Annotated in this window: 40 protein-coding genes, 2 pseudogenes and 1 riboswitch; of the genes and pseudogenes, 18 read left to right on the forward strand and 24 right to left on the reverse strand. The window is 63.2% G+C overall.

Features of this window, described 5'->3' with window-relative positions:
• Positions 1-112: 112 nt before the first annotated feature.
• The 4 genes from A5766_RS15255 to A5766_RS15270 form a co-directional block, all read right to left on the reverse strand.
• Positions 113-1,150 carry an SWIM zinc finger family protein gene (locus tag A5766_RS15255; protein ID WP_082965532.1) on the reverse strand — a complete coding sequence of 346 codons (1,038 nt, stop codon included), beginning with the start codon at positions 1,148-1,150 and terminating at the stop codon, positions 113-115.
• Between the two features lie 101 nt (positions 1,151-1,251).
• Positions 1,252-2,190: a transporter substrate-binding domain-containing protein gene (locus A5766_RS15260; RefSeq protein WP_064905228.1), complete on the reverse strand. Its 939-nt coding sequence runs from the start codon at positions 2,188-2,190 to the stop codon at positions 1,252-1,254.
• Between the two features lie 87 nt (positions 2,191-2,277).
• Complete coding sequence (locus A5766_RS15265) at positions 2,278-3,024, reverse strand: amino acid ABC transporter ATP-binding protein (protein ID WP_064862786.1); 747 nt, start codon at positions 3,022-3,024, stop codon at positions 2,278-2,280.
• Between the two features lie 77 nt (positions 3,025-3,101).
• The gene (locus A5766_RS15270; protein WP_064905230.1) at positions 3,102-4,100 is read right to left on the reverse strand and encodes an amino acid ABC transporter permease; all 999 of its coding nucleotides are present in this window, start codon (positions 4,098-4,100) and stop codon (positions 3,102-3,104) included.
• Positions 4,101-4,121: 21 nt separating this feature from the next.
• Positions 4,122-4,231, reverse strand: a riboswitch (SAM riboswitch).
• A 252-nt stretch (positions 4,232-4,483) separates the two neighbouring features.
• On the opposite strand from A5766_RS15270, the gene A5766_RS15275 reads away from it, so the two are divergent.
• A complete protein-coding gene (locus tag A5766_RS15275) occupies positions 4,484-4,945 on the forward strand; it encodes a hypothetical protein (protein WP_064863193.1) in 462 nt (153 codons plus the stop codon).
• 83 nt (positions 4,946-5,028) lie between these two features.
• On the opposite strand, the gene A5766_RS15280 is transcribed toward A5766_RS15275, so the two are convergent.
• The 3 genes and pseudogenes from A5766_RS15280 to A5766_RS23950 form a co-directional block, all read right to left on the reverse strand.
• Positions 5,029-5,595: a hypothetical protein gene (locus A5766_RS15280; RefSeq protein WP_231894665.1), complete on the reverse strand. Its 567-nt coding sequence runs from the start codon at positions 5,593-5,595 to the stop codon at positions 5,029-5,031.
• 99 nt (positions 5,596-5,694) lie between these two features.
• Positions 5,695-7,655: pseudogene (locus A5766_RS15285) on the reverse strand (gamma-glutamyltransferase family protein).
• Positions 7,656-7,739: 84 nt separating this feature from the next.
• Positions 7,740-8,252, reverse strand: a pseudogene (locus A5766_RS23950) (TerD family protein).
• A 30-nt stretch (positions 8,253-8,282) separates the two neighbouring features.
• Between A5766_RS23950 and A5766_RS15300 the strand changes: the two are divergent.
• Positions 8,283-8,609 (forward strand): hypothetical protein, encoded by a 327-nt coding sequence (locus A5766_RS15300; protein WP_156527469.1) that lies wholly within the window; start codon positions 8,283-8,285, stop codon positions 8,607-8,609.
• A 100-nt stretch (positions 8,610-8,709) separates the two neighbouring features.
• Here A5766_RS15300 and A5766_RS15305 read toward each other — a convergent pair whose 3' ends face one another.
• The 3 genes from A5766_RS15305 to A5766_RS15320 all read right to left on the reverse strand — a co-directional run bounded on the left by A5766_RS15305 (position 8,710) and on the right by A5766_RS15320 (position 11,903).
• A complete protein-coding gene (locus tag A5766_RS15305) occupies positions 8,710-9,486 on the reverse strand; it encodes a hypothetical protein (protein ID WP_064905239.1) in 777 nt (258 codons plus the stop codon).
• Positions 9,477-10,766, reverse strand: coding sequence for a hypothetical protein (locus A5766_RS24435; RefSeq protein ID WP_231894666.1), 1,290 nt, complete (start codon positions 10,764-10,766; stop codon positions 9,477-9,479). The genes A5766_RS15305 and A5766_RS24435 overlap by 10 nt, the downstream gene beginning before the upstream one ends.
• A 426-nt stretch (positions 10,767-11,192) precedes the next feature.
• Positions 11,193-11,903: an NUDIX hydrolase gene (locus tag A5766_RS15320; protein ID WP_064905241.1), complete on the reverse strand. Its 711-nt coding sequence runs from the start codon at positions 11,901-11,903 to the stop codon at positions 11,193-11,195.
• Between the two features lie 95 nt (positions 11,904-11,998).
• Between A5766_RS15320 and A5766_RS15325 the strand changes: the two genes are divergently transcribed.
• Positions 11,999-13,264: a vWA domain-containing protein gene (locus A5766_RS15325; protein ID WP_064905242.1), complete on the forward strand. Its 1,266-nt coding sequence runs from the start codon at positions 11,999-12,001 to the stop codon at positions 13,262-13,264.
• Between the two features lie 280 nt (positions 13,265-13,544).
• Complete coding sequence (locus tag A5766_RS15330; protein ID WP_064905244.1) at positions 13,545-14,534, forward strand: ADP-ribosylglycohydrolase family protein; 990 nt, start codon at positions 13,545-13,547, stop codon at positions 14,532-14,534.
• A 15-nt stretch (positions 14,535-14,549) separates the two neighbouring features.
• On the opposite strand, the gene A5766_RS15335 is transcribed toward A5766_RS15330, so the two are convergent.
• Both A5766_RS15335 and A5766_RS15340 read right to left on the reverse strand, forming a co-directional pair.
• Entirely contained in the window at positions 14,550-14,930 is a 381-nt protein-coding gene (locus A5766_RS15335; protein WP_231894667.1) for a hypothetical protein, read from the reverse strand.
• Between the two features lie 122 nt (positions 14,931-15,052).
• On the reverse strand, positions 15,053-16,885 hold the full coding sequence (locus A5766_RS15340) for a DUF2075 domain-containing protein (RefSeq protein WP_064905263.1): 1,833 nt from the start codon (positions 16,883-16,885) through the stop codon (positions 15,053-15,055).
• A 195-nt stretch (positions 16,886-17,080) separates the two neighbouring features.
• On the opposite strand from A5766_RS15340, the gene A5766_RS15345 reads away from it, so the two are divergent.
• On the forward strand, positions 17,081-20,158 hold the full coding sequence (locus tag A5766_RS15345) for a DUF3427 domain-containing protein (RefSeq protein WP_064905248.1): 3,078 nt from the start codon (positions 17,081-17,083) through the stop codon (positions 20,156-20,158).
• A 76-nt stretch (positions 20,159-20,234) separates the two neighbouring features.
• On the opposite strand, the gene A5766_RS15350 is transcribed toward A5766_RS15345, so the two are convergent.
• Genes A5766_RS15350 through A5766_RS25060 form a run of 4 tightly spaced genes read right to left on the reverse strand, consistent with a single transcriptional unit; the run spans position 20,235 to position 26,385 of the window.
• Complete coding sequence (locus A5766_RS15350; protein WP_064905250.1) at positions 20,235-23,489, reverse strand: helicase C-terminal domain-containing protein; 3,255 nt, start codon at positions 23,487-23,489, stop codon at positions 20,235-20,237.
• A complete protein-coding gene (locus tag A5766_RS15355; protein ID WP_231894668.1) occupies positions 23,482-25,230 on the reverse strand; it encodes a phospholipase D family protein in 1,749 nt (582 codons plus the stop codon). The genes A5766_RS15350 and A5766_RS15355 overlap by 8 nt, the downstream gene beginning before the upstream one ends.
• Before the next feature lie 13 nt (positions 25,231-25,243).
• The gene (locus A5766_RS25055; protein WP_231894669.1) at positions 25,244-25,723 is read right to left on the reverse strand and encodes a DUF6361 family protein; all 480 of its coding nucleotides are present in this window, start codon (positions 25,721-25,723) and stop codon (positions 25,244-25,246) included.
• Positions 25,720-26,385 carry a DUF6361 family protein gene (locus tag A5766_RS25060; protein WP_231894670.1) on the reverse strand — a complete coding sequence of 222 codons (666 nt, stop codon included), beginning with the start codon at positions 26,383-26,385 and terminating at the stop codon, positions 25,720-25,722. The genes A5766_RS25055 and A5766_RS25060 overlap by 4 nt, the downstream gene beginning before the upstream one ends.
• A gap of 307 nt (positions 26,386-26,692) precedes the next feature.
• On the opposite strand from A5766_RS25060, the gene A5766_RS15365 reads away from it, so the two are divergent.
• Together A5766_RS15365 and A5766_RS15370 are read left to right on the forward strand one after the other, a co-directional pair.
• Entirely contained in the window at positions 26,693-27,988 is a 1,296-nt protein-coding gene (locus A5766_RS15365) for a hypothetical protein (protein WP_064905254.1), read from the forward strand.
• Positions 27,989-28,825: 837 nt separating this feature from the next.
• Complete coding sequence (locus A5766_RS15370) at positions 28,826-30,448, forward strand: long-chain fatty acid--CoA ligase (protein WP_064905256.1); 1,623 nt, start codon at positions 28,826-28,828, stop codon at positions 30,446-30,448.
• Positions 30,449-30,478: 30 nt separating this feature from the next.
• On the opposite strand, the gene A5766_RS23965 is transcribed toward A5766_RS15370, so the two are convergent.
• On the reverse strand, positions 30,479-30,859 hold the full coding sequence (locus tag A5766_RS23965; protein WP_005207136.1) for an excalibur calcium-binding domain-containing protein: 381 nt from the start codon (positions 30,857-30,859) through the stop codon (positions 30,479-30,481).
• Between the two features lie 138 nt (positions 30,860-30,997).
• Positions 30,998-31,183, reverse strand: a complete 186-nt coding sequence (locus tag A5766_RS15380) for a zinc-binding dehydrogenase (RefSeq protein WP_064905258.1) — start codon at positions 31,181-31,183, stop codon at positions 30,998-31,000.
• Between the two features lie 370 nt (positions 31,184-31,553).
• On the opposite strand from A5766_RS15380, the gene A5766_RS25065 reads away from it, so the two are divergent.
• Positions 31,554-31,775: a PASTA domain-containing protein gene (locus tag A5766_RS25065; protein ID WP_269449453.1), complete on the forward strand. Its 222-nt coding sequence runs from the start codon at positions 31,554-31,556 to the stop codon at positions 31,773-31,775.
• Positions 31,776-31,785: 10 nt separating this feature from the next.
• On the opposite strand, the gene A5766_RS15390 is transcribed toward A5766_RS25065, so the two are convergent.
• Entirely contained in the window at positions 31,786-32,649 is an 864-nt protein-coding gene (locus tag A5766_RS15390; protein WP_231894332.1) for an N-acetylmuramoyl-L-alanine amidase, read from the reverse strand.
• A gap of 27 nt (positions 32,650-32,676) precedes the next feature.
• On the opposite strand from A5766_RS15390, the gene A5766_RS15395 reads away from it, so the two are divergent.
• Entirely contained in the window at positions 32,677-33,759 is a 1,083-nt protein-coding gene (locus A5766_RS15395) for an HNH endonuclease (RefSeq protein ID WP_039856129.1), read from the forward strand.
• A 13-nt stretch (positions 33,760-33,772) separates the two neighbouring features.
• Here the strand turns inward: A5766_RS15395 and A5766_RS15400 are convergent, their stop codons facing one another.
• Positions 33,773-37,081, reverse strand: a complete 3,309-nt coding sequence (locus A5766_RS15400; protein ID WP_051993922.1) for a DEAD/DEAH box helicase — start codon at positions 37,079-37,081, stop codon at positions 33,773-33,775.
• A 161-nt stretch (positions 37,082-37,242) separates the two neighbouring features.
• On the opposite strand from A5766_RS15400, the gene A5766_RS15405 reads away from it, so the two are divergent.
• From A5766_RS15405 to A5766_RS15415, 3 genes are all read left to right on the forward strand, one after another.
• Complete coding sequence (locus A5766_RS15405) at positions 37,243-38,898, forward strand: nuclease-related domain-containing DEAD/DEAH box helicase (RefSeq protein WP_005207143.1); 1,656 nt, start codon at positions 37,243-37,245, stop codon at positions 38,896-38,898.
• Positions 38,899-38,965: 67 nt separating this feature from the next.
• The gene (locus A5766_RS15410; RefSeq protein WP_005207144.1) at positions 38,966-39,445 is read left to right on the forward strand and encodes a DUF1942 domain-containing protein; all 480 of its coding nucleotides are present in this window, start codon (positions 38,966-38,968) and stop codon (positions 39,443-39,445) included.
• A 97-nt stretch (positions 39,446-39,542) separates the two neighbouring features.
• Positions 39,543-40,235: a hypothetical protein gene (locus tag A5766_RS15415; RefSeq protein ID WP_064861742.1), complete on the forward strand. Its 693-nt coding sequence runs from the start codon at positions 39,543-39,545 to the stop codon at positions 40,233-40,235.
• Between the two features lie 85 nt (positions 40,236-40,320).
• On the opposite strand, the gene A5766_RS15420 is transcribed toward A5766_RS15415, so the two are convergent.
• Positions 40,321-40,806 carry a pyridoxamine 5'-phosphate oxidase family protein gene (locus A5766_RS15420; protein WP_039856146.1) on the reverse strand — a complete coding sequence of 162 codons (486 nt, stop codon included), beginning with the start codon at positions 40,804-40,806 and terminating at the stop codon, positions 40,321-40,323.
• 103 nt (positions 40,807-40,909) lie between these two features.
• Here A5766_RS15420 and A5766_RS15425 point away from each other — a divergent pair, with 103 nt between their 5' ends.
• On the forward strand, positions 40,910-41,881 hold the full coding sequence (locus A5766_RS15425) for a ketopantoate reductase family protein (protein WP_005207147.1): 972 nt from the start codon (positions 40,910-40,912) through the stop codon (positions 41,879-41,881).
• Between the two features lie 560 nt (positions 41,882-42,441).
• Here the strand turns inward: A5766_RS15425 and A5766_RS15435 are convergent.
• On the reverse strand, positions 42,442-42,759 hold the full coding sequence (locus A5766_RS15435) for a DUF2853 family protein (RefSeq protein ID WP_005207148.1): 318 nt from the start codon (positions 42,757-42,759) through the stop codon (positions 42,442-42,444).
• A gap of 148 nt (positions 42,760-42,907) precedes the next feature.
• Here A5766_RS15435 and A5766_RS15440 point away from each other — a divergent pair, with 148 nt between their 5' ends.
• Both A5766_RS15440 and A5766_RS15445 read left to right on the forward strand, forming a co-directional pair.
• Entirely contained in the window at positions 42,908-44,068 is a 1,161-nt protein-coding gene (locus A5766_RS15440) for an epoxide hydrolase family protein (RefSeq protein WP_005207149.1), read from the forward strand.
• 91 nt (positions 44,069-44,159) lie between these two features.
• Entirely contained in the window at positions 44,160-45,911 is a 1,752-nt protein-coding gene (locus A5766_RS15445) for a DUF3556 domain-containing protein (protein WP_039856137.1), read from the forward strand.
• Here the strand turns inward: A5766_RS15445 and A5766_RS15450 are convergent.
• Entirely contained in the window at positions 45,865-47,121 is a 1,257-nt protein-coding gene (locus A5766_RS15450) for a lipase family protein (RefSeq protein ID WP_064905260.1), read from the reverse strand. The two genes, A5766_RS15445 and A5766_RS15450, sit on opposite strands and share 47 nt — an antisense overlap.
• Positions 47,122-47,331: 210 nt before the next feature.
• Between A5766_RS15450 and A5766_RS15455 the strand changes: the two genes are divergently transcribed.
• The 3 genes from A5766_RS15455 to A5766_RS15465 are packed head-to-tail and all read left to right on the forward strand — an operon-like array spanning position 47,332 to position 50,346.
• On the forward strand, positions 47,332-48,627 hold the full coding sequence (locus A5766_RS15455) for a TY-Chap domain-containing protein (RefSeq protein ID WP_005207152.1): 1,296 nt from the start codon (positions 47,332-47,334) through the stop codon (positions 48,625-48,627).
• Positions 48,628-48,653: 26 nt separating this feature from the next.
• Positions 48,654-49,367, forward strand: coding sequence for a GNAT family N-acetyltransferase (locus A5766_RS15460; protein WP_005207153.1), 714 nt, complete (start codon positions 48,654-48,656; stop codon positions 49,365-49,367).
• A gap of 22 nt (positions 49,368-49,389) precedes the next feature.
• Positions 49,390-50,346 (forward strand): adenosine deaminase, encoded by a 957-nt coding sequence (locus A5766_RS15465; RefSeq protein ID WP_064905261.1) that lies wholly within the window; start codon positions 49,390-49,392, stop codon positions 50,344-50,346.
• A gap of 109 nt (positions 50,347-50,455) precedes the next feature.
• Here A5766_RS15465 and A5766_RS15470 read toward each other — a convergent pair whose 3' ends face one another.
• Complete coding sequence (locus A5766_RS15470; protein ID WP_156527470.1) at positions 50,456-50,890, reverse strand: Ig-like domain-containing protein; 435 nt, start codon at positions 50,888-50,890, stop codon at positions 50,456-50,458.
• Positions 50,891-50,975 lie beyond the last annotated feature (85 nt).

Here is a 50,975-nt window from a genome sequence, read left to right on the forward strand (position 1 = left end):
TCCTGCTCGATTACGCGCCCAAGGGCGGCGTATTGCCGATGCGTCCCAGGGTGGGCGCAACGCTGGTCGCGGCGATGCACTTCTACCCGGGCTCGCCTCTGCTGCGCTGCCTCTACGACGACGCAGAGTCACCGCAGCCCGACGCAGAGTCACCGCAGCCCGACGCACTCCCACATCCCGATCCGCTCGGCATGCTCGTGCTCTCCGACATCGCCGCGACCAGCGTTGCGCCCACCCTGGGACGCATCGGCAATACGCCGCCCTTGGGCGCGTAATCGAGCAGGACACCGAAGCGCTTGGTCTTCGCACCCCAGATCCAGGTTCGCCGAGTCTGGAGCCGGTCGTCGTCGGTGTCTCGACGGCCGAGGCACAACCACGTGTCTGTGATGCCCTCGGCGGCGAGGACATCCGCTTTGGCGACGGGATAGCCGATGTGTCGGCGGACCGTGGCGGCGAGATCGGCAGGTAGGAGGTCGAGCCGCTGATGTGCGGCGCTCAACGACCACAGGCTGCCGAACTCTTCCAGTAGGCGTGCCGGCCAGTCGACGCCGCTCGTGGGTCCCGCGAACAACTCGGGTAGCGCTCGGATCTTGGACGCCAACCCCGGGGCCTGGGCATCGACCAGCCGTGCGGCGACGCCGTCGAATCGGCCGTAGGCGTCGACGTCGGTGCCCGCCAGGCCGTGGCCGAGCTGGTCGGTGAGCCAGAGTTGCAATTCGTCGATACCGCTGCCGACACGGCGGACGCGTTGCGCTGCGGTCGAGGCCGCGCGGCCGGGATCTTTGGAGGCGGCCGGCTGCGCGGGCGCGGCGGACTGCCGCTCGCGTCTCGCGGCGAGCCATGCTGCGGCGTGGTCAGCGGGCTGCGCGGCATCGGCAACTTCACCTTGTGCCCACAGCAGCAGGAGTCCGAGAGCGTGTTTGCACGGGAACTTCCGTGACGGACACGAGCACTTGAAGGCCGGCGAGGTGAGTTCGACGATGGTCTGGTACGGCGTTTTGCCGCTGCCCTTGCAGTGACCCCACACCAGCGAATCGGCTGCACCGGTGCCTGACCAGGGCGTCGGGGTGGCCAGCTTCTGACCGGCCTTGGCCGACGAGGCGTCGGGCGCGAGCGCCAGCACCTCGTCAGTGGTCCACCTGTCCCCCATGCAGTTCAGACAACCACACGGGACTGACATCCGCGGGCGAGGCCAGTTGCGTGGATGACGGTGACGTCAGCGACTGCGCGGGTGTCAGAAAGTACTCGGCGTCAAAAACTACTTGGGGGATTGATGGTCGACTTGTCGACGCCTGTGTCCGGGACACCCCACTTCGCGAAGATCTTGGCGTAGTCGCCGGTCTTGATGAGCTTGTTGACGGCGTCGGACAGCGGTTTGGCCAGGCCCGAGTCCTTGGCGGTGACGAATCCGACTGGCGTCGAGCTGATCTGGCCGAGGAATTTGGTTCCCTCGACGTGCTTTTCGTCGTACTTCAGGCTCAGGACCGGGCCGAAGAAGAGGTCCACCTTGCCGTTGGCCAGACCCAGGAAGATGGGGGCGGTGTCGTTGAAGTACTGGACAGTCCAGGGCTTCTTGCCGATCTTCGCGCAGTCGCCGACATGCGAGCTCAGCAGCGTCTGGAAGGTGGACCCGGGCGTGGTGGCGATGGTGTAACCGCAGACGTCGGTGATGGTGGAAACCTTTTGGAGGTCGACGCGTGACGAGCCCAGGAATCCTTGGCCGTCATTGAGATAGGTCGAGAAGTCGAGGACCTTCTCACGCTCGGCGGTGACACCGAAATTCGCCTGTCCCACTTGGTATTTTCCGTTCTGGACACCGGGGATAATCGAGGCGAAGGTGCCATACTGCACATTCCAGTTGATGCCGAGTACCTTGCCGATCGCGGTACGCAGGTCGAGATCGAGCCCGACGTTTTTGTCGTCGACGACGCCACCGTGCGGCAGACTCGACGTTCCGGGAGTCTGAGTTGTCCCGACGGTCAAAGAGCCTGCATTGCGCACACTTTGGGGCAGCTCGGCACTGATTGCATCGTCTTTGGCAATGCTGCTCGTGATGTCCTGTGTCGGAACGGCAGACGCCTCCGCAGAGTTCGCTGCGCCGTCCGACGACGAGCCACAACCACTCAACACGATGCTCCCGACCACCGCGCCGGCGGCCAACAGAGCGAGGATACGTGGGCGGTTCTTCATCGTCTTAGTCCCCTTGTCTGAATTCTTCTGTGTAGTAACTGGTTACGGCACGCAGAGGTAATCATCGTGCACACTCGCACGGGTTCCTCAGAGCACCGCGGAGAGAAACGCTTTCGTACGCTCGTGCTGCGGGTCGTCGAGAATCTCTGCGGGAGAGCCTGATTCGACGATCCGACCACCGTCGAGGAAGATCGCCTGGTCGGCCACTTCGCGGGCGAATCCGATCTCGTGGGTGACGATCACCATGGTCATTCCACTGCGCGCGAGGTCGCGGATCACGGCGAGGACTTCGCCGACGAGTTCCGGATCGAGCGCGCTGGTCGGCTCGTCGAACAGCAGCAGGCGCGGCTCGAGCGCCAAGGCGCGTGCGATAGCGACGCGCTGCTGTTGTCCGCCGGAGAGTTGGCGCGGATAGGCGTCTTCGCGGCCGGCCATGCCAACTCGTTCGAGAAGATCACTGGCGCGTGCCTGCGCCTCTCGGCGTGCGATGCGGGCCGCCAACGGACCCTCGATCACGTTCTGCAGCACCGTCATATGGCCGAACAGGTTGAACTGCTGGAACACCATCCCGATTTTCGAACGCTGCTGAGCGATCTCGCGATGCGACAGCTCATGCAGCTTGCCTGCCGATGGTCGGTATCCGATGATCTCGCCGCCGACCTCGACGAAGCCGCTGTCGGGCTTCTCGAGGTGGTTGATACACCGCAGCAGTGTCGACTTGCCCGAGCCGGACGGTCCGAGCAGCACGGTGACGGTGCCTGTCGGGACGTCGACGTCGATGCCGTCGAGCACCTTGTGGAGTCCGAAACTCTTGCGCAGTCCTCTGATTCGCACGAGAGGTAGTGTCTGGTCGTTGTCCGCGTCGTCCTCGTGCTGGTCCGCGTCGTGCCTGCGGTGGGTCGTCGAAAAGCTCACGCGCGCACCGCTCCTTCGTTGCGGAGGTCGAGTCTGCGCAGCTCGGTACGGACCCGCCCGAACAGGGGCAGGTTCTCGCGGACCGTCGTCCAGAAGCTCTGTTGCGGTCGACGATTGCCGCGTGAGTAGTGGCGTTCGACGAAGTACTGTCCGACCGACAGCACGCTCGTGACGATGATGTACCAGATCGTCGCGACCAAGAGGAGCGGCAGGATGAGATAGTTCTGCTGGTAGATCAACTGCGCCGAATAGAGCAGATCTTGAACCGCGATGACGCTGACGATCGACGTCGCTTTCAGCAGACCTATCAGTAGGTTTCCCGACGCCGGCACGATCGCTGGCATGGCCTGCGGCAGGATGATTCGACGAAAGATGCGATATCTGCTCAATCCCAACGCTTCTGCGGCCTCAGCCTGGCCCCGGTCTACGGACAGGATGCCACCGCGCACGATCTCTGCGGCGAACGCCGCGACGTCGATGGTGAGTGCGACGAAGGCCGCGAGTACACCCGAGAACAGGTGCGCCGTGTCGGCGGTGACGAACTCCGGACCGAACGGAATACCCAGTGACAGTTGCGGGTACAGCGATGCGAGCTCGTACCAGAAGAGCAACTGGACCAGCGGCGGGACGGACCGGATAAGCCAGACATAGCCCGCGCTCAACGTCGACAGGATGGGATTCGACGACAGGCGCATCACTGCGAGCAGGATTCCTAATGCGAAGCCGCACACCATGACAGCGGCGGTCAACCACAGCGTGAGTCCGAGTCCGCGCAGAATCGAGTCGTGGAAAAAGTAGTTGCCGACCACATCCCACTGGAATCGTGGGTTGGTGAACAACGTGTGCACCAGCATCGCGGCTAGTACCAACACGATGGCGCTGCTCACCCACTGGCCGGGCTTGCGGGCCTTGACCAGCTTGGCGGAGAGCAGATCCGCGTCGTCCGGCCCGCGAGTGAGCGGGCGCGCGTGCGCGGCGGTGAGTTCGGTGGTCACAGTTATCGGTCTTCGTCCTCGGCGTCGTCGTTACGGGCGATCGAATCCCGTCGGGTTGTCACCTGGAGCACCCCACCACGACGGAGGGTTGCTGGTCAGCAAGCCAGGGCTGGGCGCTGACGCTCATAACCGATGCCAGGTTAGTTCCAGGTCGACGCCGCGCCGAGGGTATGAATCTGCGCGATTCTTAGGGACGCGAATCAGAGCGACTGGGCGTTCGGCGCCAATTGCAGGACTGTCGTACGTTCAGGTGGATTAGCTCAAAATCGGACGAAACGACTCCGCAACCGACATCTGTTGATGCAGCGCCTTCGATCCTCTCGGGGTGGCAGCGATTAGGCTTTCAGTGTCGCTGACAAGAATCGTCGAAGCTGAGGAATCCGATGCCCGAGCTATTCGAGATCACCCGCCTGATCTGGGCCAAACCGTCGGCGATCTTTGAACTTCTGACCTCGCCGGAAGGTCACGTCGCCATCGACAGCTCTGGCATGTTGCAAAGTGCGGAGGGCTCGCCGGTCAGCGCGGTGGATGACGAATTCGTCGTCCACATGGACCGTGAGTCACTCAACGATCTCCCGATGGGCAAGTACGACGTCCGGGTGATCATCACGGGATTCGAGCAGGACCGCTGGATCGAGTGGACGATCATCGGCACGGTCCGCCCGCCCCTCGATCACCGGTACGGCTACCGGCTCGAACCGATCGAAGAAGGCACACTGGTCACGTCGTACTACGACTGGAGCCGTGTCACCAACGAGGACATCAAGGGCCGGTTCCCGATCATCCCCGAGGCCGGCTTGCGCGCGACGCTAGGAATTCTGGCGCGGACGGTGGAGACGCACTGACACTCAGCAGTTGCGTGGGATCCACGGGGGCATTTTCGGTACCCAGGATCCCACGCAACATGATCGCGCGGCTCGGCCAGGTCTCAGACGACGACGAAGGGCCTTCCTGAGCACGTTGCACGGGTGACCGCGCCCGACGATCCGGTGTTGGCCTGGCCGCGGTTGGTCACGTCGGCTCTGACGACGATCCGACCGGGGCCGGTGTGCACGCGTTCCGCGTACGCGATGGACACCTCACCGCGGACCGGCGTGCGGCCGATCGCCACTCCGGTCTGTCCGGAGTTGAGGTTGCGCCACGTGAAACGGACGGTTTGGTCGAAGGCCGGTGTGAAGAGTTGGTTGGCGTTCAGAAATTCGAAATCGACCTTGCCGTGGTCGATTACCCGCCTCGTGGGGTTCTCGACGACGCGGCCCGACTGGCCGACGCGGAGGAGGTTGGCGATGGGCAGCGGCGGAAAGTAGGGATTCTGAGAGGTCGTCGAACACACCGTGAGCGGCGGAGCTGGGTTGTAGGGCGCGGCGGCCGCCTGCCCCGCGGCCAGTCCGACGCCGACCATCGCGCTTGCGGTGACGATGAATGCCCCTGCAGTTCGAGACCCGAAGGCTCGCCAGGTCCTGGTGCGCCCTGTCGATGATTGCTGTGCCACCATTCGCTTCTCCTTCAGTGCCTCGGTACTGCCTGGACATACGGAGTGTCGTGGTACGACGACGAGGCGTTAACCGGAGTCATTCAAACGTGGCACCACGCATCACTTCAGCGACGCGTCGTCACCCATCACGGCACCCTCTCGACGCGGATCGGCCCCGCCGAGCCACCCGTTGCCTGAGCGCCGCAGTGCACTGAGCCCGCTGGACGGATCGTCGACCGATACCTGTTCGCCGCGTTCGCGTAGACCCTTCACGAGTGGATCGTCGGCGCCGTCGTTCGTAGTGTTAACGAGTGGGTGTTCACCACCGAGGTTCGACGTCGGGGTGTTGGCTGTGCCCAAGTCGATCATCGAGACGGCCTGCTGTGGGTTGAGTTTCCAATCCAGCATTCCAACAAGCGTTTTCACGACGAACTGGATGATCACGGAGCCGCCGGGTGAGCCGAGCGCGGCCGTCAGGGTATCTGGCTCACCGCTGGCTCCCGGCTGCATGACGAGGGTCGGTGCCATCGATGATCGCGGCCGCTTGCCCGGCGAAACCCGGTTGGCGAGAAGCGCTCCGGTCTCGTCGCGCGGCTCCGCGGAGAAGTCGGTGAGCTGGTTGTTGAGGATGAAGCCGTCGACCATGTGAAAGCTGCCGAACGCCGATTCAACGGTTGTCGTCATCGACGCCACGTTGCCGTACTTGTCGGCGACAGTGATGTGGCTGGTTCCGTGTTCTGTGCCGGTGTAGGAACCGAGCGGGACCTCACCGAGGTCTCCGGGCTGCGCCTTCCCGAGCGACGTGTTCGGTTTGATCAGTGCCGCACGCTGTTTCAGGTAGGTCGGATCGAGCATCGTCGCAACACCCTTGCCCGGCAACGGGATGAAGTCGGGGTCGGCGATGTACTTGTCGCGGTCGGCGTAGGCCAGGCGCTCCGCCTCGTTGATCAGATGCACCGCTTCAGGATTCGGGTGCCCACCGTCGCGGTCGACGCCTGTCGGGGCATCGACGGGATGTCGAAGTTGGAAAGGATGCCCATCGTCGCAGCAACCGTGATCCCGCCCGACGACGGCCCGGGCATCGCCACGATGCGGTGTCCGTGGTACTCCGTCGACACCGGCTCGCGACGCATCGCCTTGTAGTTCTTGAGGTCGTCGGTGGTGAGGAGACTCGGGGTCATGCCGTTCGACGTCGAGCCGGCCTTGGCGACGATCGCGTCGGCGATGGGTCCGGAGTACAGGGCTTGCGCGCCGTCGGTTGCCAAGGCGCCCAGCGTCTTTGCGTAGGCGGGGTTGGTCAACTTGGTGCCGGCGGCCTTGGGCGTTCCGTCGGGGTTGAGGAAGTACGAGCGGGCGTCGTCGTCGGCCTTGAGGTCTTTGGCGGATTCGGCGATTGCGGTTGCGAGGCGTGGCGAGATGTCGAAGCCGTTGTCGGAGAGGCTGACTGCAGGGTTGAAGAGATCCTTCCAAGCGGTACGACCATGTTCGTTATGGATCTCTTCGAGCATTTGTACTGCGCCAGGGACGCCGATGGAGCGGCCCGAGGCGCGGGCGCTCGGAATGGGTGCTCGTTGGTCGGTGGGGCTGATGTAGCGCAGGTAGTCCTCGGTGGCGGCGGCTGGCGCAGTCTCTCGGCCGTCGTAGGCGTTGACCTTGTGGGCCTTCGCGTCGTAGTACAGCGCGAACGATCCACCGCCGATGCCCGACGACTGCGGCTCGACGAGGCCGAGGACCATCTGCGCGGCCACGAGTGCGTCGGCCGCCGTGCCGCCATCGCGCAGCGTCTCGCAGGCGGCCTTGGTGGCGAGCGGGTTGGCGGTCGCCGCGGCGTAGGTGTTGGTCTGCACGGACTGCATGCCCGTGCGGTAGCCGGTGGCAGACTCGGGTCTGGTGGAGATGTCCTGGGACGACTTTCGCGCCGCGCTGGAGTCGGTCTGCGTGCCCGTCAGAATCTCACCGCAGGTAACCGACGGTTGGGCGGCGTCGTCGTTTGTTGACGAGCATCCGGCGAGGATGAGCGCTGGCGCGGTGGCCAACGCTGCGGCGCGGAGGAGCGGGCTAGTGTGCGGTGGACGGCGCATACAGGTCAAGGGTAGAAGCATCCGGTCGCGACTGAAGGACGAACGAGTCCATCACGTGTACCGCCCCGAGTCGATGCGGATCGGTCAGTCCTCAACCTCGACGCCGTGCCGAGTTGCAATGCCAGCGAGATCGTCGTCGTAACCCTGTCCGACCATCCGCAACCGCCAGACGTCACGTCGTCGACAGGCCTCGGCGATAATCATCGACCTCTCAGTGGTCGCTGCATCGAGTACCGCGCTCGCAATCCCGGCGTCAGGTGTAGTGACTTCTACTGCTAGCGCGCCAAGTTCGCCGAAAGTCTTGTCCTCGATCGAGGCACCCACTGTAATCCGTGAAACGTCTTCGGGTACGACTCGGAGGTCGACCGATACTCCTTACTCGCGATCGCCGTCGATGGAGAGAGTTAGAGCGCCGTCAGGACTTGAGGGTTGATTGAAGAACACAAACTCGTCGTCAGAAGGAACCTTCTCGTCTGTCCCTAACTCGAACGCAACCACGTCGACTTCAGGCGCTGTCACTCGCGCGGAACTCCACGACAGGTTGACGGTGAACCGCGCGAGGCCTGCCGGAAGGTCGATCACAGCTCCCGGCACCATCACGACTCGTGACCATTAGAGGCCACGATGATGCGTTCACGCATAACGCAGTTGGGTGCAGCGGTCGCCATCAACTTGACCGCAGGAGTCACCGATGTGCTGATCCTCGACGGCGGGGAGGGTGACCCGCGTATGGGAAAGGTCCGCGAGCGATCAACTGAATCTGCTGCGCGACAACGCTTCTTCACGTGGCGCAATGCAGAGGGAGGGTCTCAGCGCGAGTCCGAGAACCTCTGGGGCGACTTCACCAAGATGAATCAACGCGTGGCACTTGCTCTCGAGGGAGACGCCAGCGCACATCGTCTGCGTCATAGCTACCCCTTCCGCGTGCAGGATGACTCTGGCACATGGGGCTGACAGCCGGATCGAGTTGTGCGGGAATCAGGACATTTCGAGTTCGAAGTGGGTGGGGTGAGCTGACTTGTGACCAGCGGTGCGTGGTGACCTCGAACGCCACTCAGACCGGAAACCGACCGGCCAGATAGCGTTCCGCCGCTCGTCCATCTCCGAGTTCTGCTCGCGCCTCGGGCGTCAACCAATAGAAGCGAAGCATCCAGAAGAGCCCGATACCTCCCGGCGTGTACGAGCCACTCTGCTCAAAGTTGTAAGCGCGTCCACTCTCCGGTACGACGCAGATAGTGTGGCCGGTGTGGGATCGCCCTGCTTCGGGGTGGTCTTTGATGGTCGCGATGTTGTCCCACGGCACGTCGAGTCGCCGCATCCCGTCAAAGATCGTGACCGAGGTTGCGCCAAGCTGCACGCGGGGCGACCCGTGACGCGCGAGCATGAGGAATTGAGTCAACGCCGCCGCCGCGGCAACCGCCGCAGCGATAGAGAAGATGAGCCTTTGCCCGCCAGATAGTTCGAGATCAATCAGATGCAGAGGCGCTAGTACTGCAAACGCGGTTCCTGCGAAACCCAACGCACCTATTCCTGCGTTCGCGAGCGTTTGACTTTTCGCGTCCGGCAGGACGATCAGTCCCGCGGCTGACCACACACATCTCGGCGCGACGCGTTCCGCAATTCTGACGCGGTACGCGTTGACTGCAAGCGCGCCCGCCCCGATTCCCAAGGGGATCGACACGAGAACCGTCGGTAACTCCCCAACCGCCAGTACGCGAATGGTCCACATCGCACACAGCATCGTGAAGACCGCAAAGAGCCCGATCGAGAAGAGGAACTGGCTACGGCGATCGGTCCACGAGTCGGGTACCGGATAGTGCGCTACGGACACACCACAGCTCCCACTTTCGTTCCGATCCAACCACCGGCCCAGCCTCCGAGTGTCGAGCCGCCGATGGCACCGGGCACCGCACCCCCACCCGCGGCAGCTGCGCCGAGTCCTGCACCTGCGGCGCCTCCGACCACGCCTCCGACGACCCCCAACGCACCTGATATAGCCGCGTCGCACTTGTCACCGGATTCTGCGGTGGCGACGTCATAAATCGTGGTGGCGACACCGATAGCCGGCCCGGCGAATTTTGCGCCTGCCCCGACCTTGCTCACTTGCTCTGAACTAATCATCGGTAGTCCGCCGCCCCTGTCGGCATGGGTCTGAATTCCACTCAACGCTCCACCAACCGCCGAGGGCACAGGGTGCGTGAAGAAGCTGCTATCAGAATTGATCAGGCCGCTACGACCGTCAGCAGTCGTGACACGTGCCTCGCGGTAACCGTCGGCCCATTCTTGGGCATAGATGAGAGTCCCGTCGGAAAACTTGGTCGAGTTTATTTTGGTTCCGTCGAACTCCTCCCACGAGGAGCTCACTGAAACCTCCTGGCCATCTTTATCAAGGTGTTTTATCACCACCTCGTTCATTCGTTGGGAAGCAACTGATCCGCGGTAGGGATTCATTTCTGTCATTATCTGACGCGATCCGTCTTGCATGAACAGCGTCTTCACCTTGTTGCCTTGCTCATCCAGCGACTCCGATGCTTCTCGCACCGTCACGGCCATATCCTCGGCCCGCACAAGCACTTGCTGATGGAGGCCCGACAAAGATCGAGGGTTAGGCACTTCGTCGCGTGGTCTGACCAGGCCTGGAATGGGGATGAGAGGATTCGGAATCTCAAAGCCATGTTTCTCCGCTGCCGAGAGCAGAGAGTTCGACGCCGCGTCGTCGGCATCGCCCACGGCGAGCAGGAGCTCGTTGAGGACGATCTGCTCGGAAATTGCTCTGTCGTGCAGGGCTTCTGCCTTCTCGACCGTCATAGACCTCGCCTTCAGCAACACTACCCATGCGTCGGTAACCTCAAGATCACCACTGTCCAACTCGTCAGCCTTCGCCTGCAGTGCGTTCCGAGTTTTTGTCAGGGGTTCTGCGCAATCGCTGAGCGCTCGTCCGATGTCACCGGCTTCATCGGATAATGCGGAACCCGCATCGCTGGCACGCCCGAACATCTTGACAGCCGCATCATGCGCGCGCCCAGACCAACCCCGCAGCTCAGGGAGGCTTTGACACTTTTCCTCGAGATCAACAACTGCACCATGGACAGCGGCACCGGCGGTGGTCACCGAAGTGGCTTGCTGATGGAGCTGCGGTGGGTTCCACGTGCGAAGTTGGCTCCTGGTAGGCAGCATGTCAAGACCACAGTCGTTCGAAGTCAGAGGCCAGATCGTTGTCGTCTACTTCAAATGCATCGCCGATCCCGCGGACGGACCTGCCCATCGATTCAGCGCTCCCCGCCAGGTCGTCCGATTTCAACCCGAAATGAGTCGATACCAAGCGTGCTGCCCACTGAGTCGACGAGTGCTCCATACAGTCCGCTGCCGCGAAGACAGCCGCCGACAGATCGGTGTCGGTGATGATCTCTGCAGCAACGGTCGCCTTGCCTGAGAGAGATCGCAGAACATCTGGGTCGACCAGCATTTCTTCCCCTCGTTTAACGTTCGAGAGGCTAACCTATCAAATCGGACATTTTCGGCTCGGCGGCGGATGCATCATTCATCCCGACTCGGCAGCTTCCAGCCGAACGTCGCGGTTGGGGGTGCGCTCTTCATGAACAACCGCGCCGGCCGTCCGCCGCCGACCCTGGTCTCCGGAACGCCCATCTCATTGATTTTCGGCTCCAACAGCGGCTGCACGCGCCGGTTGAACGAGTCGCGCATGAGTCGTCGCCCCAGGATCGCCTCGTGCAGCTCACGCAGGTCCGACAAGGTGTACGGCTCAGGCAGCAGACCGTCGGGATCAGGACGGTACTCGTAGCGTTCACGAAGATTGTCGGTGGCGGATGCAATGATCTCGTCATGGTCGTAGAGCAACCGCTCCCCCGACGCTAGACGACCGTCAGCGTCGAACGGGGCAAGCTCTCCGACGACGTCCGTCAGCGCCGAAGCGGGTTGCGCGACGGCATGCGCGATCGAGATCGTCCACCCGCGGGGATCTCGATCAGGATCGCTGAACACCGCGAGCAGATGCGGACGGACGCGATCGGGTGAAAGTCCCAGCTTGAGTTCCAGAACCTCACGGACCGTCTCGTCGACGGTGCGCCGTTCTCGGATGAAACGGCCCGGCAAGGCTGGTTGTCCAGAGTCCGAATCTCGTTGCACGACAACGTTCAACTGACCGTCGACGACGGTCAGTACAGCGATGTCGACGGCCACGTTCGGGCGTGGATAGCTCGCGAGGCGAGATCGTGAGGTCGTAGCCACCCCTTGACACTATTCGCAATTTCACTCAAACTACTAATCGCACTTCCGCGCAAAGTCGCCTCGGTTCGTTACCCGGGCGGGAACAGGAGCAAATCATGAAGTTCTCCACCGCCCTCGACGTGGACATCGTCGCCCACGAATCCGCCGACGAAGTCTCCGTACTGATCGAACTGGAAGCACCCGAGGCGCCAACCACGGAACGGGCGCCCTCCGCTCTGCAGATCGTCCTGGACCGCAGTGGTTCGATGAGCGGCCCCCCACTCGAGGGCGCCAAGAAGGCGCTCGCCGCGGTCATCAGCCGACTCGACCCGCACGACGTATTCGGTGTCGTGACCTTCGACGACGAGGCTCAGATTGCCGTGCCCGCCGGACCGCTGGCCGACAAGGGGCGTGCCGTCGATCTCGTCGACGCGATCATTACGGGCGGCATGACGGACCTCTCCTCGGGATACTTGCGTGGCCTGCAGGAACTACGCCGCGCAGCCACGGCATCCGGAATCAGCGGCGGCACAGTGCTTGTCATCAGCGACGGACACGTCAACAGCGGTATCAGCGACGTCGACGAGTTCGCATCATTGACCGCCAAGGCCGCCGCCGACGGCATCGTGACCTCGACGCTCGGCTACGGACGTGGCTACGACGAGACACTGCTCGCAGCAATTGCGCGCTCTGGCAACGGAAACCACGTGTTTGCCGACGACCCGGATGCCGCCGGCGCGGCAATCGGCGGTGAAGTCGATGGGTTGCTGTCGAAGGCCGTTCAGGCGGTGACATTGACCGTGCGGTTCATCCCGCAGGTGCAGCTGAGTCTGTACAACGATCTGCCCGCACACCAGGTCGCCGACGGCGAGGTGGCGATCGAGCTGGGGGACCTGTACGGGTCGGAAGCGCGAAAGCTGTTGCTTAAGTTGGCTGTTGACGGGATGTCGGGGTTGGGTGTCGCGCAGATCGCAGAGCTCGAGTTGCGCTACGTCGAGTCGGCGACGCTGACCGAGCACACGGTCACGCTGCCGGTCACGGTGAACGTGGTTCCGGGCGACGAAGCAGAGGGTCGAGTCGCCGACCCGCGTGTTCAGTCGGAGAAGCTCTACCAGGAGGGCCAGGCCGCCAAGCTGCGGGCGTCGGAGGCGTACGAGCGGGGCGACCTCGACGCCGGCAGCTCGTACCTGCAGGCCTCGCGGGACAGTTTGATCTCGTCGGCACTGCTCGCCGCACCTTCCGAGCGAAACGCGATCGACGACGAGCTGTCGCTGATCGAGGAACTCGGCGCGGTGGGGGCTGTGGGCGACGCCGGTTACGTCTCGAAGATGACGAGGGACTCGTACCATCTCGGCAACCGGAAGCGCGGCCGGCGGGGATAGGTGCTGGTTCGCGCGCCGGACCGATGGTCGAGCGAGTTCGCCGGTGGTTGAGCCGACCGCGAGGCGCCAGCCGAGCTGTCATGTCGAAACCACCCCCGCCGGCTGAGCCGACCCCGCTGGTCGAGTTTGTCGAGTTCCCCGGTGGTTGAGCCGACCGCAAGGCGCCAGCCGAGCTGTCGTGTCGAAACCACCCTTCCCCCGGTGGTTGAGCCGACCGCGAGGCGCCAGCCGAGCCGTCGTGTCGAAACCACCCGCCCATATCCGAAAGGCCTACCCACCAATGCAACTCACTCCCGCGCAAACTGACCGCGCCTCCGCCGTCCTCCTCGGCACCGCCATCGGCGACGCGCTCGGTGTTCCCTACGAGTTCCAACCGCGACTCGGTGCGGAAGAAGTTCCAGTCATGAAAGGCGGCGGCCTCGGCAATTACGAGCCCGGCGAGTGGAGCGACGACACCTCGATGGCGATCGCGATCGCCGAGGCTGTTGCCGACGGGCACGACCTCACGTCCGAGGAGGGCCTCGACGCCGTCGCCCGCGGATTCATGCGCTGGTACACCGACTTTGACGGCAACCCGCCGGACATCGGCAACCAGACGCGGGCTGTACTCAGCGCAACTCAACGTTGCCTGGAGTCTGACCCGACCACGTCGACCGGCACGGTGATGCGGACGCAGTCTGACGCCTTCGCCGCTGCCCACCCGCACTCAGCGGGCAACGGCGCGCTGATGCGGGCTGCACCGGTCGCGCTGGCCCACACCGACGATCGCGAGACGCTCGCCCAAGCTGCCCGAGCCGTCGCCTCACTCACCCACGCTGACGAACTAGCGGGCGACTCGTGCGTGCTGTGGAGCGAGGCTATCCGGGTCGCGATCGTTGAGGGACGCATAGCCATCGACGCTGGCCTCGACCTGATACCCACCGAGCGTCGTTCACGGTGGAGGACCCGGCTCGATGACGCGCATACCCGTAACCCACTTGGGTTCACGCCGAACGGGTTCACCGTCACCGCTCTCCAGGCCGCCACGGCAGCGATCGTGCAGACCGACCACGCCGTCCCCGCAGATCAGGTTCGGGAGAGCCTCTACGTAGCAGTCCGAATCGGCGACGACACCGACACGATTGCAGCGATCGCGGGCGGGCTACTCGGGGCACGCTGGGGTCGCGGGGCGTTCAACGAGGAGTGGGTTGGGGCTGTGCATGGGTGGCCGGTGGTTAATGGTCTGTCAACGACCGCTGCGGTTCTCACGCGGGCTCTCCCGCCCCACTGAACGGCGCAGCACTCGCTAGGCGCCCCTCCTCGAACGTTCCTTCACTTCGCCGACGAGCGCCGACCACTGGGAGGCACTGATAAATGCGACCGACTCGGCCTTTGGGTTGGCTGCACGACGGATTCCTTCCGAGATTGCCTTTGGGATCGGACCGTCGTACGCCGTTGGCACCTGGATCGCACTTGCAACGAGATCGAAATCGAATCTATAGGGGTAATAGAGCGCCGACTGCTCTTTTTCATCCGGCCAGAAGTAGCTGGATTCGATCCTCATGGGAGCTAGCACGCCGAACAGATACAGGTCAACCGCACTGGTGACCCATTCTTCGGGTTGGCACCGCGGACCGCGGCGTAAACCGCTTGCACGCGCACCAATCACGTGCCAGTCGAAGGACATTCCTTTCTTCCACCCGTACGGCTCACGGCACAAACCCCATCGACCGTGCTCGATACCAAACCGAAGATTCTGCTGCACACCGGGCGCAACTCCCGAATATGTCGTTAGTACTGACGGCATGTTTACCGCCCCACTAACTTTTGCAGCAACTCCTGCGTCTCCGGGTCAGTCGAGTAGATTCGCATTCCACGCATGCCGCGCGTCAAGAGCACCTTGTAGGTGTTTCGAATAGCCCGGTCGAACGCAGCATGGTCGGCCTTCTTGACCTGGTTGTCGAAGTTGTACTCGGGCTGCGCAACCCAGCGGTCCTTGCGCCACACCAGGTCCGGCCCGAAAATGACTGCGCCGTAGTCGTACTCGAATCCCTGTGCGGTATAGACGCAACCGATCTGGCTGAACCCTGCCGGATCGGTAGCCCAGAGTTCGCGGCCGGGCGCGTCACCGTGCCGCGTCGACTTGGGGTTGTTCCACGGCCGCTTCCAGTCGCCGATCACGATGTCCGGCGCCAGCGGCTGACCGCTCTCGGGGTTACTCCACCGCCAGCAGTATCCTGCGACGATCCGAGCCGAATAGCCTTCATCGAGCATCCGCTCGAGCTTGTCCTCAACGACTGACGGTGTCTCGTCGACGCTCACTTCAAAGGCTTCGTCGCCCTCCCACTGGATCGGCCCTCCCAGTTCGAGGTCGAGGAGCCGTCGCACCCAGTGGTCGTAGGCGCTGCTACCGCCGCACCGGAACTGACCGTCGAGCGAGATGAGTTTGAACTCGCACCCCAGCTTCTCGGCAGCGTCCCGAATCTCTTCGACGCTGCCGCGCTCACTTGGCTTGACTACCTGGTTCTCGTCCAGCAGGAATACCGGCGTCCGCGCCGCGTCGATCAGCTCCTCGACCTGTGGCCGTCCAGTTCGGTTGATGGCGCGGGTAAAGCGATTCGTCGACGTCTCGCGGATGCGGTGTGCCTCGTCGCAGATCAGGACCTCCAAGTCGTTGGGCTCGGAGTTGATGAAGTTGTTGTAGTAGGTGAAGAGCTTCTGGACGCGCGGCGCTCGCGCACCAGCGACCTTGCGCAGCGTCTTGGTGAATGCCGAAGACCCCGTTGCATGCACGGCCGTACGCCCCTGGCGATAGAGCTCACCGAGCAGACTGAGCGCGATCACCGACTTGCCAGACCCCGGCCCACCGACGATCACAACCACACGCTTGGTATTCGACTTTGCGGCGTCCTGCACCGCGCGCAACACCTCGGAATACGCGACCTGCTGCTCGTCGAGGAGCACAAACTGCTCGCGGCGTTGAACCTCGTCCGCGGCGAGCGTCATCAGCTGCTTACTCGGACGCACCGACGAGCTCAGTAGCTGGTCCGCCGCATCCGCTCCAGATCGCGGGCTCAACCGAGATCGCAGGAAGTCGACGAACTCACCTCGGCGCTGCGCGGTAAACATCCGGCCGGTAGTCGATTGCTGGCGACTCCACAGGGTGCTGATGTCAGTGTCTGTTGCGTTGTGCAGGTACGCCACGCCAGCCAGCTGCTCAGTGCTCCCGCCCAGGCTCGCGATGAAGTCAGCGATGTGAGTGCAGTACTTCTCGACCTGGTCTACCGGGTGAAGTCGCTCGCCTACACCATCGAGATACACAACGTCGTCCGTGCCGTCGACCATCGACGCCTTCGTCCACTGCTTCAGCTCAATCACCACGTACGACGGTTCGCCCGTTTTCAGGTTGTGCCCGCACACCACAACATCCGCGCGCTTGCTGGTCAGCGGAAGTCGATACTCGATGAGCATCTCGGCGGCGTCGAGGCCAGCGTCTTGGAGATCGCTGACGAGCACTCCGAGGCTGCGCTCCCACGAGCGCACTTCAGCCTTCGACGCGTGGTAGCCGAACTCGTAGAAGAACTGTTCAGTCAAAGCGGGTACGAGCTTGTCTGCGGCGATCTGGCTGCGCACGCCAGACACCGAGCCCCGACACAGCGACACTGCGGCTCCAGGAAGACACGACGGACTTCCCGCCCGGGTTGGGGCCTTGTCTCAGTGACGCGTCTGTCGGGCCGTGGCGGATGACGTATCGAAGACTATCTCTTCCGCCTGACACTCCGCGGGTGCAACACCCGATCACGGGTTTCCGTCAGACTGCTGTGATCTACTCCCCTCGTGATCGATCCGCTATTCCCGGGCATCTACGAGTCCGTCCTCACTTCGCGACTGCAACAGCAGCTCGTGGAGTCCGAACTCGACGCCGAGTTTGAGCACATCACCGAAGACGACGAGCCGCATGTATACGCTCGCCACATCGCTGCCGTCGTCGAGCGGCATCTACGGTCCGTCAACAAGTCCGAGCGCCGCCATGCCGCCAACGCGATCATCAACCGACTCATCGATGGGGAGATCGACAGCGTCGCACGCAGCGAGATGCTGGGGTCCCTGCATCCCGCTGGCAGGCCGGCACCCGTCCGACCGGCCACCCCTCTATCCGACGTCGCGCTGCTGACCAATACCCGCGATGAACCGAACATGGCTAGCGAGATCGCGCGCGAACTCAGTAGCGCAGACCGCGTCGACTTGCTCTGCGCCTTCATCCGCTTCGCTGGCATTGCTGTAATCGGACGCGAACTGCGCACACTGCGTGAGCGCGGCGTTCAGCTGAGAGTAATCACCACAACCTACCGTGGTGCCACTGAGCGCCGAGCCATCGATGACCTCGTCAACAAGTACGGAGCGGACGTTCGGATTCGCTACGAGACGGCATCGACCAGACTCCACGCCAAAGCCTGGTTGTTTCGACGCAATTCCGGCTTCGACACGGGATACGTTGGCAGCTCGAACTTGTCGCGGTCAGCCATGGTCGACGGACTCGAGTGGAACGTGCGAATCTCGAATGTCAGCACTCCCGCCCTGACCCGCAAGTTCGAAGCCACCTTCGATACCTACTGGAACGACCCTGCTTTTAAGTCCTATGACCCTGCGACGGACGCAGAGCGTTTGGACACTGCCCTGGCCGAAGCTGGTGGATCCGGGTCTGGCCGAGAAACGATCACCGTTTCCGGACTGGACGTGAAACCCTATCCACATCAGGAGCGAATCCTCGAAGCGTTGGAAGTCGCACGCGTAGTTCACGACCAGCACCGCAACCTCGTCGTAGCAGCGACAGGTACGGGCAAGACCGTCGTCGCAGCTCTCGACTACCTACGACTCTGCGCCGACGAACACTCGGACCTGACTCTTCTGTTCGTAGCCCATCGGAAGGAGATTCTGGAGCAATCGCTGCGCAAGTACCGGGAAGTGTTGGGCGACGGAAGCTTTGGTGAGCTATTCGTCGACGGTCGACGCCCATCAATGTGGAGGCACGTGTTCGCGAGCATTCAGTCGCTGAGTGGTCACGGCGGTCAGGATATCCGTCCAGGTGATTTCGACGTCGTGGTCATCGACGAGTTTCACCATGCCGCTGCGGGCACGTACACCAACCTACTCTCCCGCGTCGAACCTCGAGAGCTGCTTGGACTTACAGCAACTCCCGAGCGCTCCGACTCTCTCGACATTCTCCACTGGTTCGGCGGCCGCGCTACGTATGAACTCCGACTGTGGGATGCATTGGAGCAGGATCTGCTGTGCCCGTTTCACTATTTCGGTATAGCTGATAACACCGATCTCCGCGGCATCACCTGGTCACGTGGCGACTACAATCAGAGCGACCTCGAGAATGTCTACACCGGGAACGATGCGCGCACGCGCCTGATATTAAACGCTGTCCGCGAACGCGTCGTCTCGCCGAAAACAATGCGCGCCCTCGGATTCTGCGTCTCAATCGCTCATGCCGAGTACATGGCGCGCGAATTCACTCGACAGGGGGTGCCATCAATCGCACTGTCCGCGAGAACTAGCTCCTCCGAACGTGCTGATGCTTTCCGGCGACTTCGGCAAGGCGAAGTCGCTTGCTTGTTCGCGGTCGACATCTTCAACGAGGGACTCGACATCCCGGACGTAGATACATTGCTGATGCTGCGACCAACGCAAAGTCCGACTGTATTCCTGCAACAGTTGGGACGTGGGCTCCGGCGTAGCAAGGGGAAAGCAGTTCTTACAGTGCTCGACTTCATCGGGCACCAGCGCGCCGAGTTCAACTTCTCACCACGCTTTACCGCGCTCACCGGCTCACGCGGGCAGCGGCTAGTCGACGAAATCGCAGATGAGTTCCCGTTTCTTCCGGGCGCGAGCCGGCTCGTACTAGACCGGCAGGCACAGGAGATCATCCTCGATTCGGTCAAGCACGCTCTACCAAAGAATCGGCGCAGCGCATTGGTCGAATCCGTCCGGCAGGTGAAAACCTCTGTGCTTGGCAACTACCTCCACGCGACCGGCGGCGAACTCTCCGACATCTATTCAGGCAGCGGGACCCGCGCATGGACGCCGATTCTTCGCGATGCGGGCCTGTTCGACCCGACGGCCGTACCGGGTGAAGAACCACTGTTTCGGCGGATTCGCGCGCTGGCGCATGTCGACGACCCGGAGCGGGCAGGCATCTACAGCCAGCTGATATCTCCCGAGGGGCCTCGCTACGAAGAACTCTCCGCGAGGGGGCAGGCATACGCGCGAATGCTTTTCATGACTCTATGGCCGGACCACGGCGGATTCTCCAGCTACAACGACGGATTCGCATTCCTGCGAGAACATCCAGCGGTCGGCTCCGAGATCAGGCAGGTCCTCGATGTGTCTGTCGCAAGTATTCACCACGTGCCCCGAGCAATCGAGGGCGAGCACGACGCCATGCCGCTCCTCACCCACGCGCAGTACCGACGCGAAGAGGCCCTCGCGGCGATCGGATTCGCCAACATCAAGCGCAAGGCACGCGGCCAAGCGGGTGGGGTCACTTGGAACGACGGAATCGCAGCTCTCTTCGTCAACCTCCACAAGGACGAACGCGAGTTCAGTCCGACCACGATGTACCGCGACTACCCGATCTCGCGTACCGAATTCCATTGGGAGTCACCCAACAGCACCGCCCTCGACTCGGATATGGGTCGACGATTCGTGGAGCAGCCTACGAACGGATGCACAATCCTGCTCTTCGTTCGCGACCGTCCCGACGGAGACTTCGGCGCATCCCCGTTTATCTTCCTAGGCCCCGTTGATTACCTCAGCCACAAGGGTGAACGACCCATTGCGATCACCTGGAAGCTGCGGCGTCCGATGCCGATTGACGTTTTCGAAAGCGGGTCGGTGGTGGCGAGTTAGGTTGACGGCCCTGCGCGTTCACCGGACCAGAGCTCGTGAAACTCTAAAGTATTTGTGCAACCTCGTCGCTCGTTGATCACGACACATCGAGAGCAACCGGCACTACTGCGTACTCCGGCCGCAAATCCACCCGCCACCGCTCAGCATCCTCAGCGCTGACCCCGGCGGCAGTAACCACGGAAACGAGATCCTCCTGCCGGGCCTGGCCGAACGCCAGACGGTAGTACGCAACACGCCTCTTGGCCCGCTCGATCCGCGCCTCGTCGAGGCTGAGCTGATACGGCATCACGTCGCGCAGTACCTTGTGCGGTCCGGGGTACACCCACTCAGGCGAAAGGCCTGGAATGTCCTCGTGCGGTGCGTCTTTCGCAGCAATGTCGTAGGCGGTCTTCCACGGGTTGCCGGTGGCAAGCATCTCCGGGCTGTGTGCCGCCGCGATATTTCGTCGCACCGCGTGTCCGCGATAGCGGTTGACGCGGCCGTCACGCTGCTCGAAATCCACCGGGCTGCTGGGGATGTTCCAGTGAACGATGTTGTGGCACCACGGATGAAAGTCGATCCCCTCCTGCCCCACGCTGGTCGACACGATGACGAAAGGCCAGAAGGGCGAGTTGAACGCCGTGCGGACATCGGTTGCACGGACGGAGCTTTCGTCGTTCTTGGTGTCTCCGTACCGCAGCGCGAACCGCGATCGGAAGTCGATGTCGTTCCCCTCCCCCAGCGGATCCTTCGCCTTGTAGATGGCGGAATTGAGCTTGAGCGCTTCGGCTGCTCGCTGCGCAAACCTGATGAGTGACTCGTCGGTATGCGCCGACTCGCCCTCGACTGATTCGAGGTGAAAGAGGTACTCGTCGAGCACTGCCTGCAGATTACCCTCGGCGCAATAGTTAAGCACGCGTTGCCAATACGGAGTGTCCTCACCGTAGAGATCGTCGAGGATGAGCGAGGATTCCCACCGGTTGAACAGAGTTCGTAGTCCACTCGCGAGCACGGCCGCAGCGCGCCATCGTCCGCCCAGCGTGACCTGCGAAGTGTCACCGTCGAGCCGGCCCAGAGCTCGCCACGCACAGTTGGCCGGTGAATGAAGAGCAAGACGCGCAGTTGCGCGCGTCAGCCCACGGGGAATCACATCGAGTTGCGGACTGATGCGCTTGCGGTGGACCGCGACCGCTTCGTTCACGTATTCGTCCAGCGCACTGATGGTTTCAGTGGGAGCGCCTTGGCCGGCCAATGCGTCGTCGAAGCGGGCGGCGATCGCGTCCGCGGGTGTGAGCCCGGCAACCTCACCCGTGAGCGCCTCGTCCAGCTGCGGGTCGGAGATCATCAGCGGCCACTGCCAGAGGAGAGATGCCACCTCACTCGCCCCGGATTCGGTCAACGCTTTCGGAAGACGGGCAGACAGTTCGCCAGCGAATCGGACCTCGGCATACTCGGGGTCGTACGGTCGCCCGGTTGCGCTCGCCAGTCGAAGCGGATCGGTTTCGTCCGCAAGACCGGGCAGCGGAAAGAACAACATGAATGCAGCCATCGCGGCCAGATCCTGCCCGCTGCGTCGGAACTGCAGTCGCTGCGACACGTTCTCGCGGCTCGCCGTGACCCTCTTCGCCTTCACACGATCAGCCCGAGCAATGCGCCTGCTCGCATCGTGGCTGAGCAACGATGCCACCGCTGTGGGAGTCGCACTCCACGCTGAGAAGACCAGCTTCTTGGTCATGCTCGCCAACTCAGGATCAGCATACGGCCCAGCTGGTTTCAGATACGGCACCGTTGGCGGCACCCACAAGAGTTGTTGCCAACCTCGGTTCGTTGTGTCGGCCATCAGCGAGTCGAGCCGAGGGTTCCGGCGTGCGAGCTCCTCATACCGGTCGACGACGACGGGATCCAACCGGTCGAGTGCTTGAACTGCCGCGCGCACTTCCGGGTCGTCCAGACTGGCGGCAGTAAGATGTCCGAGTTGGTAGGCGTCCATGAAATGAACGAACTCCGGCACCGACTTCCACAGGTCCATCGGCAAACGAGCGTCGATGAGTTCGGCCAGCTTCGCCAGACCGAGGTACTGCCGGACGTCGTCGGCGGCGACCGACGCTGCTGGCTGCCGCCGCTCACTGACCATTGAGTCTGTCACCGACGCCGGGCGCTCCGTACGACACATCACTCCCATGAGCTCGTGTCGCAAGCGATCACGCAGCTCAGTCGGGTCTCGGTCAGTGGTCACCGCTTCTCGGTACTCATTGAGGAGCTTGGCGATACCGTCAGCTCGCTCGGTACCGGCTTGCTCAGATAGTCCACGCGCTAGGAACTCGAGCGTGTCCATGAACTGCGTCCGGTGCGTTCCGGGCGCACTGCTTTCGTCGTCGATGTCGTATGGCTTGTACGGGGTTGCCGACAGCAGCAGTACACGTGCGGCGTCGTAGTCGAACATCTCGCGTGCCAGCTCGCTGCCTGGCGAATCTTCCTCCAACAGTTCGGTGAATCGCTGGAACTCATCGAGGATCACCAAGTCTGGTTCCAGAGCCTCCACGCCTGCGCGCGCCAAGAGTCGCCGCAGCCGGATCACGACTTGCGCAGCCGCTTTCGAACCTCCGGGCACCGAGGGCTTGCCCTGTGTGTCATCGAGGAGCTGGGTGAACTCGTCGAGCGCAGAGAGCTCGTGTTCGTCGTCGTGTGTGTCGAGGAGTTCGGCGAACTTCTTGACGATGACCGGGTCCAGGAGTGGCCCGCCGTCGCGTTCCGCCTGGGCTCGAAGCTCGCTCTCGTATTGCTCGACTCGCTGTTTGAACGTCTGCCAACTACCGACCGTGCCCTGCAGGATTCGGTATGCGGCGGTTGCGCGGGCCCCGTAGAGGCCGAGTTCGTCACGCAGAATCAGGTACAGCAACGCCCGCTCATTGGCTGTGCCGGTCCTCCACCCCTTTTCGGGGAAGGAGGTCCGAGGAGTCAGTGAGATGAGGTTGACGGGCTTCCCCACCCCTGGGGTCGGCCTCGACAATTGTCGAGTCGACGCGGCGAGCAAGGTGAGGCGAGTCGACAAGCTCACCTGCTTGCCAACAACGTTCAGCCGCTGCAGGTTCTGCCGCGCGATGTCGGCGTTCGAGCAGATGTAGACGATATCGATACGGTTGACCGTTGGATCGTCCTGGAGCTTCTCGACAGCCCTGGCCACCACACCCTTGGCGACGATGCTCTTCCCAAGACCGGTTTCGTCCGCGACGAGGTAGCGCTTCCCTGACTCTCGCCCGTAGAACACATCGGCAACTTGGTCGACCGTTGCCCGCTGAAACGGCTTCAACGTGTCCAATACGCCTGCGGCAGAGAATTTCTGATCAGACATGGGAGACACCTCGCTCGGAGCCGGTGGCCAACTCGATCGCGGTCCACAGATCGCGGAATCCCTCCGGCAAGACCCCGTGCGGGTCGTCGGCCTTGATGATTGCGGAAACCACGCCCGCCAGTTGATCGAGTATCGCCGGCTTGGATACCGCCGCGCGCATCAGTTGTTCGAACATTCCCTGCTCCAAGTTCTTCCACTGACCACTAGCGGTTCCGGAGGCTGCATCGCCGTCGTCGGATTCGTCCACGACTTCACCGAATGCCAGCAGCAAAGCCAAGAACTTTCGGAAGCCATCCGGACTGGTGATCTCATGGGTGACGATGCGGTCGAGGCGGCCCTCGACGTCGTTGAGCAGCTCAGCTTTGACAACGGTTCGGCTCCAACGATCGTCGGAGTCGTAGGCAGAGATCACGAAGAAGGCTGTGACGTCGGTCAGGGGCAACTCGTCGTAAGTCACGTCGACGGGGAGTCCAGGCATCAACGTCGTCGACGTCGACGGATCGGTCAGCAGCGCGATGCTCATCGTGACCGCGGAATCGTAGGACGGGACCGCGAGGTCGCTTCTCACCCGCATGCCGATGCGGTCACCGTCCTGAATGACGCGCGCGATCAACGGAACTGCTGCCACCGTCCGCACGTATGAGTCCAGCGCGTGCTGGGGATCGTCGTCCGTCACATCGACGGGTTGTATCTCTGTCTTCGCCAGAAGAGAGCCGAGACCGTCATTACCGAGTAGCTTCTCCACACCGAAAACTGTTGAGCTACCTACTAGTTCGATGAGAAACTCGACGTTGAGGTCGAAGGCGGGACCGGTCGCGTTGGTCGAGCCGATGAACAGGTGCGCGAGCTTCGCCCGTTCCAACGCAAACACCTTGGCGTGAAGACCATTGAACAGCGCTGCGCCGGAACTGTTTTCGTCGTCGGCAGGCAGGCCAGCTGTCGGCGACAGAACGTAGGCATCGTCGATCCAGTCGGCAATTTCCTGACTCAACCCGTCAAGTGCGTCTTGACGGGACACGACGGTGAGCGGACCTTTGGCGTACTCGGCGAAACGCTGAATGCCCTCGTCCTGGAGGAACGGTGAGACCACAAGATGTCGATAACCCGAGAAATCGGGTGTGGCGTTGGCCCGTCCGGGAACGCCGAACACGTGGAAGATGAGGTCTTGCACGCCAGGGGGATTCGTCCACTCGGCGTAGCGAAGCAGCTCGGCGAATTCGAGAAGCCGCTCGCGGCGTTGCGCACCCAGCGGTGTTGTGGGTGCGTCTGCGAGGTAGCGGACGAGGTCGACGACGGGCTTGTTCTGCGCAGACGGACTGGTAGTGATCACGCCGTCGAGCGTGACCACCACGTCCCACGATCGATCTCGAGTGAGATTGCGGGTCAGGACAATCAACTTGACGAACGTGTAGCCGTCCTCATCGGCGTACCTGGCCAGCCATAGTTTGGGATGAAACAGACCACGGGCGGACGTGATCCCGTGGATGGCTGGCTCGAGCAGGGAAAACAGCCGCGACCTATGCCGTGGGACGACTATCTGGCCGTTCTGATGAAAGATGTCGATTGCCGCGATAGTCGACTGAACGGCAGCGATCGTCTCGACAGGATCGGCCGACTCGGCCCGGGCACTACCTGCGAGCGCCAGACACGGTAGCAACGCACTCTCGAGATCCAATGTGAATGTAGTGGTGACGAGTTGAACGAACTCGTATCCCGGAAGCGGCGTGAGTTCACGCAGCAACGTGGTCCGTGTGTCAGGCGCTAGCACTAGCGAGCCCCTCTCGGACGTCAGCAAGGGTGCGTTGCACGTTTCCCCACCGATAGTTCAGGCGGCCAGCGCCCGAAGCACCGCGCCAATTCTTGATGAGTCGGTCGTTGTTGAGCCGCGACGACTCGCCCTTGTTCTTGCGTTCCCTCTCGGTGATCATGGTCCTGATCTCGCTGCTGGATGCGATGTCGTGCGCATCGTGCGCGCGGACCCGAGCGGTCCAATCGTCGACGAAGAGCTTGGTCGCAGGGCCGACAGGATTCCCGGCGCGCCCCCGCAGCACGTTGGCCCAGAAGTCGCCGAGGTCCCACCCCATCAGCGCCTCCCGATTGAGTTCGAGTTCGTCAGCCCAGTCGGTCAGCGCGTCTCGATACACCTCGACGTACGTCTCGTCACCAGCGGTGAGCTCGTCGTACCGCTCGGCGACAATCAGGTTATAGACGAGAGCGGCCCCGTTGATGGTCAACGAGAACAGCCGTGCGTGTTCGACGACGTTCCTGATGTCGTCCGACGCCTGCACCAGCGCCGGATGCGTCCACGGAAGTGCGGCTTCCGTCGGATCATCGTCGAGACCGTCGGCAAACAGGTGCGCGAGATGCTCCCTGGACAGGTCACCAAGATCCGCTCGCGGAACCATTGGGCCTCGTCTTCGGTCATGTCCAGCCCGCTCTCGAGGCTGGCGGGGAAGTCCGCCGGAGGGCTCACGGCTACATCCCACGTGTACGACTTGGGGTCGCGCAGGATGCCGTAGCGCTGCAGCGCGGACCAATAGATCTGCGACGGGAGCACGCGGACTGCTTTACCCGCCACCTTGCCGATCATTCCGTCGACCGCCGGCGGGGTACGCAAGACCTCGATGAGCTTGCGCTCTTCGAGACGCGCCTTCGACACCAGCTCGGTGCCAGTGGATTTCTTGGCAGCACGTTGGAAGATCCACGGGATGATCGCGAAGTAGCGCGGCCGGGTGTGCAGTGTCGAAGTGCCTGGAAACATCAGGTCGCCCAAACCGTCGCGGACCTGGCCAATGCCCAAGTCGTCGAGCGTGCTCACGTCACTGAACAACCTCACGATCTCGCGCATGCGCCGCTGGTCGCTGGCCGACGTGTCCAGCCAGGAGATGCTCGACATGGTGCTCCTTTACTGCCGTTTACCCAGCTTTGAAAAACGCGTGTACTCGAGGCTCCGAGCGAATCAGATTCAGCCGAAACTCTTCTTCGCGCTAACCCAACGAAATGAAGGTAGCCATTCGGCTGCGTCGCACAGGTGGATCGACATGTCAGTCGTTCAAACCGATGAGGCTGTTACCTGGCGCAATTAGCGGTACCGTGCAACCGCCTGCCCGATGTCGTCCGATCGGACGAACCCACGTGCATGTCCGAGACGTCCGATACATTCAGCTCGACGTCGCGCACGCGCATGACCGAGGGGACTCGAAATGACCAACCAAGAACTACAACAGGTCCCCGTGTGGACTCTGGTGACATCGGAGACTGATGTCCCCGACGTACTGAGCGCGACCACATCCCTTACGTCCGATCGATTGGCGGGGCTGCGTGACGCACTGGCGACACTGAGCGACGCGCCGCTGACAACCCTCGAAGCACATCACCTACCGGAGCCTGTTGATCGTTCCGCGGGAATCCCGCTTGGCAGTCTGAGTCCACTGGCAATGGAGCTCTCGAAGCTGGTCACCCGGACGCCGAAAGTCGTCGCCGACGGAGGCGAAACGCTCTACCGCATGGTGGTTCCGGCGAAGGTCGCTGCGCAAGTCGGCGGAGGCATCGTGTCGCCGATGGCGTCGAAAGCCGTTTCCGGTGGCATCCACGGCGCGCTCATGAATGGGTCGAAGATCGCGGCTCAGTCCACGTTCGTACCTGTTGCGGGTAAGGGTGCGGTTGCAGGCGCTGCTACCGGATCGGCGGGCACGGCCGGCGTCGCCGCTGCAGGTGCAGGCGCGCTCACCGTCGCGGCGCCGCTTGTGCTTATGGCGGTAGCGGTCGGAATCAGCGCGCACGCCGATCGACAACGTCAGTTGGCGCTCGAGAAGATCACCCAGTTGCTCGAGAAGATCGACGCGAACATGCTTGCCGATGAGCAACACAGTCTCGAGGGTTGCCGGAGCTCCATAACCAAGGCAACCGCAATTCTGCTCGACCGCGGTCAACTCGGCATCTCCCTGGGTTTGGACAGTGCCGCTCACGCGATCGATACTGCGATCGCCAAAGCGTCGGCCCGAGTTTCCAAGTGGGAGAACGCACTAACGCCGTTGGAGGGAAATCGCATTGAGGTCAACCGCCTTGTCAAAGCACTCCCCGGGGTCGACAACCCTCAGGGAGAGTTCTACGTTCATCTGCAACTCGCGCGCCTTGCCATAGCCATGAAGCAGCAGGTGATAGTCCTGCAAGCGGTCGAGCACGCTCAGATGGACGAGGACAACCCCTTCACCCGCTTCACCCAAACTCTGCAAGCAGAGCAGACTGAACTCGAAGGCCTTGAGAATCGCCTTCGAGCGGTAATCAGCCGGATCTCGACGTTCGAACTCGACCGCTCTCATGGCATCCGCGACGTGGTGTTCTCGTCGGGCGAGGTCGACAGGATTTTGAATACGTCACGGGTTCTGCAACGCCTCGGCGAGTACGCGCAGCTTCCAGCTCGACACCCGGACGTGACCATCGACATCGCGCAGAACAAGGACGGGTCGCTCGTGGTTCTGCCTGCGCATGCGGCGTAAGCGGGACTAACGTCGACCCAGAAACAGACGACCTGGATTCGTCAACTATCGCGCCCACTAGTGCGTCAAGCCGTTGTGCGAGTTCATCGCCCGTCACTGCACCTTCGTTGAACACGATGACAGACCAAACCCCCATCCTATCGATTCCGCCTGCATCACCTAGTCGTCCGGCTGCACCAGGCGAGTCCCGCTCAGCACACCATCCAGCGTCGAGTCGACTCGGTAGCGACGCTCAGTTTGAACAATCACCACGTCGTGGCGCGCCGTTTCGAGTCGGCCGTTGAGGTAAAGCCATGCGCACGCAACGGAGATGCACAAGCAGCGCACCCCCAACGAAAGACGTTCACCCCAACCGACTCGACAAGCGCCCGAGGTCGCCGCAACGTCGCTCCATACCCTCACTTATGCGCGCAAGTGAAGGCAAGCTGGCAGATGCCTTCAGACCGTCACGGCGATAGCGCGCGCTCTTCGAGACAATCCATCGCTCCCAGGCGGCAACGGGCGTACGGGAGAATCTCAGCCGAAAACGCTGGCAGAGCTATCCGACGGCTAGTCGATGCTGGGATCCTGCAAGAGTTCACCGGGTTCAACAGAAATCGGATGTGGCAGGCCGTCGAGGTGACCGCCGCACTCGACGCCTTTGCCTAGAGGGCTGTCCAGCGCGCGATAGGCCGCCAACTCTGCGCCGGTTGAGTCAACAGGCCCCTTCTCGACGAGATCTCCCCCACCTCTACGCCCGCGTGTCCGATTCTGCATAATCGACACCGTGACCGGAGTCACTCCCCGACCCTGAACCCAGGGCCACCACACCGAGCCACGCGAACCCCAGGAGCACCCATGCAGAGCACCATGCAAGACGCCCCGCTGCAGATTGCGCAGATCCTGCGCCACGGCAGCATGGTCCACGGCGACGCCGAGGTCGTGACCTGGACCGGAGACGGCTCGCGGCGTCGAAGCTACGCCGACGTCGGACGACGCTGCGCACAGTTGGCACACGCTCTACGCGGACTCGGCGTCAACGGTGACCAGCGCGTCGCGACGTTCATGTGGAACAACGCCGAGCACCTCGAGGCCTACCTCGCCGTGCCCGCGATGGGTGCGGTCCTGCACACCCTCAACATCCGACTCTTCCCCGAGCAGCTGATCCACGTGGCCAACCACGCCGAGGATCAGGTCATCATCGCCGACCCTTCACTGCTGCCGCTGCTCAACCCGCAACTGCCACAGCTGACCACCGTCAAGCACGTCATCGTGACGGGCGACTCCACCGACGGCGTCGACGCTCCCGACGGCGTGCAGGTGCACTCGTATGAGGCGCTGATCGCCGAGCAGCCCGTCGACTTCGACTGGCCCGAGGTCGACGAGCGTTCTGCCGCCGCGATGTGTTACACCTCCGGCACCACGGGCGACCCGAAAGGTGTTGCCTACAGCCACCGTTCGATCTACCTGCACTCCATGCAGGTCTGCATGACCGACGGCCCCGGACTCAGCCAGGGCGACCGCGCGCTCGCCGTCGTGCCGCAGTTCCACGCGATGTCGTGGGGTCTGCCGTATGCAGCGTTCATGATCGGGGCGTCGCTCATCATGCCCGACCGCTTCCTGCAGCCCGAACCGCTGGCCGCACTCATCGCTGCGGAGCAACCCACCACCGCGGCGGCTGTCCCGACCATCTGGCTCGGCCTGCACCAGTACCTCACGCAGCACCCGCAGGACATCTCCTCACTGCGCGACGTGCTCATCGGCGGATCGGCTGTACCGCCATCGTTGATGCACACCTTCGAGGATGAACACAACGTCGAGGTACTCCACGCCTGGGGCATGACCGAAACGTCGCCACTCGGCTCCGTCGCCCGACCACCCGCGGGCACCGAAGGCGACGAGCGGTGGCACTACCGCTACACGCAGGGCCGGTTCCCGGCGTCGGTGGAAGCGCGACTCATCGGCGACAACGGCGAAACACTCCCCCACGACGGCAAGACCGTCGGCGAACTCGAGGTTCGCGGACCGTGGATCACCGGCGCCTACTACGGCGTCGACGCCGCCGACAAGTTCGACGACGGCTGGCTGCGCACCGGCGACGTCGGCTCGATCACCCCCGACGGCTACCTCACGCTCACCGACCGCACCAAGGACATCATCAAGTCCGGTGGCGAGTGGATCTCGTCGGTCGACCTCGAAAACGCCGTCATGGGCCATCCCGACGTACTCGAAGCCGCCGTCATCGGCGTACCCGACCCCAAGTGGGACGAGCGGCCCCTCGTCGCCGTCGTGCTGCGTGAGGATTCCGACGCGACACCGGAGACGTTGCGAGAGTTCTTGTCCGACAAGGTCGCAAAGTGGCAGCTCCCCGAGAACTGGACCATCATTCCCGAGGTTCCCAAGACCAGCGTCGGCAAGTTCGACAAGAAGCGCCTGCGCTCGACGTTCCACGACGGAGGACTCGACGTCACCCGGTTGTAGGTGACGCAAGTCCTCAGTCGCGGGGACGAGCTACGAGAAGAACTCGACCGAGCCCCAGCCCCCACGGTTCGGCTTCGACTTCGGAGCCTTCTTCTTCGGCTTGGGTTGGGGCTTGGCCTGGGGTTTCGGCTGAGCTTGGGGAGCGGGCTGCGCCTGCGGGGCGGGCTTCGGCGCTGATCGCGACCCGGTCTCACACGCGACACCGTCGCCATCGCGATCAAGTGCCGAGCGGTATCCGTCCTGGCCGCGGTAGATCGGCGCGACGCCCGCGTCACGTGCCGCCTGGCAATTCTTGTAGTACGCCACCGGCGTAGGCGCAGGAGCCGCCGACGCAACCGGGGCAAACCCGACCAACCCTGCGGCGACGCCTCCGGCAACCAGCCCGGCGATGGCCGAGTACTTCTTGTTCATCTCTCACCCAATCTCTCGATTATCGATCAGTGACAGTACTGGACGCCGACACCATCGTCGGCGGTCCCAGCGTCGGCCGAACAGACGAATCTTGCTGACGCACTGACCGATGCCGACTTCAGACGGGCAGTCCGACACTCAGTCCTCACCAAACGGAACCACGACGACCTTGCCCCGCAGCCGACCCGCCTCGGCCTCCTCGTGCACCTTGATCAACTCAGGTAGCGAAACCCGCTGCGCGATATCGACTTTGAGATCCCCGGTGTCGACCAGGCCCACCAGTTCGGTGAGCACCGCGGCGCCGCGGCGTCGAAACAAGGACACGGACGCAGAGGAGTGACGCTATGTCCCCCGATCGGACCAATCGATCCGGAATCGGACATGGCGTCGGTAGGCATGCGTACGTTTACCAGTATCTGACGTCGGGGGTCGTCACACACTATCCGTCGGAGGACTGATGAAGCACGTTCGCACACAGGGTCATCTCGCGCTCTGCGCACTTGTGGCCGCTGGAGTACTCGGCCTTACCGCATGCAGTGGTTCGAGCTCGGAACCAACAACGGCGACCACTACCACCACGACGGCAGAGGTGACCACGTCGCAACCCGCTGAGGTCACTGAAACAACAATGGCAACAACAACTCCGAAAGCTCCGGCGGCGGCACCGGCGACCACCGAACCCAAGGCAGCTGCCATGCCTAACGTCGTCTGCATGAACCTCCAGGAAGCACAGAACACCATCCAGGAAGCCGGCGTCTTCTACTCACGCAGCAAGGACGCGACGGGTCAGGGCCGCAGGCAGGTTGTCGACAGCAATTGGATCGTCGTCGCGCAGACTCCATCCGCGGGCGCGCCTGTCACAGAGGGAGAGGCCGTATTGTCCGCGGTCAAGATCGGTGAACCCAGCCCCTGCTGATCACACCGACTCACCCCGCACACCCCCGCCCGTCCACGGGAAGCGCGGTCTGCACGCCGTAGGCGATGCCCTGCGCGTACCTGGCGAGCCAACTCGATGGCAGGGGCGTCGACCCGCCCGCGCTGTCGAGTCCGAACTCGTTGTAGACCCAGGGCACGCGGTCGGACATCAGCGCGATCATCGGGATGTTGCCGGTCCATAGCGGTGCGCGACCACCAAAGTCATTGTTGGTCACCATGACTGGTAGTCCCTCGGCTCGGGTTCGAGCGTCTGCTATCGCCTGGCCGTAGCGCTGACTGGCAGCGGCAGTCGCCCCGCTGCGATATGTGATGCGCAGCGTCGTGCCATCGGCCGCGGTACCTTCGCGATACAGGCCGACGCGCTGCACGAACACCGCGTTGGCACCCGGGCTAGTATGGATACTGATCGCGACACGCGCGTGCGCCGCCACCGCACGGCCCACCCGCTGCCGATACGTGACACTCTCTGTCACAGAGGTTTTCAGCATGACAACGCGATACCCGCTCCGTTGCAAGCGTTCTCGTACCCGAGTCGCGACCGCGAATACGTCCGCATCCTCTGCGCCGTTGGGATAGTCGATCTGCGATGCGCCGGTCACCGGGTCGAAGCCGTCGATACGCACCGGGTTGTGTCCGGGGTCGAGCGCGACCACGACCTGAGGACACGTCGCCTTCGACGACGCCGCCGCGGTCGTCAACACCGCTGTCGTCAACGCCGCTGAGGAGCGGTCCGGAGCAGCACTCTGCGTCGCGCAACCACCGAGGCAGCACGCGAGAACCACGACCCCCACCCGCCTCAGAGCCCTCCGCGCTTGTTCTCGCATCATCCGATGATCGCAGACTGAACGCTGCATCGACCTCACCTCACTACACTCGACCCCGTGCCCACGGACCCCTTGACGCTCGGCCAGCAGCTGGTCGCGGTGCTCGAGGGTGGGCGGCGGACATCCACGTACAAGCTCGCCGTGATGGTCGCGCTCCTCGACCTCGCCGTCGAATCCGTCCCCGATGATCCCGCCGCGGAAGTCCCGATCGACCTCGACGAGCTGACCGACCGCGTCATGGCTCAGTACTGGACCCAACTACGCCCGCTCAGCGAGAAAGGCCATGTGGTCCTGCGGCAGTCGCGGGACGGACGTGGCGTGGTCTTCGCTGCACTTGCCGACCTACGCGAACAGTGCAGCACCCCGAGCCTGCGCGAAATGCCCATCGAGAGCGCGAAACTTGCTGCGCCTGCGGCCTATTCGAAAACGCACGAAGCGGTCAAGAAGAACCTCGTGCGCTACCCCCTCCACCTCCTCCAACAAGTCGGCACCGGCCCACACGAGTGTTTCCTCTACGACGACTCGTGGATGGGCACCGATTCGACGCGAGTCATGGCCGAGCACGGCAACCGACTCGTTCTCTTCGGCGGCGTGTGCCACACCCTCGCACGGCTGGCACCGCTGGTGAAACCGGCCTTCCAGCTCGCCTGGGTCGACGACGTGCGGCACATGAACCGCGACATCCTCGACGACGGCCCCGACATCGCCGACCACCTCTTCGGCACCGAACGCGTCTCGCTCACCCGCCCCGCGGGCATCCTCTCCGAACACTTCGGCAACGATTGCTTCTACTGCAACGCCCGACTCCGCACCGGCCGCCACGTCGACCACGTCCTTCCGTGGTCGCGAGTCCCGATCGACGGGCTCGCGAACCTCGTCCTTGCGTGCCAGCCGTGCAACACAAGCAAATCCGACGTCTTGCCGGCGCCGACGTACGTCAGCCGTGCACTCGACCGGGGGCAAGACGTCATCGACGCCCTCGCCGACGAGATCCGGTGGCCGAGTCAGTACAGCAGGGTGAAATCTGCGTCGCGCGGCCTGTACTCCACACAACCCGACACGACGCCGATCTGGCTGGGCGCCAGACACATTCAGCCACTCAAACGTGTTGACTTCGGGCGGTGGGACGTCGAACTGTAGCGGCGCCTGAACGCTACCCGAGCATCTCCCTGATGTCGTCGGAAGAGAGTGCGGTGCCGAACAATTCACCGTCGTCGATGGCTGCGTCGAACAGCGCGCGCTTGCGGTCCTGGAGTCCCACGACCCGCTCTTCGATCGTGTTCGCCGAGACCAGCCTGCAGACGGTGACCGGACGTTGCTGGCCGATCCGATGGGCACGGTCGACGGCCTGCGCCTCGGCTGCGGGATTCCACCACGGATCGCAGACGAAGCAGTAGTCGGCCTCGGTGAGGTTGAGGCCGAATCCGCCTGCCTTCAAACTGATCAGGAAGATCTGCGTTGCCCCACTGGTGAATTGGTCGACGGCCTGCGCTCGCGCATTCGCTGTCATCGACCCGTCGAGATAGCTGTACGCCAGCTCGGCGTCGTCGAGATGCGCCCGGATGATGTCGAGGAATCCGGTGAACTGACTGAACACCAGTGCGCTGTGTCCTTCGGCGACGAGCTCGGGCAACGCTTCCATCAGGTACTCGACCTTCGCCGATGCCACGCCACTATGTGTGCCGTCGACGAGACCCGCGTGTAGGCTCAGTTGCCTCAGCAGGCTCAGCGACCGGAAGACCTGGAACCGGTTCTTCTCCCAATCACCGAGCAGCCCAAGCACTTTCTGTCGTTCACGGGTCAGGCGGGTGTCGTAGATGCGGCGGTGGCGGGAGTTCAACTCGAGTGCGAGCACCTGCTCCTGCTTGGCCGGAAGGTCCAGTGCTACTTGCTCTTTCTTACGTCGCAACATGATTGGCTTGATCCGGCGTCGTAATGTTTCCATCCGCTCCGGATGTGCCCCGGATTCGATGGGCTTGCGGAAGTACTCGGTGAACGCGGTCGGCGAGGGGAACAGGCCAGGCGCGGTCACCGACAGCAGCGCCCACAACTCCATCAGGTTGTTCTCCATCGGAGTTCCGGTGATAGCAATCTTCGACGGCGCTTCCAGTCGCCGGGCGGCCTGGTGAGTCTTGCCGGTGTGGTTCTTGATGAACTGCGCCTCGTCGAAAATGATTCCGTCCCAGCGCAATGCGTCGAGATCGTCGAAGAGAAGGCGCATCAACGTGTACGACGTGACAACGATGTTGGCTCCGGCGGCAGCGTCGGACACTGCGATTCCTGACTTGGCAGGTGTGGCGACAACCGAGGAGACCGTCAAGGACGGTGCGAATCGCCCGGCCTCTGCCACCCAGTTGGGCACGACGCTCGTCGGCGCGACTACCAGGTAGCGGGCCTGCGGTGTCGACTTCACCACGCGCGTGATCATCGCCAAGGTCTGGATTGTCTTTCCCAGACCCATGTCGTCGGCGAGGATTCCGCCGATGTTGTTGTCAGACAAGAACGCTAGCCAGTTGAGTCCGTCGCGCTGATAATCGCGCAGCTTTGCCTTGAGCGTCCGCGGACAGGCCACCCGCTTCGGTGGTGTCAGCGCGGCGAGCTTGGCCATCTGCGCGCGCCACTGCGCGATCTGTTTGTCGACGACGCCGAGCTCTAGTAGTTCCTCCCACAGCGTCGCATTCATGCTGCGGGCGCTGACTTTTCCGTTCTCGATCTCGCCCAGTGCGCGGGCTTCGGCGATCAGCTCGGCGAGCCGACGCAGTTCCGGGACATCGAGTGAAAAGTAGCTGCCGTCGTCGAGGATCAGATGCGTGGCACCAGAGCTCAATTCGGAGATGAGACGCGACGTGGGGACCTGGTGGTCGCCGACCGTGACCGTGACGCCGAGGCCGAACCAATCGTTGCCGGTCGAATCGTCGGCGGTGAAGGAGATCGAGGGTTCGTCGTCGAGCTGTCGGAAGTCCACGGCGATGCGGTTGTCGATCACGATGCGTTCATCGCCGGCAAGGTCGGGCAGGACCGTCGCGACGAGCAGCGCGGCGTCGACCGACGTGATCGGTACGGCCGTGGCGAGTGCCATCGCCGGGAGCATCTCGACCTGTTGCCCTGCGAGACTTGCTTGTTCAAATGCGTGCTGGAGGTCGCGCACGGTGCTCGAACGCTGGGTGGCCGCTGCAGTCCACGCCTTGGAGAACCACGAGGCGATGCACTCGACGACCTCCTGCATCGGCTCGCGAAGCGACTCCCACAGCTCGGACTCGGCGGAAACGTCTCGATACGGCGTCGCACCGACATTCTCGGCGACGTCGAAGACATGACGACGGTCGTTGACCTGATAACCGACGCTCCAGCCGTACCGGTAGTTTCCACCGCTGTCGGTCAGGGTCAGCACGGCGAAGGGCCCCGATACGTCGGGCGGGGTGAGGACACCGTCGGCCACGCGCACGGCACGACGCTGCTCGATGCGCGGTACCACCTCGACAGCGAACTCGTCGAGGTCTTCGTGCGGGATGAGCACCGGTGAGTTGTGGGCGAGGAGGTCGACCTCCGCCTTGACCAGTGGCGGGTCGAACCCGGCGAGCGACAGCACACGGTCGCCGACTAGCCACACTCCACTGGGCACGTCCCGACCGATGTAGCCGCGCAATCGATCACCGATCAGTTCACCGTCGATGGCGAGTCCGCATCGGAGCGCGGCTCCGTCGGGGTTCGCCTCGATGTCGTACCGCAACGACGCCGTCGTGAGCTCTACCTCGACGGCACCGGGAACAGCGTCGACGACCATCTCGACGCCTGCGTCGCGGACACTACGTAACGCGTCCCATACAACATGGTTGGCTGCGGCCATACTGAGCCAATCCGACGACGTGGCATAGCTGTGGCCGGTGATCGCTTGGTGCAGTGCGCGGATGGCACCCGCGTGAGTCGCCTTCAACGACGACGTGTTGTACCCGCTGATGACTTCGCGCCACGTCGCACCGGTCTTGATCCACCGCCCCTGCCGCCCCATGAGCATGGGCCGCAGTTGCAAAGACGGTCCTAGTGAGTACTTGGTGGGAGTCGCCTGACGGAAACTCAACGCCAACGGGACACCTGCGGGCTGGACTGGCGTCGAAGTCTCTACTGTCACGCCGGCAAGGAGGTTTCGCCACGACGGAGGCTGTGGTGGAGGTACGGCCCTGAGGTGACGCTGCGCGCGATCGCGTGTCAAGCTGCCCTGCCCACCCGGGGATGACGCGGTGAGCAGTACCGCGACCGCATGCTTGCAGTCGATGCCGACCGGGCAGGTGCAGTTACCGTGGCTGAACGCTGCCATCGTCGGCGGGCGCTCGGTGAAATGAACCCGGACCGCGTAGTGGCGACCACCACTGCCCTGACACGTACCCGCGAGAACCCGATCACCCTCGACCCAGTTGTAGCTTCGCACCATGGACTGGCGGGAGTAAGCCTCGCCGCGGGACATGGTTCCCTGGTCGAAGCGCCGCCGCAGGTCTTCCGTGGTTACGTGGAACGCGGGTGTCACAGTGCGAGACTAGCGTGATGCTGACTTCGAGCCTGTCGGACTCACCTGCAACACTGCGATGAGTAGCCACGCCAGTCAGGCGAACCAAGAGAGTGGATGCAATGCCGCATACGATCCCCGAGTCGCCCCGCTTCGCTTCGAGTGCCGAGGAGTCGGTCTGGCGGCTGCTGAATGAACAACTCCTCGACACCGACCTCCTCGTCGCGAACCAGCGCGTCACCGATCACGACAAAGACCACGAGATCGATCTCGTGGTGGCCATCGAGGGCGCGGGAATCGCCTGCCTCGAAGTCAAGGGTGGCGAGGTATGGCACGACGGCGAGTCGTGGTGGCAGGCGCGAACCGGCCGACCTCCGAAAGAGATCACTCCCGTCAAGCAGGCGTTGGAAGGGTGCTACGCGCTGCGTGAGTTCGTCGAATCCGATCCGCGATGGACACAGGGGCGTCGACGCTGGGATCACCTCGTGGTCTTCCCCCACACCGAAATCCCCTCCGACTTCGCGCTGCCGGAGTGCCCACGATGGAAGATCATTGACCGCACGCAGCTCGACCAGATCATGCCCCTCGTCCGAAGAGTGTTGTTGCAGAAGGGAACCGACGTACCATTCCTCGACGCTGCGGGTATCGACCAACTCGAGACGACGCTCGGCGGGCGGGGTCTCCCGCAGCGCGACGTCGTCGCGCGAGCGATCGAGAACGAGGACGTCGCCGACGCGCTCACCGCGAATCAAGCGGTCATTCTGCGCGCTATCGACCAACTATCGCGTGTCGAGATCCGCGGTGGTGCGGGCAGCGGCAAGACCTTCCTCGCACTCGAGCAGGCACGTCGCCTCACGCGTGCGGGGCAACGCGTAGCACTGGTCTGCTACTCCCACGGGCTGGCGTCGTACCTCACGCGCATCACGTCGGCGTGGAACCGTAAGGACCGCCCGGCCTATGTCGGCGAGTTCCACGACCTCGGCATGCAGTGGGGCGCCCCCGCCGGGCCCGACGAGTCTGTTCGTACCGAAGCGGCGTCGCAATTCTGGGAACATGAACTGCCACAACAGATGCACGACCTCGCCGAGACCCTCCCACCCGGCAAGCGATTCGACGCGATCATCGTCGACGAGGCACAGGATTTCGCCGACGAGTGGTGGCCGCCGTTGCTGGCAAGCCTGCGCGATCAGGACACCGGTGGCATCTACGTATTCAGCGACGAGGCGCAGCGCGTCTTCGACCGACAGGGTTCACCACCGGTTCCGCTCGTGCCGATCGTGCTCGATCACAACCTGCGCAACACACGCCAGATCGCGAGCGCATTCAGTTCGCTTGTCGGACAACGTATGCAACTGAAGGGCGGCGAAGGCCCCGACATCCGATTCGTCGCGTGCACCGCAGAGGAAGCCCTCGAGGCCGCGGACGACCAGATCGACGTCCTGCTCGACGAAGGCTGGCGTGCCGAAGATATCGCACTACTCACCACGGGCAGTCGCCACCCGGAACAGATCGAGCGGCAAGCCGAGGGCAACGCGTCGTACTGGGCGACGTTCTGGGACGACGAGCAGGTCTTCTACGGACACGTACTCGGCTTCAAGGGGCTGGAGCGTCGAGTAATTGTCCTCGCGCTCAACGAGTCCCAGGTGAGGAGCCGGTCGACGGAACGGTTGTATGTCGGGCTGTCGCGTGCACGCGAGCAACTCGTGGTGTGCGGCGATCCCGACTTCGTGCGGACAGTCGGCGGACCCGAGGTTGCGCGACGACTGGGCATCGACTGACTCGCCCGAATTGTCAGACCCTACGCATACGGTGTCACCAACACTCCCCACAGACAGGACACCCACTGTGCGTTCCACCCTCGCGGCGATCATCGCCACCATCATGTGTGCTCTCTTTTCGATCGCCGTGGTACCCGCGGCAGCGAGCGCAGCACCGCCCTCGAACGCGCGTTACATCTCCGGTGACGGCTGGGGCGGCTACGTCCAGATCACGGATATCAACCTGCGCGGCAGCACCTTCAGCTTCACGGCGACTATCGAAAGCACCCGGGGCGCCATTCCGGTCAACCCCTTCTATTTTGTCGCGAAGGCGTCCGACGGAACAACCTACGACGATCCCGACTTCAGCACCACCGACCTTCACTCGGGGTATCTGTCAGCGGGTCAACGTGTCAAGGGCACAGTTGCGTTCACAGTCAACGGCCCTCGACCGACCGCAATCCAGTACGAAGGAGTTCTCGGGGAAACGCTGGCCACATGGACCTTCACCTGGCGCGAGGCACCAAAGTCGAAGAAGCCCGCACCGCTGTTCGGGTCTGCGTCCTAGTCGCTATCGACCCGAGCACGGAAGCTGACCCTGTAACCCGAACCGCGCTCCGCCCGATATGTCGCTAACAGCAACGCCGCTGACGATTGGAGCTGAAATGCCACTCACTCAAGAACAACTCGACGTCATCGCCGACCGAATCGCTGATCTGAATCCCCAGCAGCGCACCAGGCGATGGAGCAGCATCAGCCTCTGCATTCTCGACGCAGTGTGGAGTATCGGAGCACATTACGACAACGTGGTCACGCCCCTCGTCGTCAAGTTTGCCCGTTCGCAGGGCGTCTCCAGTGCCGTGGTTCCAGTCGACGAGCTACCCAAGGATGATCCGATACCAGCTTCGAGTCTCGCAAGATTCACCGACGACGCACTCTTGTCCCTGACTAATAGCCAGCTCACCTCGACTCGCGGAGGAGTGACAAAAGCACATGCCTCAATCGCCTACGCGCAAGTACTGGTTGATAGCGGCGTCGAATCGCTCTCGGACGCAATCGAGGCATTGGGGGATAAAGCACGTCTCGCGAGCATTGACGCCGAGCTAGCTCGCGTTCCGGGCGACGGACAGCATGGCATACGTCGCGGATATCTCTGGATGCTTGTTGGCGACGACAACCGAATCAAGCCGGACCGGATGATTCTTGGATGGTTTAGGAGCCTAGGAGTTCCGAGTGATCCTGCATCGGCAGAAGATTACATCCGAGCTGCCGCGCCAATTGTTTCTGCGCGACTGCAACGTCCCGTCACGCCGTGGGAGATCGACCATGCGATCTGGAATTACGCTCGATCATCCTAGAACCATCTAGCCTAGGACGCGTGGCCGATACTGCAGCCGACCCGCGAAAGTGTCAACGCCGTGGGCTGGCTGAGCCGTCCAACACTCAGAGATCAACCGACGCGTTGGTGGCGACGTCGGGCTGTTCGCCTGACACGATCGCTTTGGCGTATTTGAGCAGCGCAACGGGTTTGGGGCTGTCCAGGGTCCAGTACTCGGCGGAGTCGGCGTGCACCTTCAACAGTGCGACGCCCGGGTCTTCGCGGCCCTTCTCGAACCAGGCCTCTGCGTGAGAGTTCCAGAGCTCGTCGATCAGCTTCTGTTCGTGGGTGACCGACGCTGTGCCGGCGATCGAGAGATAGTTGTCGTCGGCCTGCAGGCTCACATTGACGTGTGAGTCCTCGGCGACCTGGTCAGTTTTGGGCGAAGGGACGACGGTGAAGAAGTACAGATCGCCGTCGAATTTTCTGTCCAGCACTGCTAGTGGACGGCTCAGCAATCGACCATCCGATTCGCTGGTCGTGACGAAGGCGACGCGACCCTTCGAGATCAGCTCGCCGATGTGCTCGAATTCGGTGTTGTCATCAGTCATGGTTTTCACGCTACGCGCAAGTGCTCTTCACGCCCACCGTCCCGCGTGACTGTGACGGCGGGCGGCACGCTCCCGCGTCGCGCTCGCATCTACCCTGAAGACCATGCGTTTCGTCATCTACGGTGCCGGGGCCACCGGCGGCGTCATCGGTGCTCACCTGGCACTTTCCGGAGCAGACACCACCTTGGTCGCGCGCGGCGAGCATCTGCGAGCAATGCGTAAGGGCGGACTCGTCCTCGACACCGCCGAGGGACACCAATCCATTTCGACCACGCTTGCGTCAAATGCGTCCGAAGTGGACTGGAGCGACGACTCCGTGACGCTCCTCGCCGTCAAGTCGCAGCAGACCGCCGCGGCCATCGCCGACCTTCGGGCGCATATGCCTCTCGACACTCCGGTGGTGTCGGCCCAGAACGGCGTCGCCAATGAACGTAAACTGCTTCGCGTCTTTCCGCACGTCTACTCGCTGTGCGTGATGCTGCCCGCCTTGCATCTCGAGCCTGGTGTCGTCGTTCAGGCGTCGTCGAACAAGCCCGGAATCCTCGACATCGGGCGCTATCCGTCGGGTATCGACGAAGTGGCGCAATCCATTTCGTCAGCACTGCGTGCCGCGACGTTCCTCTCCGAGCCGCGCCCCGACATCATGGCGTGGAAGTATCGAAAACTGATAATGAACCTGGTCAACGGTATCGACGCCAGCTTCCGCAACGACGGCGACGCCTTCGCCGAGCTTGTTCGACGCGCACGAGCCGAAGGTGAGGAGGTCATCGAGGCGGCGGGTATCGATGTCGTCTCCGAGGCCATCGACAAGCAGCGGCGCGGCGATGCCATCGTCCGCCGTGACACCGGAGAGGCTTCCTTCGGCAGTTCAACCTGGCAGAGCGTCGCCCGTGGAGCGCGCAGCGTCGAGACCGACTATCTGTCCGGTGAAATCGTGCTGCTCGGGCGACTACACGGCGTGGCGACGCCGGTCAACGAGCTCGTCCAAAACGAAACCGACCGCCTTGCGCGCGAGGTGCTGTCGGCAGCGAGTTCGGATGCGGGCGTCGCGCTGGAGAGTCTCGACCTTCTGTAGCAGCACCATTTTCGATACCGTGCAGGATCTCCTCGCAGGTCTGCGCCGCGATGTCGCACAACTTTTTCGCCCGGGACGTCATCTGTGGATCTGTCGAACGTTCACGCCACACCTGCGACATCCTGCGCGCTGTAGCGGCGATCTCACGCGGATCGCTGTCGGGTGAGAGACCGAGACGTCGAGCGGGGTCGGACCCGTGCGAACCGAGAAGCGAGACCAGTTCGTCGCGCAGTGGCGTCGAAAGATCCCTGTTCTCGCGCAAGCTCGGGAACCGCTCGGTGCGCGTGCTCGGACCGATGCCACGATGCGACGTCGGCACCGCGAACATCTCGGTCGGCGAGTTGGGGTCAGTGGATGTCTCGTGCATGGCCTCGACTGTGCCCGTCGACCCTTGCCGCGCTCTCAACGCGACCTGAGAGCAGCCTTCGGATCCTGTTGCATCTCAACGCCCTCCGACATGCCGGGTGACGTACAGCACTAGAGAGCGCCTACACGCGTTCGGCGTCGACGACTTCTCTGTGAAGACGTCGACGCCGAAGGCGGAAACCAGGTGAACAGCGCTATTTGAACACGCCGAGCTTGCCGAACTTGTCAGCGAGCTTGTAGTACACGGCGAGCCGCGGATTGGACTTGCCGTCCTTCATCTCCGCGAGCACGTCCTTGATCGCATTGTCGAGGTAGGCGTCGGTTTCTGTCAGACCGAGCTTCTTCTTCAGGAAGTTCTCGCGCACGGTTTTGAGTTCTGCGGGATCGCTTGCCGACACCAGAGCGGCGTCGGCGTTCTGAAGGGCGAGGCGGTAGGTCGACGCCATCTTCTCGACCACGGCAGGGTCGGCGTCGGGGACGTACTTCTTGACGGTTTCCAGGGCATCAGACATGGGGACACTCCATTGGGTTGTCGCTGGTACAGGCGACACGGTACGCCCGTAAAGACGATCAAGTCTGATGAATCGCGGGTTGTCGCAAATGTCCGCCCCCTGTCGATCATCGAGCAACGACACGTCGTGCACCTCCTACCCTTGGTTCATGGCAGCCACCAGCGCGATCCGGCCGTTCATTCCACACACCGACCCGGCCGTCGTCGACGATCTTCGACGACGCCTCCAGACGACTCGGTGGACCGACGCTCCGGAAGGCAGTGGATGGTCGATGGGTACGGATGTGTCGTATCTGCGCGATCTCGCCGACTACTGGCGCACGGATTTCGACTGGGCCGCAATCGAATCAACGATCGCCGAATTGCCTCACTTCACGGTCACCGTCGACGGCCTCGACATCCACGTTATCCACAGCCCTGCATCCGACCCCGACGCGGCATTTCCCGTCCTGCTGGCCCACGGCTGGCCCGACTGCTTCTGGCGATTCCTGAAGGTCATCCCGCTCCTCACCGATCCCGCCGCACACGGCGCCGAGCCCGCCGACGCCTTCACGCTGATCGTTCCCGACATGCCGGGGTTCGGATACTCCGGTCATCCCAGTGGGCCGACGCCCGACACACGAGACATCGCGCGAATGTGGGGTCAACTGATGCAGGTGCTGGGGTACGACCGGTACGGCGTCGCCGGCGGCGACATGGGCAGCCACGTGGCCCGCTATCTCGCACTCGCCCATCCTGCCCGCGTCGTCGCGGTGCATCGAACCGACGCCGGGCTACCTCCCGCGACCATCGACAGGTCAACATTGAGTCCTGAGGAGATCGCCTGGATCGACGACGCCGCACGCTGGTCGGCCACCGAGGGCGCATACGCGGCTATGCACAGCACCAAACCCCAGACAGCCGCGATCGGCCTGGCCGATTCACCGGTGGGCGTGGCGTCGTGGATCGTCGAAAAGCTGCGGTCGTGGAGCGACTGCGACGGAGACCTCGACAGCATCTACACGAGAGACGAAATCCTCACGCTCGTCACGCAATACTGGGTCACCAACACGATCGGATCGTCGATCCGCACATACCGAGCCAACGCGGCCATACCGGTCGAGGACCGTATGCGCTACGTCGACGTCCCGTCCGGGTTGTCGATCTTCGGCGGCGATGTTGTTCGACCGCCCCGCGCCTGGTTGGAACGTACCGCGAACACCGTTTACCACTCCGAGCCCAAGCACGGCGGCCACTTCGCACCGTTCGAGGTGCCGGAGAGCTACGCCACCGAACTGCGTACGTTCTTCCGTCCCTACCGCAACGCATGAGCGGCGTCGGAAACCACTGAACCCCAACCAAGCATTCGCTTGGTTTGTTAACGTCCAGGCTGCGGCACCCATCGGCAGTGAGGGCGGAACATTGGGGTTCATCACACAGACCAGGCCCGACGTCGACTTCCCGACATGGAGTCAGGGCTCCCGAGCCGAGAAGATCCGGCCGATGGCACGCCAGTGGGCAGAGGTCGGGTTCGGCACCCCCGTGGTGTTGCACCTGTTCTACGTCGGCAAGATTCTGGCCTACGTGTTCGTCGGCTGGGCGATCGTCGCCGCGACGCCGGGCATCGGCGGGTTCTTCGACGTCGCGTCGTGGTACAGCGAGACGGTCGTCTTCCAGAAGGTCGTGCTCTACACGATGCTGTTCGAGGTCATCGGCCTCGGTTGCGGCTTCGGTCCGCTCAACAACCGCTTCTTCCCGCCGTTGGGCTCCATTCTGTACTGGTTGCGCCCCAGAACAATTCGTCAGCCACCGTGGCCCACACGTGTGCCACTGACGCGCGGCGATGTGCGCGGCCCGGTCGACATCGCGCTCTACGCAGCACTTCTCGTGATTCTGGTTGTGGGACTCGTCAGTCCCGGTAGCAGGGAACTTCCCGATTTGAACTCGGCAACCGGCGCACTACCGCTGTGGGAGATCTGGACGATTCTTGTACTTCTCGCGCTGATCGGGTTGCGCGACAAGACAATCTTCCTCGCCGCGCGTGGCGAGGTGTACGGCGCGCTGTGCGTGACGTTCCTGTTCACCGGTGTCGACATGATCGTCGCCGCCAAGGTTGTCTTCCTGGTGATCTGGCTCGGTGCGGCGACGTCGAAGCTGAACAAGCACTTCCCGTTCGTGATCGCAACCATGATGTCGAACAACGCGGTCATCCGGTCTCCGAAGATGAAACGACTGTTCTTCGAAGACTTTCCGGACGATCTGCGGCCGGGTAGGCCATCGCGGTGGATCGCTCACTTCTCCACTGCGGTCGAGGGTCTCGTGCCGATCGTGCTGTTCTTCTCGCATGGAGGATGGCTCACGTGGGTTGCCGCGGCGATCATGCTGATCTTCCATTTCGGCATTCTCAGTTCCATTCCGATGGGAGTTCCGTTGGAGTGGAACGTCTTCATGATGTTCGGAGTTCTCGCACTCTTCGTCGGTCACGCCGATCTCGGCCTCGGCGACCTCGAGCAGCCGTGGTGGGTCGCCTTGCTGTTCGTGGTCATTGCGGGCACGGTGGTGATCGGAAACCTCTTCCCGCGCAAGGTGTCCTTCCTTCCTGGGATGCGCTACTACGCCGGAAACTGGGACACCGGGATCTGGTGCATGACACCGTCGGCGTCGGAGAAGTTGGAGAAGAACGTGGTGGCGATCGCGGCTTTGCCTGCATCGCAGCTACAGCGGATCTACGGCAGCCCGGAAGCGGCTCAGGTTGCGTTGTACATGGGATATGCGTTCCGCGCCTTCAACAGTCACGGTCGGGCGCTGTTCACGCTCGCACATCGCACGATGGCCGGGCACAACGAATCGGACTACATGCTCACCGACGGCGAACGTATCTGTTCGACGGCGATCGGCTGGAACTTCGGCGACGGTCACCTCTCCAACGAACAGCTGATCGCCTCGCTACAGAAGCGCTGCGAGTTCGAGCCGGGCGAGGTTCGGATTGTGCTCGTCGACGCCCAACCTATTCACACGCAGACCCAGCAGTATCGCCTGATCGACGCTGCGACAGGAGAATTCGAGCGCGGCTATGTCCGCGTCGCGGATCTGGTGACCCGTCAGCCGTGGGACGACGAGGTCCCGGTCACCGTGACCTGGACAGCGACACACGCTGACCGGCAATCGCAGTGATCGTTTTGTCCTCGCCCGGCCGACCGTCGAGTCGATGGGTCAGCCAACTGACCGCGAGGGGCCCGGACAGCGGCAACAGCGAATAGTGTTCTGTGACAAGGTCGCGCACGTAGGTGACGGGCACGCCGAGATCACGGTACCGCTGCGCCTGCGCGTCGACGTCGGCAGCATCGATCACCTCGTCGTGCACCGCCTGCATGACCAGCAGCGGCACGGCGGGTGCATGTGTACCGAGTTGCAGGTCGTCCATCATCTTCACGACGCCCGGATCCGCCAGCACGTCGGCAAGCGGGATGTCGAAGTAGTCGTCGAGATCGTGGTTGCGGAAGCGCCGGATCGCCGCGAGCGTCGGAAGAGTGGCGGCCTCGTCGAGGTTGTGGCGCCCGAATTCCGTTGCGTGCTCGGTGATCATGCGCTCGAGAGCGGGATAGACCCGACGCAGACCGGCCACCACGAGGATCGGAAGCCCTGCGTGCAGGCCACCGTTGAGCCGTAGCAGCGTCGACGCCATGTCGCCGACGGGCGAACCGAGAACGGCACCAACGATATTCAGCTCAGGTGCGTACTCCGGAGCCATCTCGGCGGCCCACGATGTGGCAAGTCCGCCGCCCGAGTATCCCCACATTCCGATCGATGCCGTCGCGTCGAGGCCGAGGGGCTCAAATGACAGCGTGGCCCGAATGCCGTCCAGCGCACGGTAACCCGGCTCACGGGGCGCACCCCACGCCCCCTTGGCGCCCTCGTGGTCGGGGATCGAGACCGCCCAACCCTTCGAGAGCGCACGACGCACCACCATGAATTCGAATGGTGCGACGGCGCGCGACGCGTCGGCACCCTTCTGCAGGGCATACGACGGGAAGCACTGCGACGTCACCGCGTCGATCGCGCACTGGAACGACAGCACCGCCGGATTCGGATGCTTGGTGCGATCGGGCACGACGACCGTCGTGACAGTCGCGTCGGGATTGCCGTCGAGGTCGGTTGATCGATAGAGCAGCTGCCACGCCTGATGATTCGACGCCCAGAAGTTCTTGAGCTCGACCTGTCGTGACCGGATCACCTCACCGGGCCGGCAGTCACCGAGATGCGCCGGGGCGGCGTAGAAATGGTCGTCGACGGGCAGCAACGGACCGGCAGATACGTCGTCCTGATTGTCGTGTACTGCGGGCGATGCACCTGCCGACGTCGTTGTCAGCGTTTGCGCTGTCATGTCACTCCCCTCGTTCGTACTTGTATTTACCAACATTGATCGCCGGTGGAGAATTCCGAGTCGCTCGTCTCATCTTCGAGCGAAAGAGACGAAGCAACAGCTCTGAACTGGACAAACACGACGTGTCAGACCCTGCGACTACCTTGCATCTCGAACACACATTCGCACCTCGGCGAGTGCTCCAGGGTGCACAACAGGATGGGGAACCGCATGTCCACCCACGGCTTCGACAATCTCATCGAGAACGCATGGCGCGAGTTTGCCGCCACGGTGACATCACGCGTACCCGACCTCGGGCGCAAGGAGTTTCTCGAGATCGCCCGCCAAGACGGCCAGCGATATCGCGTGCTGCTCGTCTTCACCAAGACGGGTTCTGGAAAGGTGAGGTGCACGCTCGACGGCACTGCGCTGCCGTGGGCCGGGCGGGCGGAGTGGATGCGCATTCGCGGTCGCCTGGCACAGCTCGGGTGGCGGTTTCTCCCCCGAAAGGGCCAGCACATCGCCGAATCCGGCCAGCGTGACGCAAGCTCCGTCGCCGACATCGCCGTGTCGACGCTGCGCGAGATCTTCGACGTTGCTCACCCCGTGTTCGTCACGGTGAACGATCCCTTCGGCACGCACCCCGACGCGGGGCAGGTCGACGAGACCGCGGCCGCCACCGAACGTCAGCTGACCGTCGTTCCGCAGGCGCCCGACCGAAGCGTCGAGCCGCCGACGGATGAGCACTACACCGCCGAGATGCGTGAGATGGCCGCAGCCATGGATGCGCTTCCCGAATGCATCGCTCCCGGGTTCGTCATCTCGGGTGTCGACGAACTACTCGAAGTCACCCGGAGCGTGCTCGCGAGGCATTTCGGATGGCAGGTGTCGGTCGTCAACGGGTGCATCGAACTGCCCGCGCTCGACGCCGTACCGTGCACGATTGTCGGTTCTGATCTGGGTCCGAGCCTCGTACTCACGACGACGCTCACGCACCGACTCCTCGATCCCGCACTTCTCGGCACTCTGACCACCGAATACTCGTCGAGGTGTGCGGGGATCACCTTCGTGGTCCACGATCAGCACGTCTATGCACAGCGGATCGTCGACGCCGCGGTGTTCCATCCGCACAACCTCGACGCGGCGCTGCGCACCTGGCGGCGCTTTCTGAACAATGAGGCAGGCGAGCTGATCGACGCGCTCAACGCCGGCGGCCCCGGTGCTCACACCTGCGCACAGAGCTCCGTACCCGTCGGGCTCCAGACGTTGTTCGACTTGGGCTTCTCCGAAGCACTCACACCCGAACGCGTCCTGCATCTGACGAACGGGAAGGTCGGTCGGCTCACCGACTATCTCCGTGTGTGTCGCGAGCTCCTCGCCAACGCCAAGGCGTTGGCCGCGGAATCGCAAATCCGTGGCGCCGCGCCGGAGGAGATCGAATTGCACACGGACACAGTGGATTTCTACCGCCAGTTCTGCCTCCTGCTCGAGCAGGCGATCACTCGCGCGACCCCGAAAGGTGCGTGACGCGATGGGCGCATATCGTCGAGTGAATGGCGAGTGTTCTTCCCCCCGACGGCCCGGTTCGTGATGAGACAGTCCTCGACAACCCCGCCCGTTCCGCCCTCCTCGGGCCGCATTCGCGATTCGCACAGACACACGGCGACGCGCTGCGCTACCCCGCCGACGTCGCACCGTGGTGCGCCCTGCCGGATGATCCGACGATCTCCGACTGGGAGGATGCGGCAGAGCTTGTCGGTCCCGACGGCTCCATCACGCTCGCCACCGTCACCGTCGAGCCGCCGGAGGGCTGGACGAGCACGATGCGGATAACCGGCGTGCAGATGATCGGGGCCGCCGTCGAGGGATATACCGACCCGCGGGTGGTCGAACTCGACGACTCCGACGTCGACGACATGCTCGATCTCGTGGAAAGGACGCGGCCGGGGCCGTTTCGACGCCACACCATCGATCTCGGTACCTACCTGGGTATCCGACGCGACGGCAAGCTGATCGCGATGGCAGGCGAACGCATGCATCCGCCTGGGTGGAGTGAGGTCAGCGCGGTCTGCACCGACCCGGCGTTCCGTGGAGAGGGATTGGCCAGGGCGGTGGTCCTCGCGGTCGTGGAGGTGATTCGCGAGCGCGGTGACCTGCCGTTCCTCCATGCGTCGGCCGACAATGTCTCGGCGATCCGGCTCTACGAGAACGTGGGTTTCACCCGTCGACGGAAGGCGATCTTCCAGGCTGTGCGCGCTCCGCAGTGAGGCGCCCGGCAGGATGGGTGCCATGGACGACGCCGAGCTGCTGACACTGCCCAAAGCCGAACTGCACATCCACATCGAGGGCACCCTCGAACCGGAGATGGTGTTCGACCTGGCAGCCCGCAACAACGTCGCACTCCCCTACGCGTCCGTCGACCAGCTGCGAGCTGCGCACGCCTTCGCCGACCTTCCCCACTTCCTCGACCTCTACTACGCGTGCATGGCCGTGCTGCGTACCGAAGACGACTTCGCCGATCTCGCCGCCGCTTACCTGCGCAAGGCGGCGTCGCAGGGTGTCACGCATGCGGAGGTCTTCTTCGACCCGCAGGCGCACACATCGCGCGGCATCGACCTCGGTGTCGTCGTACGCGGGCTGCGTCGTGGACTGGATACGGCGGCGGCGGAGACATGTGGGCATGCCGATCTCATCGCGTGCTTCCTACGCGACCGGCCGGTGTCAGAGGCTCTCGACACCCTCGACGCGTTGGAGCCGTTCTTCGGCAGCCTCATCGGGGTTGGACTCGATTCAGCCGAAGTGGGCTTTCCGCCAGGACAATTCGCGCCTGTCTTCGACCGTGCACGGGAGGCGGGCCTGCATGTCGTGGCGCACGCAGGAGAGGAGGGTCCGGCTCAATACATCTGGGAGGCCCTCGACGTGTTGGGGATCGAGCGCGTCGATCACGGCGTCCGCGCCCTCGAAGACCCCGCACTGCTCAGGCGCCTGGCCACCGATCGAATCCCGCTCACCACGTGCCCACTGTCGAATGTGCGGCTGCGCGGCGTCGAAAGGCTCTCCGATCATCCGTTGCTCGACCTACTCGACGCCGGGCTGGTCGTCACCATCAACTCCGACGATCCAGCCTATTTCGGCGGGTATGTCGGCGACGCGTTCGTCGAGGCGCGGCGCGAGCTCGACCTGAGCGAAGAACAACTTCGCGCCATCGCACAGTTCTCGTTCGACGCATCCTTCACGGCGCCCTGAAACAGTGCGCAGCAGGCACATTCGCGATGACACGTGGCTCGGGCGGGTCCGACCACGAAGGTCGGCCCCGCCCGATCGCAGACAGCCGTAGCTGCGCTGGCTCACAGCGTCACAGTGCGAGGCAGAGGCTGCCGAGGTTGAGACCCTGCGAGACCGGGATGTTGCTCAGCGTCTTGACCGACGGCGAGAACGGATTCCGGAACTGGATGGCCGTGAGGTTGTGGCTTCCCGCAGTCGACGGCGTCCACTTGAAGGTCGCCTTGCCTGCGACCGGCACAACCGTGCCGACGGTGACGGAGCCGTCCCGCAACGTAACGGGATTCGTCGCCCCTACGCCGGAGACCGGAACGGCGATGTCGTAGGTACAGGTGGTGGCGAACTTGCCGCCGAGCCCGGGCGTCGCCTGCGGTACGTCGACGGTTGCCGACGCCGGCGCGGCGAGCGCGATGGTCACCGCGCCGGCGCCTGCGGCGAGAGCTGCCGTCACTGTGGCACGACGGGTGCGCCGACTTGTTCGTTGCTTCCGAATTGTGTTCTCGGACATTAGTCCTCCTAGTGTCTCGTTTCGTTAATACGTTTTGGGTTGAGCTTTCTTCAGGATTTCGTCTGCGGTTTTTGTCCATACGAAG

This window comes from Gordonia sp. 852002-51296_SCH5728562-b, assembly GCF_001665475.1.
Taxonomy (GTDB): Bacteria; Actinomycetota; Actinomycetes; order Mycobacteriales; family Mycobacteriaceae; genus Gordonia; species Gordonia sputi.

What these genes read in the sequence shown, in the direction of transcription:
- A5766_RS15255 (WP_082965532.1), bottom strand. Translation starts at nt 1,150, where the DNA reads ATGGGGGACAGGTGGACCACTGACGAGGTGCTGGCGCTCGCGCCCGAC.
- A5766_RS15260 (WP_064905228.1), bottom strand. Translation starts at nt 2,190, where the DNA reads ATGAAGAACCGCCCACGTATCCTCGCTCTGTTGGCCGCCGGCGCGGTG.
- A5766_RS15275 (WP_064863193.1), top strand. Translation starts at nt 4,484, where the DNA reads ATGCCCGAGCTATTCGAGATCACCCGCCTGATCTGGGCCAAACCGTCG.
- A5766_RS15280 (WP_231894665.1), bottom strand. Translation starts at nt 5,595, where the DNA reads ATGGTGGCACAGCAATCATCGACAGGGCGCACCAGGACCTGGCGAGCC.
- A5766_RS15300 (WP_156527469.1), top strand. Translation starts at nt 8,283, where the DNA reads ATGCGTTCACGCATAACGCAGTTGGGTGCAGCGGTCGCCATCAACTTG.
- A5766_RS15325 (WP_064905242.1), top strand. Translation starts at nt 11,999, where the DNA reads ATGAAGTTCTCCACCGCCCTCGACGTGGACATCGTCGCCCACGAATCC.
- A5766_RS15330 (WP_064905244.1), top strand. Translation starts at nt 13,545, where the DNA reads ATGCAACTCACTCCCGCGCAAACTGACCGCGCCTCCGCCGTCCTCCTC.
- A5766_RS15335 (WP_231894667.1), bottom strand. Translation starts at nt 14,930, where the DNA reads ATGTCCTTCGACTGGCACGTGATTGGTGCGCGTGCAAGCGGTTTACGC.
- A5766_RS15350 (WP_064905250.1), bottom strand. Translation starts at nt 23,489, where the DNA reads ATGTCTGATCAGAAATTCTCTGCCGCAGGCGTATTGGACACGTTGAAG.
- A5766_RS25060 (WP_231894670.1), bottom strand. Translation starts at nt 26,385, where the DNA reads ATGTCGAGCATCTCCTGGCTGGACACGTCGGCCAGCGACCAGCGGCGC.
- A5766_RS15365 (WP_064905254.1), top strand. Translation starts at nt 26,693, where the DNA reads ATGACCAACCAAGAACTACAACAGGTCCCCGTGTGGACTCTGGTGACA.
- A5766_RS15370 (WP_064905256.1), top strand. Translation starts at nt 28,826, where the DNA reads ATGCAGAGCACCATGCAAGACGCCCCGCTGCAGATTGCGCAGATCCTG.
- A5766_RS23965 (WP_005207136.1), bottom strand. Translation starts at nt 30,859, where the DNA reads ATGAACAAGAAGTACTCGGCCATCGCCGGGCTGGTTGCCGGAGGCGTC.
- A5766_RS25065 (WP_269449453.1), top strand. Translation starts at nt 31,554, where the DNA reads ATGCCTAACGTCGTCTGCATGAACCTCCAGGAAGCACAGAACACCATC.
- A5766_RS15390 (WP_231894332.1), bottom strand. Translation starts at nt 32,649, where the DNA reads ATGCAGCGTTCAGTCTGCGATCATCGGATGATGCGAGAACAAGCGCGG.
- A5766_RS15400 (WP_051993922.1), bottom strand. Translation starts at nt 37,081, where the DNA reads ATGTCCCGCGGCGAGGCTTACTCCCGCCAGTCCATGGTGCGAAGCTAC.
- A5766_RS15405 (WP_005207143.1), top strand. Translation starts at nt 37,243, where the DNA reads ATGCCGCATACGATCCCCGAGTCGCCCCGCTTCGCTTCGAGTGCCGAG.
- A5766_RS15415 (WP_064861742.1), top strand. Translation starts at nt 39,543, where the DNA reads ATGCCACTCACTCAAGAACAACTCGACGTCATCGCCGACCGAATCGCT.
- A5766_RS15420 (WP_039856146.1), bottom strand. Translation starts at nt 40,806, where the DNA reads ATGACTGATGACAACACCGAATTCGAGCACATCGGCGAGCTGATCTCG.
- A5766_RS15425 (WP_005207147.1), top strand. Translation starts at nt 40,910, where the DNA reads ATGCGTTTCGTCATCTACGGTGCCGGGGCCACCGGCGGCGTCATCGGT.
- A5766_RS15435 (WP_005207148.1), bottom strand. Translation starts at nt 42,759, where the DNA reads ATGTCTGATGCCCTGGAAACCGTCAAGAAGTACGTCCCCGACGCCGAC.
- A5766_RS15440 (WP_005207149.1), top strand. Translation starts at nt 42,908, where the DNA reads ATGGCAGCCACCAGCGCGATCCGGCCGTTCATTCCACACACCGACCCG.
- A5766_RS15450 (WP_064905260.1), bottom strand. Translation starts at nt 47,121, where the DNA reads ATGACAGCGCAAACGCTGACAACGACGTCGGCAGGTGCATCGCCCGCA.
- A5766_RS15455 (WP_005207152.1), top strand. Translation starts at nt 47,332, where the DNA reads ATGTCCACCCACGGCTTCGACAATCTCATCGAGAACGCATGGCGCGAG.
- A5766_RS15460 (WP_005207153.1), top strand. Translation starts at nt 48,654, where the DNA reads ATGGCGAGTGTTCTTCCCCCCGACGGCCCGGTTCGTGATGAGACAGTC.
- A5766_RS15465 (WP_064905261.1), top strand. Translation starts at nt 49,390, where the DNA reads ATGGACGACGCCGAGCTGCTGACACTGCCCAAAGCCGAACTGCACATC.
- A5766_RS15470 (WP_156527470.1), bottom strand. Translation starts at nt 50,890, where the DNA reads ATGTCCGAGAACACAATTCGGAAGCAACGAACAAGTCGGCGCACCCGT.